Annotated in this window: 57 protein-coding genes, 1 tRNA gene, 1 other RNA gene and 1 pseudogene (2 of these 60 cut by a window edge); 27 read left to right on the top strand and 33 right to left on the bottom strand. The window is 69.8% G+C overall.

Features of this window, described 5'->3' with window-relative positions; translation table 11 throughout:
• The 3 genes in view from SACCYDRAFT_RS04675 to SACCYDRAFT_RS04665 are tightly spaced (at most 3 nt apart) and all read right to left on the bottom strand, a layout consistent with a single transcriptional unit that may run on beyond the window.
• Positions 1–570: the 5' portion of a carbohydrate ABC transporter permease gene (locus tag SACCYDRAFT_RS04675; RefSeq protein ID WP_005454056.1), read on the bottom strand. Its footprint begins 360 nt before the window's first position; 570 of the gene's 930 nt are visible here — the first part of the coding sequence; the start codon lies at positions 568–570; its stop codon lies off the left edge, out of view.
• Positions 567–1,928 (bottom strand): ABC transporter substrate-binding protein, encoded by a 1,362-nt coding sequence (locus SACCYDRAFT_RS04670; protein ID WP_005454054.1) that lies wholly within the window; start codon positions 1,926–1,928, stop codon positions 567–569. Before SACCYDRAFT_RS04670 ends, SACCYDRAFT_RS04675 begins: the two co-directional genes overlap by 4 nt.
• A gap of 3 nt (positions 1,929–1,931) precedes the next feature.
• A complete protein-coding gene (locus SACCYDRAFT_RS04665) occupies positions 1,932–2,930 on the bottom strand; it encodes a zinc-dependent alcohol dehydrogenase family protein (protein ID WP_005454052.1) in 999 nt (332 codons plus the stop codon).
• A 128-nt stretch (positions 2,931–3,058) separates the two neighbouring features.
• On the opposite strand from SACCYDRAFT_RS04665, the gene SACCYDRAFT_RS04660 reads away from it, so the two are divergent.
• From SACCYDRAFT_RS04660 to SACCYDRAFT_RS04645, 4 genes are all read left to right on the top strand, one after another.
• Positions 3,059–4,042, top strand: coding sequence for a sugar-binding transcriptional regulator (locus tag SACCYDRAFT_RS04660; protein ID WP_005454050.1), 984 nt, complete (start codon positions 3,059–3,061; stop codon positions 4,040–4,042).
• Positions 4,043–4,328: 286 nt separating this feature from the next.
• The gene (locus tag SACCYDRAFT_RS04655; protein WP_005454044.1) at positions 4,329–5,795 is read left to right on the top strand and encodes a PQQ-dependent sugar dehydrogenase; all 1,467 of its coding nucleotides are present in this window, start codon (positions 4,329–4,331) and stop codon (positions 5,793–5,795) included.
• Entirely contained in the window at positions 5,792–6,754 is a 963-nt protein-coding gene (locus SACCYDRAFT_RS04650; RefSeq protein WP_005454042.1) for a LamG-like jellyroll fold domain-containing protein, read from the top strand. The genes SACCYDRAFT_RS04655 and SACCYDRAFT_RS04650 overlap by 4 nt, the downstream gene beginning before the upstream one ends.
• 96 nt (positions 6,755–6,850) lie before the next feature.
• Positions 6,851–7,795: a pseudouridine synthase gene (locus SACCYDRAFT_RS04645; protein ID WP_005454040.1), complete on the top strand. Its 945-nt coding sequence runs from the start codon at positions 6,851–6,853 to the stop codon at positions 7,793–7,795.
• A gap of 28 nt (positions 7,796–7,823) precedes the next feature.
• On the opposite strand, the gene SACCYDRAFT_RS04640 is transcribed toward SACCYDRAFT_RS04645, so the two are convergent.
• The 3 genes from SACCYDRAFT_RS04640 to SACCYDRAFT_RS04630 all read right to left on the bottom strand — a co-directional run bounded on the left by SACCYDRAFT_RS04640 (position 7,824) and on the right by SACCYDRAFT_RS04630 (position 13,623).
• Positions 7,824–10,307, bottom strand: coding sequence for a DNA gyrase/topoisomerase IV subunit A (locus SACCYDRAFT_RS04640; RefSeq protein ID WP_005454038.1), 2,484 nt, complete (start codon positions 10,305–10,307; stop codon positions 7,824–7,826).
• 26 nt (positions 10,308–10,333) lie between these two features.
• A complete protein-coding gene (locus SACCYDRAFT_RS04635; RefSeq protein WP_005454037.1) occupies positions 10,334–12,391 on the bottom strand; it encodes a DNA gyrase/topoisomerase IV subunit B in 2,058 nt (685 codons plus the stop codon).
• A gap of 200 nt (positions 12,392–12,591) precedes the next feature.
• Entirely contained in the window at positions 12,592–13,623 is a 1,032-nt protein-coding gene (locus SACCYDRAFT_RS04630; RefSeq protein WP_005454036.1) for a DNA polymerase IV, read from the bottom strand.
• Positions 13,624–13,745: 122 nt separating this feature from the next.
• Between SACCYDRAFT_RS04630 and SACCYDRAFT_RS04625 the strand changes: the two genes are divergently transcribed.
• The 4 genes from SACCYDRAFT_RS04625 to SACCYDRAFT_RS04610 all read left to right on the top strand — a co-directional run bounded on the left by SACCYDRAFT_RS04625 (position 13,746) and on the right by SACCYDRAFT_RS04610 (position 16,645).
• Positions 13,746–14,165 (top strand): CBS domain-containing protein, encoded by a 420-nt coding sequence (locus tag SACCYDRAFT_RS04625; RefSeq protein ID WP_005454035.1) that lies wholly within the window; start codon positions 13,746–13,748, stop codon positions 14,163–14,165.
• 72 nt (positions 14,166–14,237) lie between these two features.
• On the top strand, positions 14,238–15,158 hold the full coding sequence (locus SACCYDRAFT_RS04620; protein ID WP_043536155.1) for a ribonuclease Z: 921 nt from the start codon (positions 14,238–14,240) through the stop codon (positions 15,156–15,158).
• Positions 15,159–15,233: 75 nt separating this feature from the next.
• Positions 15,234–15,503 carry a WhiB family transcriptional regulator gene (locus tag SACCYDRAFT_RS04615; RefSeq protein WP_005454033.1) on the top strand — a complete coding sequence of 90 codons (270 nt, stop codon included), beginning with the start codon at positions 15,234–15,236 and terminating at the stop codon, positions 15,501–15,503.
• A gap of 380 nt (positions 15,504–15,883) precedes the next feature.
• Positions 15,884–16,645, top strand: coding sequence for a class I SAM-dependent methyltransferase (locus tag SACCYDRAFT_RS04610; protein WP_005454032.1), 762 nt, complete (start codon positions 15,884–15,886; stop codon positions 16,643–16,645).
• Positions 16,646–16,787: 142 nt separating this feature from the next.
• On the opposite strand, the gene SACCYDRAFT_RS26565 is transcribed toward SACCYDRAFT_RS04610, so the two are convergent.
• Genes SACCYDRAFT_RS26565 through SACCYDRAFT_RS04580 form a run of 7 tightly spaced genes read right to left on the bottom strand, consistent with a single transcriptional unit; the run spans position 16,788 to position 21,862 of the window.
• The gene (locus SACCYDRAFT_RS26565; RefSeq protein ID WP_005454031.1) at positions 16,788–16,928 is read right to left on the bottom strand and encodes a hypothetical protein; all 141 of its coding nucleotides are present in this window, start codon (positions 16,926–16,928) and stop codon (positions 16,788–16,790) included.
• Positions 16,928–17,581 carry a DUF6084 family protein gene (locus tag SACCYDRAFT_RS04605; RefSeq protein WP_005454030.1) on the bottom strand — a complete coding sequence of 218 codons (654 nt, stop codon included), beginning with the start codon at positions 17,579–17,581 and terminating at the stop codon, positions 16,928–16,930. Before SACCYDRAFT_RS04605 ends, SACCYDRAFT_RS26565 begins: the two co-directional genes overlap by 1 nt.
• Positions 17,578–17,724 carry a hypothetical protein gene (locus tag SACCYDRAFT_RS26760; RefSeq protein WP_232283779.1) on the bottom strand — a complete coding sequence of 49 codons (147 nt, stop codon included), beginning with the start codon at positions 17,722–17,724 and terminating at the stop codon, positions 17,578–17,580. Before SACCYDRAFT_RS26760 ends, SACCYDRAFT_RS04605 begins: the two co-directional genes overlap by 4 nt.
• A 50-nt stretch (positions 17,725–17,774) precedes the next feature.
• Positions 17,775–18,446: a DUF5947 family protein gene (locus SACCYDRAFT_RS04595; protein WP_005454028.1), complete on the bottom strand. Its 672-nt coding sequence runs from the start codon at positions 18,444–18,446 to the stop codon at positions 17,775–17,777.
• Positions 18,443–18,973, bottom strand: a complete 531-nt coding sequence (locus SACCYDRAFT_RS04590) for a hypothetical protein (RefSeq protein ID WP_005454026.1) — start codon at positions 18,971–18,973, stop codon at positions 18,443–18,445. Before SACCYDRAFT_RS04590 ends, SACCYDRAFT_RS04595 begins: the two co-directional genes overlap by 4 nt.
• 6 nt (positions 18,974–18,979) lie before the next feature.
• Positions 18,980–20,782: a nickel-dependent hydrogenase large subunit gene (locus tag SACCYDRAFT_RS04585; protein ID WP_005454024.1), complete on the bottom strand. Its 1,803-nt coding sequence runs from the start codon at positions 20,780–20,782 to the stop codon at positions 18,980–18,982.
• A 27-nt stretch (positions 20,783–20,809) separates the two neighbouring features.
• A complete protein-coding gene (locus tag SACCYDRAFT_RS04580; protein WP_005454022.1) occupies positions 20,810–21,862 on the bottom strand; it encodes an NADH-quinone oxidoreductase subunit B family protein in 1,053 nt (350 codons plus the stop codon).
• Between the two features lie 282 nt (positions 21,863–22,144).
• On the opposite strand from SACCYDRAFT_RS04580, the gene SACCYDRAFT_RS04575 reads away from it, so the two are divergent.
• From SACCYDRAFT_RS04575 to hypB, 10 genes are read left to right on the top strand one after another with little or no spacing between them, the layout of a single operon-like run.
• A complete protein-coding gene (locus SACCYDRAFT_RS04575; RefSeq protein WP_005454021.1) occupies positions 22,145–22,723 on the top strand; it encodes a D-sedoheptulose-7-phosphate isomerase in 579 nt (192 codons plus the stop codon).
• Positions 22,720–22,950 (top strand): hydrogenase assembly protein HupF, encoded by a 231-nt coding sequence (locus SACCYDRAFT_RS04570; protein WP_005454019.1) that lies wholly within the window; start codon positions 22,720–22,722, stop codon positions 22,948–22,950. The genes SACCYDRAFT_RS04575 and SACCYDRAFT_RS04570 overlap by 4 nt, the downstream gene beginning before the upstream one ends.
• Positions 22,947–23,603 (top strand): D-sedoheptulose-7-phosphate isomerase, encoded by a 657-nt coding sequence (locus SACCYDRAFT_RS04565; protein WP_005454018.1) that lies wholly within the window; start codon positions 22,947–22,949, stop codon positions 23,601–23,603. The genes SACCYDRAFT_RS04570 and SACCYDRAFT_RS04565 overlap by 4 nt, the downstream gene beginning before the upstream one ends.
• The gene (locus SACCYDRAFT_RS04560) at positions 23,600–24,853 is read left to right on the top strand and encodes a hypothetical protein (RefSeq protein ID WP_005454016.1); all 1,254 of its coding nucleotides are present in this window, start codon (positions 23,600–23,602) and stop codon (positions 24,851–24,853) included. Before SACCYDRAFT_RS04565 ends, SACCYDRAFT_RS04560 begins: the two co-directional genes overlap by 4 nt.
• Complete coding sequence (locus SACCYDRAFT_RS04555) at positions 24,850–25,374, top strand: hydrogenase maturation protease (RefSeq protein ID WP_005454014.1); 525 nt, start codon at positions 24,850–24,852, stop codon at positions 25,372–25,374. The genes SACCYDRAFT_RS04560 and SACCYDRAFT_RS04555 overlap by 4 nt, the downstream gene beginning before the upstream one ends.
• Positions 25,352–25,624, top strand: coding sequence for a HypC/HybG/HupF family hydrogenase formation chaperone (locus SACCYDRAFT_RS04550; RefSeq protein ID WP_005454012.1), 273 nt, complete (start codon positions 25,352–25,354; stop codon positions 25,622–25,624). The genes SACCYDRAFT_RS04555 and SACCYDRAFT_RS04550 overlap by 23 nt, the downstream gene beginning before the upstream one ends.
• Before the next feature lie 11 nt (positions 25,625–25,635).
• Positions 25,636–26,763 (top strand): hydrogenase formation protein HypD, encoded by a 1,128-nt coding sequence (gene hypD, locus SACCYDRAFT_RS04545; protein WP_005454010.1) that lies wholly within the window; start codon positions 25,636–25,638, stop codon positions 26,761–26,763.
• An 8-nt stretch (positions 26,764–26,771) separates the two neighbouring features.
• The gene (gene hypE, locus SACCYDRAFT_RS04540; protein WP_043537060.1) at positions 26,772–27,839 is read left to right on the top strand and encodes a hydrogenase expression/formation protein HypE; all 1,068 of its coding nucleotides are present in this window, start codon (positions 26,772–26,774) and stop codon (positions 27,837–27,839) included.
• A gap of 2 nt (positions 27,840–27,841) precedes the next feature.
• The gene (locus SACCYDRAFT_RS04535) at positions 27,842–28,195 is read left to right on the top strand and encodes a hydrogenase maturation nickel metallochaperone HypA/HybF (protein ID WP_005454006.1); all 354 of its coding nucleotides are present in this window, start codon (positions 27,842–27,844) and stop codon (positions 28,193–28,195) included.
• Positions 28,173–28,967 carry a hydrogenase nickel incorporation protein HypB gene (gene hypB / locus SACCYDRAFT_RS25685; protein WP_005454004.1) on the top strand — a complete coding sequence of 265 codons (795 nt, stop codon included), beginning with the start codon at positions 28,173–28,175 and terminating at the stop codon, positions 28,965–28,967. Before SACCYDRAFT_RS04535 ends, hypB begins: the two co-directional genes overlap by 23 nt.
• Positions 28,968–29,053: 86 nt before the next feature.
• On the opposite strand, the pseudogene SACCYDRAFT_RS04525 reads toward hypB, so the two are convergent.
• The 4 genes and pseudogenes from SACCYDRAFT_RS04525 to SACCYDRAFT_RS04510 form a co-directional block, all read right to left on the bottom strand.
• Positions 29,054–29,764: pseudogene (locus SACCYDRAFT_RS04525) on the bottom strand (DMT family transporter); the annotation flags it as partial.
• Between the two features lie 69 nt (positions 29,765–29,833).
• Positions 29,834–32,146 carry a carbamoyltransferase HypF gene (gene hypF, locus SACCYDRAFT_RS04520; protein WP_005454002.1) on the bottom strand — a complete coding sequence of 771 codons (2,313 nt, stop codon included), beginning with the start codon at positions 32,144–32,146 and terminating at the stop codon, positions 29,834–29,836.
• Between the two features lie 177 nt (positions 32,147–32,323).
• Positions 32,324–32,950 (bottom strand): GNAT family N-acetyltransferase, encoded by a 627-nt coding sequence (locus tag SACCYDRAFT_RS04515; protein ID WP_005453999.1) that lies wholly within the window; start codon positions 32,948–32,950, stop codon positions 32,324–32,326.
• A gap of 63 nt (positions 32,951–33,013) precedes the next feature.
• Positions 33,014–33,778, bottom strand: a complete 765-nt coding sequence (locus SACCYDRAFT_RS04510) for an IclR family transcriptional regulator (RefSeq protein ID WP_043537054.1) — start codon at positions 33,776–33,778, stop codon at positions 33,014–33,016.
• 74 nt (positions 33,779–33,852) lie between these two features.
• Between SACCYDRAFT_RS04510 and SACCYDRAFT_RS04505 the strand changes: the two genes are divergently transcribed.
• Genes SACCYDRAFT_RS04505 through SACCYDRAFT_RS04490 form a run of 4 tightly spaced genes read left to right on the top strand, consistent with a single transcriptional unit; the run spans position 33,853 to position 37,887 of the window.
• Positions 33,853–35,022 (top strand): cupin domain-containing protein, encoded by a 1,170-nt coding sequence (locus SACCYDRAFT_RS04505; RefSeq protein WP_005453995.1) that lies wholly within the window; start codon positions 33,853–33,855, stop codon positions 35,020–35,022.
• Positions 35,019–35,867, top strand: coding sequence for a fumarylacetoacetate hydrolase family protein (locus SACCYDRAFT_RS04500; RefSeq protein ID WP_005453994.1), 849 nt, complete (start codon positions 35,019–35,021; stop codon positions 35,865–35,867). The genes SACCYDRAFT_RS04505 and SACCYDRAFT_RS04500 overlap by 4 nt, the downstream gene beginning before the upstream one ends.
• A complete protein-coding gene (locus SACCYDRAFT_RS04495; RefSeq protein ID WP_005453992.1) occupies positions 35,867–36,577 on the top strand; it encodes a maleylpyruvate isomerase family mycothiol-dependent enzyme in 711 nt (236 codons plus the stop codon). Before SACCYDRAFT_RS04500 ends, SACCYDRAFT_RS04495 begins: the two co-directional genes overlap by 1 nt.
• A gap of 26 nt (positions 36,578–36,603) precedes the next feature.
• Positions 36,604–37,887, top strand: a complete 1,284-nt coding sequence (locus SACCYDRAFT_RS04490) for an FAD-dependent oxidoreductase (protein ID WP_005453990.1) — start codon at positions 36,604–36,606, stop codon at positions 37,885–37,887.
• 443 nt (positions 37,888–38,330) lie between these two features.
• On the opposite strand, the gene SACCYDRAFT_RS04485 is transcribed toward SACCYDRAFT_RS04490, so the two are convergent.
• On the bottom strand, positions 38,331–39,557 hold the full coding sequence (locus tag SACCYDRAFT_RS04485) for an MFS transporter (RefSeq protein ID WP_005453988.1): 1,227 nt from the start codon (positions 39,555–39,557) through the stop codon (positions 38,331–38,333).
• A gap of 181 nt (positions 39,558–39,738) precedes the next feature.
• Here SACCYDRAFT_RS04485 and SACCYDRAFT_RS27240 point away from each other — a divergent pair, with 181 nt between their 5' ends.
• Positions 39,739–40,233, top strand: a complete 495-nt coding sequence (locus tag SACCYDRAFT_RS27240) for a hypothetical protein (protein WP_332306967.1) — start codon at positions 39,739–39,741, stop codon at positions 40,231–40,233.
• On the opposite strand, the gene SACCYDRAFT_RS04475 is transcribed toward SACCYDRAFT_RS27240, so the two are convergent.
• Positions 40,219–40,596 carry a DUF4267 domain-containing protein gene (locus SACCYDRAFT_RS04475; RefSeq protein WP_005453986.1) on the bottom strand — a complete coding sequence of 126 codons (378 nt, stop codon included), beginning with the start codon at positions 40,594–40,596 and terminating at the stop codon, positions 40,219–40,221. The genes SACCYDRAFT_RS27240 and SACCYDRAFT_RS04475 overlap by 15 nt on opposite strands.
• A 110-nt stretch (positions 40,597–40,706) precedes the next feature.
• Here SACCYDRAFT_RS04475 and SACCYDRAFT_RS04470 point away from each other — a divergent pair, with 110 nt between their 5' ends.
• Positions 40,707–41,291, top strand: a complete 585-nt coding sequence (locus tag SACCYDRAFT_RS04470; protein WP_005453985.1) for a TetR/AcrR family transcriptional regulator — start codon at positions 40,707–40,709, stop codon at positions 41,289–41,291.
• A 134-nt stretch (positions 41,292–41,425) separates the two neighbouring features.
• On the opposite strand, the gene SACCYDRAFT_RS04465 is transcribed toward SACCYDRAFT_RS04470, so the two are convergent.
• From SACCYDRAFT_RS04465 to SACCYDRAFT_RS04425, 9 genes are all read right to left on the bottom strand, one after another.
• Positions 41,426–42,025, bottom strand: coding sequence for a TetR/AcrR family transcriptional regulator (locus tag SACCYDRAFT_RS04465; RefSeq protein WP_005453983.1), 600 nt, complete (start codon positions 42,023–42,025; stop codon positions 41,426–41,428).
• A gap of 3 nt (positions 42,026–42,028) precedes the next feature.
• The gene (locus SACCYDRAFT_RS04460; protein ID WP_005453981.1) at positions 42,029–43,702 is read right to left on the bottom strand and encodes an ATP-binding cassette domain-containing protein; all 1,674 of its coding nucleotides are present in this window, start codon (positions 43,700–43,702) and stop codon (positions 42,029–42,031) included.
• A 210-nt stretch (positions 43,703–43,912) separates the two neighbouring features.
• Positions 43,913–43,985, bottom strand: a tRNA-Ala gene (locus SACCYDRAFT_RS04455).
• Positions 43,986–44,046: 61 nt separating this feature from the next.
• A complete protein-coding gene (locus tag SACCYDRAFT_RS04450) occupies positions 44,047–44,601 on the bottom strand; it encodes a YbaB/EbfC family nucleoid-associated protein (RefSeq protein WP_005453979.1) in 555 nt (184 codons plus the stop codon).
• A gap of 8 nt (positions 44,602–44,609) precedes the next feature.
• A complete protein-coding gene (locus SACCYDRAFT_RS04445; RefSeq protein ID WP_005453977.1) occupies positions 44,610–44,996 on the bottom strand; it encodes a YbaB/EbfC family nucleoid-associated protein in 387 nt (128 codons plus the stop codon).
• Positions 44,997–45,058: 62 nt separating this feature from the next.
• Positions 45,059–46,177: a C40 family peptidase gene (locus SACCYDRAFT_RS04440; protein WP_005453975.1), complete on the bottom strand. Its 1,119-nt coding sequence runs from the start codon at positions 46,175–46,177 to the stop codon at positions 45,059–45,061.
• Positions 46,174–46,515 (bottom strand): hypothetical protein, encoded by a 342-nt coding sequence (locus tag SACCYDRAFT_RS04435; protein ID WP_005453972.1) that lies wholly within the window; start codon positions 46,513–46,515, stop codon positions 46,174–46,176. The genes SACCYDRAFT_RS04440 and SACCYDRAFT_RS04435 overlap by 4 nt, the downstream gene beginning before the upstream one ends.
• A gap of 112 nt (positions 46,516–46,627) precedes the next feature.
• On the bottom strand, positions 46,628–47,443 hold the full coding sequence (locus SACCYDRAFT_RS04430; RefSeq protein WP_005453971.1) for a DsbA family protein: 816 nt from the start codon (positions 47,441–47,443) through the stop codon (positions 46,628–46,630).
• Positions 47,382–47,990 carry a DoxX family protein gene (locus tag SACCYDRAFT_RS04425; protein WP_043536147.1) on the bottom strand — a complete coding sequence of 203 codons (609 nt, stop codon included), beginning with the start codon at positions 47,988–47,990 and terminating at the stop codon, positions 47,382–47,384. Before SACCYDRAFT_RS04425 ends, SACCYDRAFT_RS04430 begins: the two co-directional genes overlap by 62 nt.
• 50 nt (positions 47,991–48,040) lie before the next feature.
• Here SACCYDRAFT_RS04425 and SACCYDRAFT_RS04420 point away from each other — a divergent pair, with 50 nt between their 5' ends.
• Together SACCYDRAFT_RS04420 and hrpB are read left to right on the top strand one after the other, a co-directional pair.
• Entirely contained in the window at positions 48,041–48,880 is an 840-nt protein-coding gene (locus SACCYDRAFT_RS04420; RefSeq protein WP_005453962.1) for a glutamate ABC transporter substrate-binding protein, read from the top strand.
• Complete coding sequence (hrpB, locus tag SACCYDRAFT_RS04415; protein ID WP_005453960.1) at positions 48,877–51,396, top strand: ATP-dependent helicase HrpB; 2,520 nt, start codon at positions 48,877–48,879, stop codon at positions 51,394–51,396. The genes SACCYDRAFT_RS04420 and hrpB overlap by 4 nt, the downstream gene beginning before the upstream one ends.
• A 60-nt stretch (positions 51,397–51,456) precedes the next feature.
• On the opposite strand, the gene SACCYDRAFT_RS04410 is transcribed toward hrpB, so the two are convergent.
• The 5 genes from SACCYDRAFT_RS04410 to ssrA form a co-directional block, all read right to left on the bottom strand.
• Complete coding sequence (locus tag SACCYDRAFT_RS04410) at positions 51,457–52,227, bottom strand: ion transporter (protein WP_043536145.1); 771 nt, start codon at positions 52,225–52,227, stop codon at positions 51,457–51,459.
• An 80-nt stretch (positions 52,228–52,307) separates the two neighbouring features.
• Positions 52,308–52,715, bottom strand: a complete 408-nt coding sequence (locus SACCYDRAFT_RS04405) for a DUF2267 domain-containing protein (RefSeq protein ID WP_005453957.1) — start codon at positions 52,713–52,715, stop codon at positions 52,308–52,310.
• A gap of 5 nt (positions 52,716–52,720) precedes the next feature.
• Positions 52,721–52,945 (bottom strand): hypothetical protein, encoded by a 225-nt coding sequence (locus SACCYDRAFT_RS04400; RefSeq protein WP_005453955.1) that lies wholly within the window; start codon positions 52,943–52,945, stop codon positions 52,721–52,723.
• Positions 52,946–53,005: 60 nt separating this feature from the next.
• A complete protein-coding gene (locus tag SACCYDRAFT_RS04395; RefSeq protein ID WP_005453953.1) occupies positions 53,006–53,221 on the bottom strand; it encodes a DUF3072 domain-containing protein in 216 nt (71 codons plus the stop codon).
• Positions 53,222–53,356: 135 nt separating this feature from the next.
• Positions 53,357–53,729, bottom strand: a transfer-messenger RNA (tmRNA) gene (gene ssrA, locus SACCYDRAFT_RS25670).
• Positions 53,730–53,936: 207 nt separating this feature from the next.
• On the opposite strand from ssrA, the gene SACCYDRAFT_RS04390 reads away from it, so the two are divergent.
• On the top strand, positions 53,937–54,517 hold the 5' portion of the coding sequence (locus SACCYDRAFT_RS04390) for a sensor domain-containing protein (RefSeq protein WP_005453951.1). 118 nt of this gene lie beyond the right edge of the window; 581 of the gene's 699 nt are visible here — the first part of the coding sequence; its start codon is at positions 53,937–53,939; its stop codon lies beyond the right edge, outside the window.

Below are 54,517 nucleotides of genomic sequence, written 5' to 3'. Positions count from 1 at the left end.
GGCGAGGATCAGCAGCGTCATGAACGGCGTCCACTGCCACACGATCTGCGCCATCACCGACGCCAACGGGAACTCCGACAGCCAGTCGACCTCCGCGCCGAACACGAAGTTCACCAGCCCGTACGTCGGGTCGAACATCGTGGTCTTCCACAGCAGCGCGCCCGCCGCGGGAAGGATGAGGAACGGCGTGATGATCAGCGTCCGTACTATCGCCCTGCCCGGGAACGCCCTGTCGAGCAGCAGGGCCAGACCGAGGCCCAGCAACATCGACACGAACACGCACACCACCGTCAGCAGCAGCGTGTTGAGCATCGCGCCCCGGAACTGGCTGTCGGTCAGCACGTCGACGTAGTTGTCGAACCCCACGAAGTGCTGCGAGCCCGGCCGCACCAGGTTCCACGACTGGAACGAGTAGATCACGGTCAGCAGGAACGGCACCTGCGTCACCGCGATGGTGAACACGAGCGCGGGCAGCAGCGGCGCCCGGCGCTTCCACGGGTTCTCCCTGCGCCGTGGCCGTCCCGGTGTCGGCGGCGGGGTGGTGGTCTTCTCTGCCAGTGTCGTCGTCATCGGGTCTCCCGGTACGACTCGCCGACGGTCTCGGCATAGGACTGGGACTGCCGCAACGCCTCGTCGACGGTCTGCTGCCCGGCGATGGCGGCGGAGATCTGCTGACTCACCCTGGTGCCCAGGTCCTGGAACTCCGGGATGCCGACGAACTGGATGCCGTCGTAGGGCACGGGACGCGTCATGGTGTCGTCCTGGTTGGCGTGGCGGATACCGTCGAGCGTCGCGTCGGCGTAGGCGCTCGCGGCCTGCCGGTACTCGGGAATGTCGTACGTCGACTGACGGCATCCCGGTGGCACACGGTTCCACCCGAGCTCCTCACCGACCAGGCGCACGTAGTCCTTGTCGGTCATCCAGCTCAGGAACTCCCAGGCGAGGTCGGCGTTCTCCGTGCTCGCCGGAATCGCCAGCGCCCACGTGTAGAGCCAGCCGCTCGCCTCCGTGTCGGCGACCGGAGCGGGAGCGTAGCCGGACTTGCCGACGACCTTGCTGCTGGCCGGGTCCTCGTTGGTGCCCGCCATGACCGTCGCGTCGTACCACATCGCCGCCTGCCCCTGCGTGTACCGCGTCCCGCACTCGGAGAACCCCGCGCTGGACGCGCCCACCTCACCGTGCTCCCGCACCAGGTCGACGTAGAACTGCGTAGCCGCACGGAACTCCGGCGACGTCAGTTGCGCGTTCCAGTTCTCGTCGAACCACCGCCCGCCGAAGGTGTTCACCACCGTGGTGAGCGGTGCGAGGCTCTCGCCCCACCCGGGCTTGCCACGCAGGCAGATCCCGGCGATGCCCGCCTCGTCGTCGTCCAGCACCGCGGCGAACTCGGCGATCTGCTCCCACGTCGGGCGCTCCGGCATCGTGAGCCCGGCGGCGGCGAAGAGGTCCTTGCGGTAGGCGAGGAACGACGACTCGCCGTAGAACGGCACCGCGTACATCGATCCCTCGTACGACAGCGAGTCGCGGATGCTGGGAATGAAGTCGTCGGCGTCGTAGTCCGGGTTCGCCTCCAGGTACGGGCCCAGGTCGGTGAGCCAGCCGTTGGCCGCCCACTGCGGCGTCTCGTAGTTACTGATCATCACGATGTCGAACTCGCCGCCCTGTGTGGCGGTCGACGCCGTGATCTTCGCCCTCGCCTGGTTCTCCGGCAGCGACACGAACTTCAGCTCGACACCGTGTTCGCGCTCGAAGCGGTCGGACAACGCGATGGCGTCGTTCATCTGCGGGTTGGCCACGATGGCGATGACGAGAGACCGCCCGCCGGCCCCGAGCGCGCCCGCCCCCGCGCACCCGGTGACGGTGAGCAGCACGGCCAGCAGGAGCAGGGGCACGCGGCGCCGTCGACGTCCGCCCGGTGCTCGCAGCATCGCTCACTCTCCTCCCGGAACGACCTGGATCTTCAGTCCCGTACCGCCGCGCATGAGATCGAGCGCGTCGGCGAACCGCTCCAGCGGCAACGAGTGCGTCACCAGAGCGTCGGTGTCGACGGCGCCGCTCGCGACGAGATCGAGCGCCGCACCGTAGCTGTGCAGCACCGCCATCGATCCCACGACGGTGATCTCGTCGTTGTAGATGCGGAACGGTGACAGCGACACGCGGTCCGCCTCCGGCGCGACCCCGAACACCAGCAGCCGCCCACCCCTGCGCAGCCTGTCGAACGCCGCCTCGATCGCGGGGACCACGCCGGTGCAGTCCACCGCCGCGTCGAACGTCTCGCCGTCCAGCTCCGCCGCGTCGCCCGCGACGGCGGCGGCGCCCAGGGACTTCGCCCTCAGCAGCCGGTCCGTGTTGCGGTCGACCACGGTGACGTGGGCGCCCGCACGCTGCAGCAGTTGCTGCATGATCAGGCCCATCGTGCCCGCGCCCATGACGAGGAACCGCTCCCCCGCCTCCACACCGATCCGCCGGACGCCGTGGACGGCGCAGGAGACCGGCTCCACGAGGGCGCCCTGCGCGTAGGTCATGTCGTCGGGCATGCGGTAGCAGGTGGCCGCGGGCACGGCGACGTACTCGGCGAACGCCCCGTCGACGGTGTCGCCCGTGGCTCCCCAGTTGGCGCAGAGGTTGCCGTGTCCGGCCCGGCAGGGGCCGCAGTGGCCGCAGAACAGCGAGGGGTCGACGGCCACCCGGTCGCCGACCGCCCAACCGCCGGGCACGTCCGGGCCCAGCTCCACGATCTCGCCCGCGAACTCGTGCCCCGGCACGATGGGATAGGGCGTCGGCGGGAAGTGGCCGTCGGCGATGTGCACGTCGGTGCCGCAGATGCCGCACGCACCCACCTTCACCACCACGTCCCGTGGCCCGGGCTTCGGGTCCGGCACGTCCCCGACCCTGATGGTTCCGGGTTGGTCCACGACAGCGGCACGCATACAAGCCCACCTTTCTCGCGCTCATACGAGCATGTGAAGCCACGTCTTGTCTCAGATGTGCAGGCATTGAACGATCCCGCAGCCATTCTCGTCAACATCGGGACGAAAACCGCCGCTATAGTGCTCATGTGAGCGCACGGAACCGTTCCTGGTCGTTACTCGACACCGTCGAGACCGCAACCATCGCCCACCGCTTCTACGTCCGGGGCGAATCGAAACTGGACATCGCGAAGGACATGGGCATGAGCCGGTTCAAGGTCGCCCGACTCCTCGACAAAGCCCTGGAAACAGGCCTCGTAAGGATCGAGTTCTCACTGCCGGAACCCGTCGAGGTCGGGCTGTCCGAAGAACTGCGTGCCGCGTACGGGCTCCGCAACGCCTTCGTACTCGAACGAGCGGAGAAAGCCGAGTCGCGCCCAGAACTCCGCCAGCGCATCGGCGCGCTCGCCGCGCGGTTGCTGTCGGACATCGCCACCGTCGACGACGTCATCGGCCTGTCCTGGGCGCGTTCGGTGAACGTCATGACCGAGCACATCCGCACGCTGCCACGCTGCCCGATCGTCCAACTGTGCGGGGTGCAGGCGGGAATGGACCGGCGCGACCGGTCGGTGGAGACGGTGTCCCGGCTCGCGGGTGTGTCAGGCGGCGAGGCGTACCCCATCTACGCGCCGCTCGTACTGCCCGACCGGCGCACCACCGACATCCTGCGCAGGCAACCGGGCATCGTCGAGACGTTCCGCCGCTATCGCGACCTCACCAAGGCAGTGGTGAGCATCGGCGCGTGGCGCGAAGGTGAGTCCACTGTGTACGACGCACTGTCACAGGCCGAGCGCGACTCCATCACCCGCCGGGGCGCGACGGCGGAGGTGGCGGCGCGCCTGTTCGACGCCGACGGCAACGCGCTCGACACCGGACTCTCGCACCACGTCCTGGCCATCAGCCACGAAGAACTCCGGCGAGTTCCGGAGGTGATCGCCCTCGGCTACACCATCCCCAAGGCCGAGGCCGTCGACGCCGTCCTGCGCTCGGGTACCGTGACCACGCTCGTCACCGACCACGACACGGCCCGCCGGGTCCTCGACCTGGCGGAACAACGCCCGCCGTCCCCCTGACGCCGTGTCCGCGGGCTGCGCACGCGTGTCCGCACTTCTCGCACGTCACCGCAGCGAACAGCCGCTTCCGCCGCCGAACCCGGGCACAGGGCCCGACGCGGCCCGCCGTGCCGGTTCATGAACGACGGACACACCGACACGGACTGCAAACACGCGTACAAGAACCGCGGACACGGCCTGTTCCGGACTTCTCCGGATCTTGCCCTGTCCGCGATCACACCGGTACTCTGTGCAGTCGTGCACGCGTGAAAGCGCTTTCACACCGCCATCACAGCGAGGTGAGCGAATGCCGAAGCTCGGACGACGAACCCTGACCGCCACCTCTGCGGCCGCCCTTCTCACGGCAGTCCTCCTGCCACAGGCGAGCGCGCAGACCGACGAACCGATCGCCGACCCCCTGCCCGACGCGAAGGTCTCCGGCCTGGGCATCACGGTCGAGAAGCTGTTCACCCTCCCGGAGTCGGAGCCGGAGGTTCCCCCGACCGATCCGCGCATCCAGCGCTGGGCCCGGATCAACTACCTCGGCGAGATCCCCGACGGCTCCGGCCGGTTCTACGTGCCCGACCTCAACGGTCCGATGTACGTGATCGACGACGGAGAGATCCACGAGTACCTCGACCTCAAGGCCGAGTTCGCCCCGGAGTTCTGGGCGAGCCGGGGCATGGGCAGCGGGGCTGGCTTCATCACGTTCCACCCGGACTTCGAGGAAAACGGCAAGGTCTACACCGTCCACACCGAAGCCCGTGACGCACTGACCGACGAGGAGCCGGACCTGCCGAACCGGCACGAATCCGTGGTGCAGAGCGTCGTCACCGAGTGGACGGCCGACGACCCGTCCGCCAACACGTTCAGCGGCACCCAACGCGAGATCCTGCGCCTGTCCTTCCCCACGTTCATCCACGCGATCCAGCAGATCGACTTCAACCCCACCGCCGAGCCCGGCGACCCGGACTACGGGCTGCTCTACATCGCCGCGGGCGACGGCGGCGCGGGCGTCTACAGCGACGTCCCACAGGACCTCTCCGTGCCGGCGGGCAAGATCCTGCGCATCGACCCGCTGGGCGAGGGCAGCGCGAACGGCGAGTACGGCATCCCGAGATCGAACCCGTTCGTCGGCCGCGACGACGCGTTGGGCGAGATCTACGCCTACGGCCTGCGCGACCCACACCGGTTCAGCTGGGACACCCGCACCGGCAAGATGTACCTGGGCAGCATCGGGCAGCACCAGGTCGAGTCGATCTACGAGGTGCGCAGGGGCGACAACTTCGGCTGGAGCGACCGCGAGGGGCCGTTCGTCTACAAGTGGGACTCCGAGGGGTGCGCGGTCTACCCGTTGCCGCCGGACGACCGTCGCCACGGCTACACCTACCCCGTCGCGGCGTACGACCACGACGCGCCGGCGGGCTACTGCAGCGACGTGGGCCGTGCGGTGATCGGCGGCTTCGTCTACCGCGGTGACGACGTGCGGCTGCTGCGGGGCAAGTACCTGTTCGGTGACGGCGTCGACGGCCGGCTGTTCTACACGGACGCGCACCAGATGCGCCGGGGCGTGAAGGACCACACGGACCTCGCCACGCTCTACTCGATGCGCATCTACGACACCGACGGTGACGTGCTGACGATGCAGGACCTGGCCGGTGACGAGCGGGTGGACCTGCGGTTCGGCACGGATGCCGAGGGGGAGCTCTACATCCTCTCGAAGGCCAACGGCACGGTCTGGAAGGTGACCGGGGCACAGTGGAGGAGGCCGTGAGAACCCCCAAGCGCGGCGCGCTCGCGCTGACCGTCGCGTTGGGCGCCGCCTCCGTCCTGCCGGGAATCGCTCAGGCGGTTCCCGGTGGCGGTCCCGGCTCGGAAGCCGTGTTCCCTCCACTGCGAACGGCGCTCGTGGCTCACTACGACTTCGAGCACCCGACGCCCGGCGACGCCGCGACGGAGGTCGACCTCGGTCGCTCGGGCACGACGTTGGAACTGGTCAACGGTGGTGCCGACATGCGGGTCCGCGACGGCGCGCACCCGGGTAGCCGCCGCTCTCTCCAGACCCGGCAGGTCTCCCCCACCGAGGCGGGCAACGACGACTGGAAGGCCGGGGTGTTCGACGCGGACGGTGTCGAGAGCCTCCGCGCCTTCAGCGGGGCCACCGAAGCCACGGTCTCGGGCTGGGTGAAGGTGACCGGAGACCTCCCTGCCCCGAACTCGACGACGCCCGAGGAGGGCGACCGCTACAACGCCGTGGGCCTGGCCGGTGTGCTCTCGGGGGACTCGGACGGCCACGGGGTCCGGGCCCTCCTGGAGCTCATCCAGGTGGACGGCGAGCTGCGGCTCGTCGCTCTGGGCCGCCGGGTCGACGGCGGGGAGTCGCAGACGTTCGCCGCGTCGCAGGACTGGCGGAGTCTGCTGCCCCGGAACGAGTGGGTGTTCCTGACCGCGACGTTCGACTTCGACGACGGGACGATGGCACTCTACCGCAACGGACGTCCGCTGCCGGGGTTCTACACCCGCGACGACGACCCGTGGGACACCGAGGGTGCCCCGGAGCCCGACCGGACGTCGGACGCCGCACCGCGCGGTATCAAGATCGGAGGGAGCTTCCCCCAGAACAACGCGGAGCGCAATCCGTGTGACTGCCGGTTCGACGGTCTCATGTTCTTCGACCGGGCGCTGTCGCCCGCCGAGGTGCGCATGCAGTACCACTGGATGAACCGACGCTGAGAGCAGCCAGCTGCCGTCCCGACGAGACGCCGCGGTCCGTGCCCGTGACCTGTGGGCACGAGGGTGTCGGGGCGGCACCCGGCTACAGTGCGGGCCATGAGACGTGCGCGCAGACCGCCTTCTCCCCTGCCGCAGCGCGACGGGCTCGACGCCGCCCGCATCCGGCTTCCCGCGCAGGGGCCGTGGGAGACGGTGCGCGACTACCTGGTGCGCAAACTGAACCGACTGCCGCCCGAACGCATCGACGAGATGCTCCGGCAGGAGCGTTTCGTCACACTCGACGGGCCGATCGCACCGGACGCGAAGTTCCTGCCGAACACGCTCGTCTGGTTCCACCGTGAGCTGCCCGACGAGGTGCCGGTTCCGTTCGAGATCGAGGTCGTGTACTCCGACGACGACATCGTCGTGGCCGACAAACCGCACTTCCTCGCCACCACCCCGCGCGGCGGTCACGTGCGGCAGACGGCGCTGGTGCGCCTGCGCCACGCCCTCGGATTCCGGGATCTCGCTCCGGTGCACCGGCTCGACCGCGTCACCGCAGGCCTGCTGCTGTTCGTGACCCGGCGAGAGCTGCGCGCGCCGTACCAGCAGCTCTTCCAGCGACGGCTGGTGCGCAAGGAGTACGAGGCGGTCGCGCCGTACGACCCGAGTCTGGAGCTGCCGCGCACGGTGCGCAGCCACATCGTCAAGAAGCGTGGCGTGCTCACCGCCAAGGAGGTGCCGGGACCACCCAACGCCGAGACGCACGTGGAACTGCTCGACCACGCCGACGGTCTCGGCCGGTACCGGCTGCTGCCCACCACCGGCCGCACCCACCAGCTCCGAGTGCACATGACGAGCCTGGGTGTGCCGATCCTCGGCGACACCTTCTATCCCGAGGTCCGTGAAACCGCCCCCGACGACTTCACCCGGCCGCTCCAGCTCCTCGCCAGAGCGCTGGAGTTCGACGACCCGGTCACGGGAGAACGTCGCCGCTTCGAGAGTCGGCGGGAGCTGGCGGCGTGGTCGGACCACCCGGCGTGGCTGTCCGGGCGGGCGTGATCGGCCCGTCCGGACAGCCCGGACACCGTCAGGGCCGTTCGATCTGACGGCCCACCACGTCCGGTCCGGGGTGTGCGGCTCCGGAGCCGTCCCGCCTCAGGTCCACTTCGGGCAGCTCGACGGCCTCGCCCCTCTTCGACGACCCCACGGGCCGGGGTCCGATCCACGCGAGCACGAGTTGCCTCTCTCCCTTGAGGAAGCGGTGTGCGCGCACCCCGCCGGTCGCCCGTCCCTTGGTGGGGTACTCCGCGAACGGCGTGACCTTCACCGTCTCACCGGTGGCCGTCACCACCATGGGTTCGCCGTGCTCGGTGTCATCAGTGCGCACGGCGCCGAAGAACACCACTTCGGCGTCCTTGCCCAGGTTGATGCCGGCGACGCCACCGCCACGCAACCCCTGGGGCCGCACGAGCGAAGCTTCGTACCTCAGCAGCGCCGCCTGGGACGACACGAACGCGAGCGTCTCGTTTCCGTCGGTGAGCCACGTGGCGCCGACGATCTCGTCACCGTCCTTGAGGCTGATGACGTCGAACTCGTCGGCGCGCACCGGCCAGTCGGGCGCGCAGACCTTCACCACACCCTGCCGGGTGCCGAGGGCGAGGCCCGGCGAACCCTCCGCCTGCTCGCCGAGCGGCGCGAGTCCCACCACCTTCTCGTCACCTTCCAGGGGCACGAGTTCGCGCACGGTCATCCCCCCGCGCAGAGACACGGTGCCGGACGACTGCGGCAGCACGGGAAGCGGCAACACGTCGGTCTTGAACGCCCGGCCGCGGTTGGTCACCAGCAGCACCTGTCCCCGGGCCGTGGTGTGCACCATCGCGGAGATCACGTCGTGCCTCGCCCGGCCGCTGCGCCTGCGGCCCTCGACGGCCTCCTCCGACTCGGCCGCCGTTCTGGCGACGAGCCCGGTGGCCGACAGGATCACCTGGCACGGGTCGTCGGCCACTTCGAGCGGGCCCGCGGGCTTGGACGCCTCCAGCACCTCCTTGAGGTCGCCGTCGACCAGCGACGTGCGACGCGGGCTGGAGAACTCCTTGGCCACCGCGGCGAGTTCCTTCGAAACGACCCGCTTGAGCACCTTCTCGTCGTCGAGGATCGCCGTCAGCTCCGCGATCTCCTCGCGCAACCTGTCCTGTTCGGACTCCAGTTCGAGCTTGTCGTACTTGGTGAGCCTGCGCAGCGGCGTGTCGAGGATGTAGGTGGCCTGGATCTCGGAGAGCTTGAACCGCTTCATGAGGCCGTCCTTGGCGGCCTGCGCGTTCTCACTGCCCCGGATCAGCTTGATGACCTTGTCGATGTCGAGCAGCGCGACGAGCAGGCCCTCCACCAGGTGCAGGCGCTCCTCGCGCTTGCGGCGGCGGTAGCGCGTGCGCCGCGTGACGACCTCGTACCGGTGGGAGAGGAAGACCTCGAGGAGTTCCTTGAGCCCGAGCGTGCGCGGCTGGCCGTCGACCAGCACGAGGTTGTTGATGCCGAAGGACTGCTCCAGCGGCGTGAGCCGGTAGAGGTCGGCGAGCAGGGCCTGCGGGTTGACGCCGACCTTGCACTCGATCACGAGCTTCGTGCCGTTCTCGCGGTCGGTGAGGTCCTTGACGTCGGCGATGCCGGTGAGTCGCTTGGTCTTGTTGACCTCGTCGGTGATGCGTTCGATCACCTTCTCCGGACCGACCCCGTAGGGCAGTTCGGTGACGGTGATGCCCTGCCTGCGGCTGCCCTCGAGGGGGCCGGTGGTGACCTTCGCACGCATCCGCACGACGCCCCGCCCGGTCTCGTACGCCTTGCGTACCTGGTCGAGCCCCAGCAGTTGCCCACCCGTGGGCAGGTCGGGACCGGGGACGAACTCCATGAGCTTGTCCAGCGAGGCGTTCGGATGGTTGATGAGCCACCGCGCGGCGGCCACGACCTCGCCGAGGTTGTGCGGGATCATGTTGGTGGCCATGCCGACCGCGATGCCGGACGTGCCGTTGACCAGCAGGTTCGGGAAGGCGGCGGGCAGCACCGACGGCTCGGTCAGCGATCCGTCGTAGTTCGCCCGGAAGTCGACGGTGTCCTCGCCCAGCTCACCGACGAGCAGCATGGCCTCGGGCGACATGCGGGCTTCGGTGTAACGCGAGGCGGCCGGGCCGTCGTCCGGGCTTCCGAAGTTGCCGTGCCCGTCCACGAGCGGCACGTTCATCGAGAAGTCCTGCGCGAGCCGCACCATGGCGTCGTAGATGGCCGTGTCGCCGTGCGGGTGGTAGCGGCCCATCACGTCGCCGACCACGCGCGACGACTTCACGTACGCGTGGTTGGGCCGGTAACCGTTCTCGTGCATCGAGTAGAGGATGCGGCGGTGTACCGGCTTGAGGCCGTCGCGCGCGTCGGGCAGCGCGCGGGAGTGGATGACCGAGTACGCGTACTCCAGGTACGAGTCCTCGATCTCGGTCTTCACCGGGTTGTCGAAGACCCGCGCGCCCGCCTGGTCGAAGGCCGATGGGTCGACGCGGGTGGTCGGGTTCTTGCGCCGTGCCATGACTTAGTCGTCGCTTCCTGTCTTCGTCAGATGTCGATCGCGGCCTGGTCGACCCGCTCGGCCGAGGTGATGAGCCACCTGCGGCGGGGTTCGACCTTCTCGCCCATGAGCAGTTCCAGTGCGGCCTCGGCGGCGTCGGCGTCGTCCAGGGTGATGCGGCGCACCGAGCGCGTGGCCGGGTTCATCGTGGTCTCCCACAGCTCTTCGGCGTCCATCTCACCGAGGCCCTTGAACCGGGGAACCGGTTTGACGACCTGCCTGCCCGCCCGCTCCAGTTCGGCGACCTTCGCCTCCATCTCGCGCTCGGTGTAGGTGTAGAAGGTCTCCGGGTTGCGGCCCTTCGTGGTGATCTTGTGCAGCGGTGGCATGGCCGCGTACAGCCTGCCCTCGGAGATCACCGGACGCATGTACCGCGCGAACAGCGTGATCAACAGCGTCCGGATGTGCGACCCGTCGACGTCGGCGTCGGCCATGAGGATCACGCGGCCGTAGCGCATGGCGGAGACGTCGAACGTCCGTCCCGTGCCCGCGCCGAGCACCTGCACGATCGACGCGATCTCGGCGTTCTTGAGTGCTTCGCCGAGGTTCGCCTTCTGTACGTTGAGGATCTTGCCGCGCAGCGGCAGCAGCGCCTGGTACTCCGACACGCGCGCCATCCGTGCCGAACCGAGCGCGCTGTCGCCCTCCACGAGGAACAGCTCGCTTCGGGCCACGCCGGTGCTGCGGCAGTCCACGAGCTTCGGTGGCATGGCCGCGCCCTCCAGCGCGGTCTTGCGGCGGGCGGCGTCCTTCTGCTGTTTCTGGGTCAGCCGCACCCGCGAGGCGTCGACGATCTTCTGCAGTACCGTCTTGACCTCGGCCTTCGTCTTGCGGTTGTCGGCCCACGCCTTGAGGTGCTTCTCGACGAGCCCCTGGATCACCTTGGTGATGCCCGTGGTGGACAGCTCGTCCTTCGTCTGCGAGGTGAACTGCGGTTCCGGGATGCGTACGTGCACGACCGCGGTGAGGCCCTCGCACACGTCGTCGAGGATGGGCAGGTCCTCCTTGGCCTTGAGCAGCCCGCGAGTGCGGGAGATCGCGTCGTGCACGGCGCGCACCAGGCCGCGTTCGAAGCCCTTCCGGTGCGTTCCACCGTGGACGTTGCGGATGGTGTTGGTGAAGCACTCGACGGTGCGTTCGTAGCCGGTACCCCAGCGCAGCGCGACCTCGACCTCGGCCCGGCGTTCCACGTTGGACTGCATGACACCGTTGGCGTCGGCGGCGTTCTCCTTGTAGGTGCCCTCACCGGCGATGAACTGGGTCTCGCACACGGCGCGGTCGCCCGCGGGCGCGAGGAACTCCACCATGTCCGCCAGCCCGTTCGGGTAGTGGAAGGTCTCCTCGTTGATGGCCGAGTCGGTGGCGGTGCGCAGCACGTACGTGACGCCGGGCACGAGGAACGCGGTGTGCCGCAGCTTCGTGCGCACCAGCTCCAGGTCGAGTACTGCGCCCTTCTCGAAGTAGCGGGCGTCGTGCCAGTACCGGATGGTGGTGCCGGTGGCCTCCCCGCGCTTCATCTTCCGCACGAAGCGCAAGCCCGACTGCCGCGTGAACTTCGCCTTCGGGCCGGGCCCGTCGAAGACACCGGGCACACCGCGGGCGAACGACATCTCGTGGACCTTGCCGCCCTGCCGCACCGTGACGTCGAACCGCAGCGACAGCGCGTTGACGGCGGAGGCGCCCACGCCGTGCAGCCCACCGGAGGTCTTGTATCCGGAGCCGCCGAACTTTCCGCCCGCGTGCAGCCGCGTCAGCACGAGTTCCACACCGCTCAGCCCGGACTTGCCGTGGGTGCCGGTGGGGATGCCGCGCCCGTCGTCGGCGACCTCCACACTGCCGTCGGCGTGCAGCGTGACCACGACCTTCGTCGCGTGGCCCGCGACACCCTCGTCGGTGGAGTTGTCCACGATCTCCGTGAACAGGTGGTTGACCCCGCGACTGTCGGTGGACCCGATGTACATGCCGGGTCGCTTGCGCACCGCTTCGAGACCTTCGAGGTGCGTGAGGTCGTCGGCCCCGTAGAGGTTCTCAGCAGAGGCAGTCACGTGGTCGCTCTCCCAGGTCGTGATACGCGGAATCGTGACGGGCGCGCCGAGCAGTTTCGGTCAACTGTTCGAGTGCCGCATCAGCGTAGTGCAGGGTAACGACAGTGGCGACGCGCGTGTGGTGCAACGCCGGTGTGTCCGGTGTCATTCCCGCCCGAACCCCACCCGGACGTCATTCCCGCCCGAACCCCACCCGGACGTCATTCCCGCCCGAACTCCGCCCGGACACCGAGCAGCCTCACGGGACGGTCCACCGTGAAGCGTCCGAACACCTCCTCGGCGGCGCGTGACAGGACCTCGACGTCCATGGTCGGCGACGGCAGGGTCACACTGCGTGTCCGCGTGACGAACGGTGCGAAACGGACCTTCACGGCGACGCGCGCGGCGGGCCGCCCCTCGGCGGCGACGTCGTCCGCCACCCTCTCGACCAGACGCGCGAGGTGGGCGCGGAGCTCCCCGGGGTCGTGGACGTTGTGCTGGAACGTCGTCTCGCGGCTACGGGACTTCGGCACGTACGGCGTGGCCGTGACCTCCCGGTCGCCCATGCCGTGGGCCAGAACACGGAAGTACGGGCCGAGCGTGGGGCCGAACTCCGCCGCCAGCTCGCCGGGGTCGGCGGCGGCGAGTTCGCCGACGGTGGTGATGCCGTGCTCGGCGAGTCTGTCCCGGGTTCTCGCGCCCACCCCCCACAGCGCGTCGGGAGGCCGCTCCCCCATGACGTCGACCCAGTTGTGCCTGGTCAGGCGGTACACGCCGCCCGGTTTGGCGAAGCCGGTGGCGAGCTTGGCGGTGTGCTTGTTGTCTCCGATCCCGACCGCGCACGACAGCCCCGTGCGGTCGGCCACAGCCCGCCGGACCTCCCGCGCGAGGGCCTCGGGATCGTCGGTTCCCACCCCGAGGAACGCCTCGTCCCAGCCCGCGACCTCGACCACGACGGGAAACTCCCGCAACACCGCCATCACGCGTTCGGAGACCTCCTCGTAGGCGGACGCGTCCGACGCCACGAACACCGCGTCGGGACAGCGACGGGCGGCCGTGCGCAACGGCATGCCCGAGTGCACGCCGCACTCCCTGGCCTCGTAGGAGGCGGTGGCCACCACCCCGCGCTGTGTCGGATCGCCCGTTCCTCCGACGACGACGGGCCTACCGCGCAGCTCAGGGTGGCGCGCGATCTCCACCGCCGCGATGAACTGGTCGAGATCCACGTGCAGCACCCAGTCCGCTGTGGACACGTCATGCAGTATGTGCCCCGCACGGCGTTCCGGCCAGACTCGCGGAAGCGGGAGGAGTAGAACGGCTGGACCCTGGGGTACCCGGCCGGGTGGCAGTACGACGGACGAAGGAAGGAGATCCCATGGCACAGCTGGTCCGGGAGCTGATGACCCCGCAGCCCGTCGCCCTACCCGGCGACACCCCCGTGCGCGACGCCGCCCGCAGAATGCGCGACGACGACATCGGCAACGTCCTGGTGTCCGACGGCGAGGACGTACGCGGCATCGTCACCGATCGGGACCTGGTGGTTCGCGCGCTCGCCGACCACGACGACCTCTCCAACACGCGGCTGCGCGACGTGTGCAGTGAGCAACTGATCACGGCTCGGCCCGACGACGAGGCCGGGAACGTCGTCGCCAGGATGCGTGAGCATGCCGTGCGCCGGGTCCCCGTCGTGGACCAGGGCAAGCCCGTCGGGATGTTCTCGATCGGCGACGCCGCGATGGAACGCGACCCGGACTCCGCGCTCGGTGACATCTCCGCGGCGAGGGGCAACCGCTGAGGCGGTACCGGCGCGGGTGCGCCGCGCTGAAATCGGATGCGGCCGCCACCGGCCGCGCCGTACCGTCGTCGCGTGTCGAACCGTGAACTGATCGCCCTGGGCACCGGGAGCCAGGTGCCGTCCCGCGCGCGTAACCACAACGGTTACCTCCTGCGTTGGGACTCGGCGGGCTTTCTGTTCGACCCCGGCGAGGGAACGCAACGGCAACTGACCTTCGCCGGGGTGCCCGCGAGCGCGGTCACCCGGATCTGTCTCACGCACTTCCACGGTGATCACTGCCTCGGTGTGCCCGGTGTCGTGCAACGGCTGTCGCTGGACGGTGTGGCACGGGTGCACGCGCACTACCCGGCGTCCGGGCAGGAGTACTTCGAGCGGTTGCGGCACGCGAGCGTGTTCCACGAGACGACCGAACTGGTGGAGCAGCCCGTCACCGGCGACGGCGTCGTGGCAGGCGGCGAGTTCGGTGAGCTGTCGGCCCTGCGCCTCGACCATCCCGTCGAGGCTTACGGGTACCGGCTCGCCGAACCCGACGGTAGGGCCATGGTTCCCCGGCTGCTGCGCCGCCACGGCGTTCAGGGACGCGACGTCGGTGCTCTGCTCCGGGCGGGCTCCCTGGCCGTCGGCGGGCGCACCGTGACCGTCGAGGACGTGAGCGTGCCGCGCAGGGGACAGAAGTTCGCGTTCGTGATGGACACGCGGTTGTGCGACAACGCGTTCGCCCTCGCCGAGGACGCCGACCTGCTGGTGATCGAGGCCACGTTCCTCGAAGCGGAAGCGGACCTGGCCCGCCGGTACGGGCACCTGACGGCCCGGCAGGCCGCGCGCGTGGCGCAGGAAAGCGGCGTCCGCACGCTGGTACTGACACATTTTTCACAACGCTATTCGAATATGGCCGAGTTCCACGACCAAGCAGCAGAGGTATTCGGCGGCGAACTCGTGGTCGCGCATGATCTTTCGCGGATTCCGATACCGCGGAGGCCACGCCCGGAATAAGCGGCGCGCACCGGCGCGTTGCCTCTACGGGTTCGCCGACCCGAACAGCGAACTAAGAAAGGAGGCGGCACGCCGATGACGAATAGTGAGTGGTGGCACAGTGCCGCCTGCCGTGACGAAGATCCCGAGCTGTTCTTCCCCATCTCGGACATGGGTCCGGGCGCGCAGCAGACCGCACGCGCGAAGGCGGTGTGCGCACGGTGTCCCGTTCGGGACGAGTGCCTCCGCTACGCGGTGGAGAACGGCTTGGACTACGGCGTCTTCGGTGGTCTGACCGAACGCGAACGGCGCGATTTCGTCCGCCGCGCTCGCCGGGCCGACCGGGTCAGGGGCGAAGCCGCCTGACGCCGTGAGCCACGTCATCCGGCAAGCGGAAACACCGACGGCCTGATCGGTGTTGAAACTGGTGCCGGTGCGCATTGAATGTCCCCGGGCCTCAACCCAACTGCCTTCGCGGAATACCGTTCGGCTGGAGCCGCGTCGCGCCTTTCGCCGCGAGGCGACGAATGCGTACCGGTACTTTCTCCTCCAGGCACGCCCCCGGTTCCGGCCGGGGGCGTGCCTGCTTTTTTGGCCCGTGCGCTCGCACGGAGTCGGAATCCCTGCGGTCGTGCCCTCCCCTTCGCCCGCCGCAGGTCGCTTGGCGCCGTCACCTCGACCCTTGTACGTTACGGTCGGGACACAACTGAATAACGAGTCCACTCCACTGGAGCACGGGAGGGCACGTGCCGAAAGATCACCCCCGCAACGGAGCCGAGGCCGACACCCAGTCCTACGACGCGACCACCTCCGCGTTCCGGGCGGCGACGGGACGCGACCTGGAAAGTGACCACGGCAAACCGCGTTACCTCGAATACCAGCGAGAGCTCATCCGCCCCCACTGTGGGCGTACCGTGCTGGAGGTCGGCGCCGGACTCGGTGAGTTCGCGTCCGGGTTCACGGGATTCGACCGCTACGTGGTGACGGACGTGGACGCCGGTGCCGTGCAGAAGCTGAAGCAGCGCTTCCACGACCGGCCCGAGGTGGAGGTCCAGCAGTACGACATCGACGGTGCGACCACGCTCGCCGAACCGGTGGACACCCTGGTGGCGATCAACGTCCTGGAACACATCGAGGACGACATCGGTGCGCTGCGTCAGCTCTCGCAGTCGCTGACACCGAGGGGCAACGTCGTGCTGTTCGTGCCCGGCTACCAGCAGCTCTACGGGGAGTTCGACCGCAAGGTCGGCCACTTCCGCCGCTACACCCCCACCACCGTGGCCGCCACCGCGCGTGAGGCCGGGCTCGTGGTGGAACTCGCCCGGCCGGTGAACTTCCTGGGAGCCTTCGCCTGGTGGGCCGCCGTCCGCAAGGGCGGAACCACGTCCCCGAACCCGCGTCTGGTGTCGATCTACGACCGCTTCGTGGTCCCCGTGACCCGCCTGATCGAGAAGACCCTGCCCGTACCCTTCGGCCAGTCGGTGCTCTGCGTCGCCCGCAAACCCTGACGCCCGCCGTGTCCGCAGTTCGTGCACGCGTGTCCGCAGCGTGCGACACGAACACCCGTACACAGGCTGCGGACACGGACCGAGGCGTCCCGTGTCCGCATCTTGTGCCCACGTGTTCGCGGTTACGGGACACCCGGGGACGCTACATCGACCTGATCTTGGCGTAGCGGACCACGGCGGGCAGCTCCCGCGCCAGCAGGCCGAGCACCAGGGCACCGAACGCGGCCGCCAGCACGCGGGCCGACAGCCGACCGACGTCGTGACCCGATCCGTTCTTCGTCATCACTCGCTCCCGGAGAGTTTCAGCAGGGACTCGATCGCTTCCTGCGGTGAGCGGTACGCGTGGCGCACGCGGTAGTCGTGCAACCGCTCGTACACCGGTTCCTCCACCCGCAGCCACCGGTGGCGCCCGAAGTACGCCTCCCGCAGCCGGTGCCAGCACGCGACGGGCAGCTGGTAGTCGGCCTCGCTGTCCCACGGAAGCCGGGTGGCCGCGAGCTGACCTGGCTGTCCGTGGAACAGCGTGCCGCTGAACTGGAACCTCAGCGGCACGTCGCCGTCCGACAGCGCCGAGAGATAGCTCACCGACGCCAACTCGACGTCCTGCCCGCACGGCACGGGCACGTCCACCTCGGTGTGTCCCGTGAAGCCGGCCACGTGCAGCACCGGCCGCGCCCACACGAGGTCACCGATGCCGGAGGACCACTGTTCGGGCGTGCCGAACACGCCGCGCAGCCGCCTGCGCTCCCCGGCGGTGTAGTCGCGCAGGGCCGCGGCGACGCGCACGGACACCGCGAGCGTCAGCGACTGCACCCGGACGTCCTGACACGCGATGCGCAGGCGGAAACGGAGGGTGGGCACGACGTCCACCGGCGCGGTGTCCACGCCGGTGATCGCCCACGACAGTACGGGGGTCGTCACGGTCTTCTCGGTCACGGCGGTGACAGGTTCGGCATTCCGGGCAGGATGGGGTTCTTCGTGCGCGGGCGGATGCCGGTGGACCGCGCGGCCGTGGACCGCCCGTTCGGCAGGTGACCCGGCTGTTTCGCGTAGTTGCCCGTGCTGTTGCCCTGCTTCACCCCGCGAGTGTGCGAGGGCAGGTCGACGCGCACGTCGGGTTTGCCGAGTTTCAGGCCGGAACGGTGTCGCCTCGTAACTCGGTGAAGAAACGATCGATCTCGCGCCATACCTCGTCACCTCCTGTCATTCCGGTCCATGTCCCGCGTACCCGCGCGGTGAGCCGGTAGCACTCGTCGACACCGACGAGCCACTGCTCGCCCGCGTCACGGTGCACGAGCAGCGCGGTCACCTCGGGTTCGAGGCGCGCCGCCGACGGCAGTCCTCGCGTGAGGCGTTCCCACGCCTGCCGCTCCACTGCCGTGCCCACCACGCCGAGCGGGCTCGGGTAGTACGCCGTCACGGTGTCGGCTGTGGTGTCGGCGGGGTCGGTTGGGTCAGCCGGATCACCGCCGTCGTGCCGTACGAAGAACGCCAGCCTGACGGGCACCCCGAGCGCGGCCCACACGACGTCGTCGACCGGGGCGTGAGCGAGCCGTTGCCGTAGTTCGGGCACGGCACGGTAGCGGCCGGTGCCCACACTCCGGTGGTCGAACAGCAACGCGCATGCCCGGCACGCGCACGCCAACTGCCGGGCGGGCAGTTGAAGCAGGTGGCGGTGCGCGTCGGACAGTGCCTCGCTGCACAGCTCGCACCGGTGGTCCTCCTGCCGGGGCTCGCCGTCGGCCCGGCCCGGGTCGCGGGCCAGGTTCCGGAGCCGGCCGGTGGGCAGCGGGCCGGTCATCGTGCCCGCACCGCCGCGAGCGGGACGAACGCGGGTTCCGTCCGGAGCCGCACGCTCACGTCGGTCACCTCGGGTGCGACGGCCCGCACGGTGGCCGCCACGGTCTCCGTCGTCTCTGTGACGTTCTCACCGCCCCGCCCCGTGACGTTCCCACCGCCCCGGTGCCCACCCTCGACCGACACGGTGGCCACCCCGCCGTCGTAGTCGGTCAGTTCGGCGACGATCCGAGGCCGCAGCTCCGCGAGCGCCCGCCGGATGCGCGTGACCGGATCCTGCGGATGCAGGTCGTGCACCAGCAACAGCTGCGCGAGCAGTTCGTCACCGCTCAGCGCGTCGAGTAGCTCGGGGGCGGTCTGTCCGGCGAGGGCGACGACACGGGCCAGTGCCTCGCCGTAGACGTCCACGAGGGCCCGAACCGTGTCGAGCGTCCTCTCCTCCGCCCGCTCCGACAGCTCGGCGAGGCCGCCGTCGAGCTCCGCGAGCCTGCGGCGTACCCGCTCGATGTCCCACTTCCCTGCTTCGGCCATCGGTGATCACTGCGCCGGGTGCGCCGCGCCGAACGTGGGAGAGGCGATCTTCTTGAGCACCTTCCCCTCCCCGAGGTACATGTGCACGCCACACGGCAGGCAGGGGTCGAAGCTGCGCACCGTGCGCATGATGTCGATGCCCTTGAAGTTCTCCCTGCCGTTCTCCTCGAAGATCGGCGTGCCCTGCACGGCGTCCTCGTAGGGACCCGGCGTTCCGTAGACGTCGCGGGGGCTCGCGTTCCAGGGGGTCGGCGGGTACGGGTGGTAGTTGGCGATCTTGCCGTCGCGGATCACCAGGTGGTGCGACAGCACGCCGCGTACGGCCTCGTGGAAGCCGACGCCGATGGCCTCGTCCGGCACGTCGAAGTTCTCGAACACCTTCGTGTTGCCGGACCGGACCTCCTCCAGCGCGCGCTCCACGAAGTGCAGGGCCATCCCCGCCGCGTAGGCCACGAAGTACATGCGGGCCCGGTCGCGTTCGAGGGTGTTGGCGTAACGCGGTGGCCGCCACTCCAGCCGCATGTCCGGGGTCTGCGGTGTGGCGGGCAGGTCGATGCGCACGGCACCGCCGGTGGCCTTCACGTACGGCGTGTCCACGAGACCGTTGAGCGCCGTCGACCACAGTCTCGCCAGCGGGCCGCCGCCGGTGTCGAGCGCGAGGTGTTCCTGGCTTCCCGGGTCGAACCAGCGCGGGCTCATCACCCAGCTGTAGTTGCCGTTCTCGAGGTCGCGGCCCTGCGGCACGGGCAACGTGGTCTGGTTCCACGGGTGCCGCTGGTCGACGGGGTTGCCGAGCGGGTCCCGCTTCACGAACGTCTGCTCGCCCACCCAGTCGTCGTAGTAGGAGCTGCCGAGCAGGATCCGCATACCGAGGTTGATGTCGACGAGGTTGTTGGTGAGCAGCTCGCCGTCGACCACGATGCCGGGCGTGACGTACATGTCGCGGCCCCAGCTCGCCATGTTCTCGTAGCGGTAGTCCACCGAGTACGGGTCCTGGAAGCAGCCCCAGCAGCCGAGCAGGACGCGCCGGCGACCCACCTCCTCGTAGCCCGGCAGCGCGTCGTAGAAGAAGTCGAACACGTCGTCGTTCATGGCCACGGCCTGCTTGATGAAGTCGAGGCAGCGCAGCAGGCGCGACAGGTAGTCGGTGAACGCCTGTGGTGTCGCCACGGTCCCCACCCCACCGGGGTAGAGCGTGGACGGGTGCACGTGCCTGCCCTCCATGAGGCAGCACATCTCCCGGGTGATGCGGCTGATCTCCAGGGCGCGCTTGTAGACCTCACCCTCGAAGGGGTTGAACGCGCGCATGATGTCGGCGATGGTGCGGTAGCCGTGCAGCTCGCCGCGGGGCGCGTCGGTGGTCTCCGCGCGCTTCAGCAGGCTCGGGTTGGTCTCGGCGATCATGCGCTCGCAGAAGTCGACGAAGACCATGTTGTCCTGGAAGATCGTGTGGTCGAACATGAACTCGGCCGCCTCGCCGAGGTTGATGATCATGTCCGCGAGCGGTGGCGGCTTCACCCCGTAGGCCATGTTCTGGGCGTAGATCGAGCACACGGCGTGGTTGTCGCCGCAGATGCCGCAGATCCGGCTGGTGATGAAGTGCGAGTCACGCGGGTCCTTGCCCTTCATGAACACGCTGTAGCCACGGAACAGCGACGAGGTGCTCCTGCACTCGACGACCTCGTTGTTGGCGAAGTCCACCTTCGTGTAGATGCCGAGGTTGCCGATGATCCGCGTGATCGGGTCGAAGTTGACCTCGACCAGCTCCCGCTGGGTCTGCGTGCGCACCTCGCGCTGTGTCTGGGACATGGGTGAGTCGCTCCTGCTCGCGTCGGGTCAGGCTCGGGGGTAACGGGGTTGGTAGCCGGTGGTGAGCTTGTCGCCGGGGTGCCGCCACTTCGGCTCGGTGTTGGCGCTTTTGTTCGTGATGCCGCGCATGGTGCGGACGAACGGGCCGTACACGCGCAGCAGAGCGGACGAGAACGAACCCCCCGGCGGCTCGTCCATGAACGGCATGAACTTGTCGGGGAACCCGGGCATGGTGCAGCCGATACACACGCCACCGACGTTCGGGCAGCCGCCGATCCCGTCCATCCAGCCGCGCTTGGTGACGTTGCAGTTCACGACCGGACCCCAACAGCCGATCTTGACCTGGCACTTCGGGGAGTTGTAGTCGTGGGCGAAGTCGGCCTGCTCGTAGTAGGCCGCGCGGTCGCAACCCTCGTGCACGGTCTTGCCGAACAACCACTGTGGCCGGAGCTGCTCGTCCAGGGGGATGGTGGGCGCGAGGCCTGCGGCCTGGTGGAGCACCCACAGCAGGGTCTCCATGAAGTTGTCCGGTTGCACCGGGCAGCCAGGCACGTTGATGACGGGCAGGCCACCCGCCGACCGGAAGTCCTCGCCGAGGTAGTCGACGAGGCCCATGCACCCCGTCGGGTTTCCCGCCATCGCGTGAATCCCGCCGTAGGTGGCGCAGGTGCCGATGGCGACGACGGCCCACGCTTTCGGGGCGAGTTCGTCGATCCAGCGGTTGAGGGTCTTGGGCTTACCCGTCTTCGGGTCGTTGCCCATCGCAGTCCAGTACCCGTCCTCGGCGTGGATGTTCTCGTTGGGGATCGAGCCCTCCACGACGAAGATGAACGGCGCGTCGAGCTCACCGTTCGCCGCCTGGAAGAACGGCCGGAGGAAGTCCTCACCCGTCTCGTAGGCGAGCACCTTGTTGTGCAGGTGCACCTTGGGGATCCCGGGCACGGCTCGGAGCACCACGTCCTCGATGCTCGGCAGTGACGCGGCGGTGACGGACACGGTGTCGCCGTCGCAGCTCATTCCCTCGGAGGTCCACAGGATGTGGACCTCGTCGACGCCGGTGGCGCTGGCCTGTGTGCTCATGGGTCCACAGTGCGGCCGCGACGTGGATCCCGCACGGCACCGCGCACGTCCGGATTGGACGAGTTTGGGGCACCGCCGACGCGGGTAGGCTCCCGGGTTTTGCCTTGCGCACCAGGCGAAATCGTCCTCGAAAACATCGAGTTGTGCCGCTTGTACGCGAACCGTAACGTCGGGTCATCGCCGGTTCGCCCAGCCCGGACCGTCCACAGTGATCTAGGTGTTTTCCGAGACGAGAGCCCAGTGCCTGAAAGCCCTGTTTTCGACACCCGTGTCGACGCCGCCATGGAACGTCGCCTGCAGCCCCTGGAGGCGTTGCTCGACGAGGCCGAGGCCGTCGCGCGGGCCTGCCACGCGATGGCGGAGCGGTTCCACCGTGGCGGCACGCTCGTCGTGTTCGGCAACGGCGGCGGCTCGACCGACGCCCAGCACATCTCCGTCGAGTTCGTCCACCCGGTGATCGTCGGCAAGCGCGCGCTGCCCGCGCTGTCGCTCACCGCCGACGTGGCGACCATGACCGGGGTCGCCGCCAGGGTGGGGTTCGAGGAGGTGTTCGCCCACCAGTTGCGGCACCTGGCCGCACGCGACGACATCGCGCTCGGCCTGTCGGTGGACGGCGACTGCGCCAACGTGGTCCGCGGCTTCGAGCAGGCACACGAACTCGGCATGCTCACCGTCGCGCTCGTCGGTGGCGATGGTGGTGCCGTGGCGGCGAGCCCGGCCGTCGACCACGTGCTGCGGGCCGACTCCGACGATCCGCGGGTGGTCAAGGAGGTCCACGTGACCATGTACCACGTCCTGTGGGAGCTGGTGCACGTGTTCCTCGAACACCCCGGCGCGCTGGCCCGGAAGGCCGCGTCATGACGGCGCCCGGGGACGAGCGTCCCGAGTGCGTCGGGGACGTGTGCGTGACGTGCTCCGACACCGCCGTCGTCGTCCGCGTGGTGCGCCTTCTCGGCGACGACCTCGCTCTCGTGGACACCGGGTCGGGGCAGGAGGAGGTCAGCGTGGCGCTGGTCGATCCCGCGTGCCTGGAACCCGGCGCGGAACTGCTCGTGCACGCCAGGGAGGCGATCGGGGTGCCCCGATGACCGACGCGATGAGTTCGCTGTACCCGTTCCTCTACGAGGACACCACGAACGGTGGTGACTCCGTCGACGCGGTGCTCGCCGAGGTGCGCCGGTCCACGATGGACAAGGCGCGGGAGATCATGGAGTTGCGGCGGCGCGTACACCGTGAGCAGGGCGCGCTGCTCGCCGCGTGCGGGGCGGCGATGGCCGAACGGTTCGCCCAAGGCGGCCGCCTGTTCTGCTTCGGCAACGGCGGCAGCTCCACCGACGCGGCCGACCTCGCCACCCAGTTCCTCGATCCGCCGCCGGGAACACCGCCACTGCCCGCGTTCGCCCTCACAGCCGAGGCGGCCGTGGTGACGGCGCTGAGCAACGACGTGGGCTTCGACGTGGTGTTCTCGCGGCAACTCGCCGCGTTCGGCAGGCCGGGGGACCTCGCGGTGGGCCTGTCCACCAGTGGCAACTCGACCAACCTCCTCGCCGCGTTCGACGAGGCCCATCGGGTCGGGATGCTCACGGTCGGCATCACCGGTGAGGGCGGTGGCCGGATGGCCGAGCTCGACTCGATCGACTTCCTCTTCGTGGTGCCGTCGTCGTCGGTACACCGGGTGCAGGAGGCGCAGACGACGATCTACCACGTACTCGCCGAACTCGCGGCGGAGGGGGTGCGATGACCGGCCAAACCGCACTCGACCGGGTCCGGGCCGTGGCGGACGCCGTGCTCTACGAGGGCTACGTCCTCTACCCGTACCGGGCTTCGGCGCAGAAGAACCACGTCCGCTGGCAGTTCGGTGTCCTGGTGCCGCCCTCGTACGCGGCCACGGGCAGGGGGGAACACTCGACCTGCCGCACGGAGTGCCTCGCCGAGGCGGGCCCGGACGCCGAGCTGCACGTCCGGTTGCGGTTCCTCCAGGCACAGCGCCGCACGGTGGAGGTCGAGCACGACACCGCGCCCGGAGGCTACCGGGAGGTCGACGCGTTGCTCGTGGGCGAGGACGAGCTGCTGCCGTGGGACGAGGCGGTGGAGTGCGAGCACGACGTGACGGTGCCCGTCCACAGGCTGCTCGACTCCGAGCAACGTCTGCCCGTGGTCGTCCGCGGCGGCGAAATGGTCACGGAGGTGGACGCCGGCCGCGTGGTGCGCCGAAAGCGACCGTTGACCGCGGAACTACGTTGTCGGGCCGAACGGCTGCCGGGGCTGGTGCGGCTGCACGTCACCGTGGCGAACACGGCGACCGTCGACTGCTCGCGGCACACCAGGGACGAGGCCCTGCGGTACTCCCTCATCGCGGCGCACACGGTGCTGGCCCTGCGGGGCGGCCGGTTCCTGTCGCTGCTCGCCCCGCCCGAGGAGGCGAAGGAGCACGCGAAGGACTGCGTCAACGAGCACACGTGGCCGGTGCTGGTCGGCCCGGCGGGAAGCGACGACGTGATGTTGTCCTCGCCGATCATCCTCTACGACCATCCGAAGGTGGACCCGGAGAGCCACGGCGACTTCTTCGACGCGTGCGAGATCGACGAGATGCTGACCCTGCGCACGCTCACCCTCACCGACGCCGAGAAACGGGAGGCCCGCGCCACCGACGAGCGCGCTCGCCGCATCGTCGACCGCGTCGAGAACCTGCCCCACCAGCCTCGGGAGTCGATGCACGGACGGGTCCGCGTGGTCCGGGTCGGGCAGACCGAGATCAGCGCCGGCAGCAAGGTGGTGCTACGCCCCCACCGGACAGGGGACGCGCAGGACATGTTCGTCGACGGCCGCGTGGCCACCGTGCGCGACGTGCTGGAGGACGTGGACGGCACCTGCTTCCTCGCTGTGACGATCGACGACGACCCGGCCGAGGAGTGGCAGCTCGCCCAGGGCCGGTTCCGGCACTTCACCCTCGCCGAGGTGGAGCCCTGTGCCCGGGAAGTGCGGCCGTGAAGAGCAGGGTGTTGGTCGCGGGCATCGGCAACGTCTTCCACGGCGACGACGGCTTCGGGGTCGAGGTGGTGTCGCGGCTGTCCACGCGCGACCTGCCGCCGGAGGCCGTCGTGGCCGACTACGGCATCAGGGGCGTGCACCTGGCGTACGAACTCCTCGGCGGGGAGTACGAGACCACGATCTTCGTCGACGCCATGCGACGGGGCGGTGAACCCGGCACCGTCTACGTGCTCGACGCCGACCCGGCCGCCTCGCCGTCCCAGACCGATCACGGGGACGCCGGTCCCGTGCTCGACGCACACGGCATGCACCCCGCGGCCGTTCTCGCGTTGCTGCGCAGGCTGGGTGGGACACCCAGCCGGGTGTTCGTCGTGGGGTGTGAGCCCCTCTCACTGGCGGAGGGCATGGGCCTGAGCGAACCGGTGGCCGCCGCCGTGGACGAGGCGGCGCGGCGAGTGCTCCAGCTCGTCGCCGACGCGCTGGAAAGGAGTGGCGCCGATGTGTCTCGGCATCCCCGGTGAGGTCGTCGAGATCCTGCCGGACCGGCCGGATCTGGCCAGGGTGCACGTCAGCGGCGTGCGCAGGGTGATCAACATCGGCCTGCTGTCGGACGATCCGCCCGTCCCTGGCGACTGGGTTCTCATCCACGTCGGGTTCGCACTGTCCAAGATAGACGAGCGGGAGGCCGCGGCCGTGCTGCGCTACCTGGAGGAGCTCGGCAGTGCCTACACCGACGAGATGGACGCACTGAGTCAATCGATGATCGAGTGAAGGCGGCGACGATGCGCTTTGTCGACGAGTACCGCGACTCGGACACGGCCCGAGCGCTGGCGGCCCGGATCGCCGAGCTGTGCGAGCCGGGCCGGGAGTACAAGTTCATGGAGGTGTGCGGCGGGCACACCCACACGATCTACAAGCACGGGATCGCCGACTACCTGCCGGAGCAGGTCTCGCTGGTGCACGGCCCCGGCTGCCCGGTGTGCGTGATCCCGATGGGCCGGATCGACGACGCCATCCACATCGCGAGCCTTCCCGACGTCATCATGACGTCGTTCGGCGACATGATGCGCGTTCCCGGATCGAACGGCACGTTCTTCGACTCCAACTCCGAGGGCACCGACATCCGCATGGTGTACTCGCCGCTCGACTCGCTGCGCATCGCCAGGCAGAACCCCGACAAGCAGGTGGTGTTCATGGCGATCGGGTTCGAGACCACCGCGCCGTCCACCGCCATGACGCTGCTGCGGGCACAGCGCGAGGGCATCGAGAACTTCTCGGTGTTCTGCAACCACGTCACGATCATTCCCGGCATCAAGGCGATCCTCGACTCCCCCGACCTGCGGCTCGACGGCTTCCTCGGGCCCGGCCACGTGTCCACCGTGATCGGGTGCCGTCCGTACGAGTTCATCCCGCGCGACTACGCCAAACCGCTCGTGGTGGCGGGGTTCGAGCCGCTCGACATCCTCCAGTCGGTCTACTTCCTGCTCCGGCAACTCCACCAGGGCCGCTGCGAGGTGGAGAACCAGTACGCCCGGGTGGTGCCGTGGCAGGGCAACCCGGTCGCGCTCGACGCCATCGCACGCACGATGCGGCTGCGTCCGTACTTCGAGTGGCGCGGTCTCGGCTTCATCTCCCACTCCGCGCTGCGGCTGCGGGACGAGTACGCGGCCTTCGACGCGGAGCAGCGGTTCTCGCTTCCCGGGGTGCGCGTGGCCGACCCGAAGTCGTGCCAGTGCGGCGAGGTGCTCAAGGGCGTGCTGAAGCCGTGGGAGTGCAAGGTGTTCGGCACCGCGTGCACTCCGGAGACGCCCATCGGCACCTGCATGGTCTCCCCGGAGGGCGCGTGCGCCGCCTACTACAACTTCGGCCGGTTCACCCGGCAGCGGATCAAGGAGGCGACCACCGCATGAAGGCCGGCATGAGGACCGAGGACGACGTGCTGGAGCGCATCGAACGCGCCCGCCGTCGCAAGCCGAAGGTCCGGGAAACCCGGATCACGGCCGCGCACGGCGCGGGCGGCAAGGCGACGCAGACGCTCGTCGAGGCGGTGTTCGTCGACGCGTTCCGCAACGCGCTGCTCGAACCGCTCGGCGACTCCGCCGACCTCGTGCTCGGCGGTACCCGGCTGGCCATGACCACCGACTCCTACGTCGTGTCGCCGCTGTTCTTCCCCGGCGGCAACATCGGTGACCTCGCCGTCAACGGCACCGTCAACGACCTCGCGGTGGCCGGTGCGACCCCGGCCTACCTGTCCTGCGGCTTCATCCTGGAGGAGGGGTTCGCGGTCGCCGACCTGCGTCGCATCGTGGCCTCGATGCGGGAGTGCGCCGAGGCCGTGGGCGTCACGCTCGTGACCGGTGACACGAAGGTCGTCGGCAAGGGCAGCGGCGACGGCTGCTACGTCAACACCACGGGCGTGGGACTGCTACCACCGGACCGCGCGCTGGGCATCCACACCGCGCGACCCGGCGACGTCGTTCTCGTGTCGGGCCCCGTCGGCGAACACGGCGTCACCGTGATGCTCGCCCGCGGTGAACTCGACATCGAGGCGGATCTCGTCTCGGACACCGCGCCGCTGGCGGATCTGTGCGCGCGGCTGCTGGCCGTGCCCGGTGTGCGGGCCATGCGGGACGCCACCCGGGGTGGTGTCGCGACGGTGCTGAACGAGATCGCCCGCGCGGCGGAGGTGTCCGTGGTGGTGGACGAGGACGCCGTTCCCGTGCGCGACGAGGTCAGGGGCGCGTGCGAACTGCTGGGCATCGACCCGCTGTACGTGGCCTGCGAGGGCCGGTTCGTCGCGGTGGTCGACGGCGCGCACGCCGACGAGGCCGTCGCCGCGCTGCGCGCGCACCCGCAGGGCGCCGACGCCGCCGTGATCGGCAGGGTCGGCCCCGACCCCGCGGGCACGGTGCTGCTCAACACGGCGTTCGGGGGCACCCGGATCGCCGATCTCCTCGTCGGTGACCCGCTCCCCCGCATCTGCTGACCATGCACGAGCTGTCGATCACGCAGAGCGTCGTGGACGCCGTCGTCGAACACACCGGTGGGGCGCGGGTGCTGTCGGTGAGGGTGGAGGTCGGGGCCCTGTCGGGAGTCGAGGCGGACGCGATGCGGTTCTGCTTCGACGCGGTCACGCGGGCGACACCCCTGGAGGGTGCCACGTTGGTCGTCGAACACGTACCGGGTCTGGGCCGGTGCACACGCTGCGGCGCGGACGTGCCGCTGTCGTCGTTCCTCGACACCTGCCCGTGCGGGTCGGTGGACGTGGACGTGGAGTCGGGACAACAACTACGGATTCGCGACGTGGAGGTGGCACGCGATGTGCGGGACATGCGGGTGTGACGAGGCACCGACGACCGGGGCGAGCGACACCGTGGCGGTCGAGCGGGACCTGCTCGCCAAGAACGACGGCATCGCCGAGGACAACCGCGCCTGGCTCGCCACGCGGTCGGTGTTCGCCGTCAACCTGATGAGCGCACCGGGATCGGGGAAGACGACCCTGCTGGAGACGACGGTGCGTGAGCTCTCCCGCGACGTCTTCGTCAGCGCAGTGGAGGGCGACCAGGCCGCCTCGCTCGACGCCGACCGGCTACGCGCGGTCGGTTGCCGCGTCGTGCAGATCAACACCGGGTCGGGTTGCCATCTCGACGCCGACATGCTGGCCCGCGCGCTGCGGGAGCTGGACCCGCCGCGGGGCTCGCTCGTGGTGGTGGAGAACGTGGGCAACCTGGTGTGCCCCGCGCTGTTCGACCTCGGGGAGCGGCGTCGGGTCGTGCTCGCGTCCACCACCGAGGGCGAGGACAAGCCGCTCAAGTATCCACACATGTTCCGCGCCGCCGACCTCGTGGTGCTGACCAAGGCCGATCTCGTGCCGTACCTGACGTTCGAGGTCGACCACTTCACCCGGCACCTGCGGAGGGTGAACCCCGCCGCCGAGCTGATCGTGACATCGTCGGTGTCGGGTGAGGGACTGGATCAGTGGTTCTCGTGGTTGCGTTCCGAGCTGGGCGTCTCGCCGGTGGGACCTGCCGAGTCGCCCGAGCCGACAGAGTCGGCTGAGTCGGCTGAGTCGGCTGAGGACACCGAAGCCGCCCTGCCCTCGGTGTCCTCGTAGGCACCGGCCGCCCCGTGCAACGACGGTGACCGGGCGAGCAGCAGGGTGCATCCTGCGATGAGGGCGAACCCGGCCACCTCGGCGGCGATCCATCCGCCACCGCGCACGTGCTCACCGAAGACCGCGACGCCCCAGCCGATGCCGACCACCGGGTTGGCCAACGTCAGACCCGGTTGTGAGGCGACCAGGCTGCCCGCCCGCAACGTCGCCTGCAGTGAGAGGAAACTCGCCGGGCCCACCACCACGACGGCGTAGGTCTGCCACGCCGAGAACACCGCACCCGCGCCAGCCGGCAGCACCGCGGTCACCCCGGCCACGAGCACGGCGAGGAAACCGAAGAACAACCCGGAGGCGATGCCCAGGTAGGCGGCGCGGTGAGCGTAGCGGTACCGGTGTGCCACGAGAACGAACCCGCCGATGAGCGTGAGCGTCACCGCGCACCCGAGCGCCCACTGCGGCCCGGACACCTGCCGGGGGTCGCCGCCGGTGGGTCGGAGGGCGACGAGCAGCAGCGCGATACCGCCGTTCATGCCGAGCACGGCCGTCCACTCCCGGGCGTGCGGGCGGGCACCGAGCAACAGCGCCGACAACACCAGCGTGAAGCCGAGTTCGGCGACCAGGACCGGCTGCACGAACGAGATCGGCCCCGTGGACAACGCCGCCACCTGGAAGCCGAACCCGGCGAGCATGAACGCGATACCGCCCGTCCAGGCCCGCGTGCGAACCAGTTTCCACAGCAGGCGAATCGACATCGGCTCGTCGACCGGCTGCGTCCGCGCGCCCTTGCGCTGGAGCACCGAGCCGAACGCGTTGCACAGCGCGGCGGACACGGCGAAGACCACGGTCACCAGCACGTGTGCCCCTCCTCAGCGGGCGGCCCGATCGCGGGCGCCCGCCACCACGGCCTGCCCGAAGCTGATACCGCCGTCGTTGCAGGGAACCCGGGAGTGGGTGAGCACGGTGAATCCCGACTCCTCCAGCGCGTCGACCGTGCGGTCGAGCAGCAGCCGGTTCGCGAAGACCCCACCGGACAGCGCGACGAGGCGCACCCCGGTGCGGTCGGCGATCTCCCGGCAGACCCGTCGGATCGCCAGCGCGAGCCCGTTGTGGAACCGCGCGGCCACGAGCCCGAGGTCCGTACCGCGCCGGTGATCGTCCACGACGGCGCCCACCAGTGCGGGGCCGTCGACGACGAGTGCGCTGCCGTCGTCGGTGACGCCCACGGGGTAGCCGTCCGTGTGACGCGGGTCGGCGCGCTGTTCCAGTTCGATCGCCGCCTGCCCCTCGTAGGTGACGGTGTCGCGCACGCCGAGGATCGCGGCGACGGCGTCGAACAACCGGCCCGCACTCGACGTGAGAGGCGTGTTCACCCGTGAGTCGATCAGTCGCCGCACCAGCTCCCACCGAGGCCCCTGGCGTCGCGCCACGGCGAGGCCGTCCGCATCGGTGACGGACCGCAGATACGCCGCGGCCATCCGCCACGGCTGCCGCACCGCGGCCTCACCGCCCGGCATCGGCACGGCCGCGAGGTGACCGACGCGGTCGAACGTCGCACAGGTGGCGAGCAGGAACTCACCGCCCCACACGGTTCCGTCGAGCCCGTGACCGGTGCCATCGAACGCCACCCCGATCGCCGGACCGTCCACACCGCCGTCGGCCAGACACGCCGCCACGTGGGCGTGATGGTGCTGCACCGCCACCAGGTCGAGTCCGGTCCCCTCCGCGTACCGCGTGGAGGCGTAGTCGGGATGCAGGTCGTGGGCCACCACGGCGGGCTCGATGTCGAACAACCGGGACAGGTGCTCGATCGCCTCCGTGAACGCGCGCAGCGTCTCGGCGTTCTTCAGGTCACCGATGTGGTGCGACAGCACCGCCCTGCGCCCCGAGGTGAGGCACACGGTGTTCTTCAGCTCCGCCCCGCAGGCCAGGACCGGGCGCGGGAACTCGTGGGAGCACGTGACGGGCTCGGGTGCGTACCCACGGGAACGCCGCACGGGCACGACCCTGCCGCGCCAGGTGCTCACCACGGAGTCGTCGGCCCGCACGTGGATGGGGCGGTCGTGCACGAGGAAGGCGTCCGCGATGCCCGACAGGCGGGTCAGCGCGTCGTCGTCGGTGAACGCGATGGGTTCGTCGGAGACGTTGCCGCTGGTGAGCACGATCGGCGAACCGAGTTCGCGCAGCAGGAGGTGGTGCAGCGGGGTGTAGGGCAGCATGACACCGAGCCTGCGTTCGCCGGGTGCCACGGCGTCGGCCACGATGCAGGCCACGGTATCGGCAGCGTCCCCGGTGTCACGGCGGTCGAGCAGCACGACAGGGCGACGCCTGCCCGCCAGCACCTGTGCCGCGCAGTCGTCCACATGGCACAGTCGGCGGGCCGCCTCCAGCGTCGGCACCATGAGCGCGAAGGGCTTGCTCTCCCGGTGTTTGCGGGAGCGCAGTGTCGCGGTGGCGGCCTCGCTCGAAGCGTCGGCGGCGAGGTGGTAGCCGCCGAGTCCCTTGACCGCCACGATCATCCCGGACCGCAACAACTCGGCGGCCCGCGTCACCGGGTCCTCCCCCAACGGCCTTCCGTGGGCGTCGACGATCCTCAGCCGGGGCCCGCAGTCGGGACAGCACACGGGCTGCGCGTGGAACCGGCGGTCCGCTGGATCGTGGTACTCGCGCGCGCACTCCGCACACAGTGAAAAGCCGGCCATCGTCGTGTTCGGCCGGTCGTACGGGATGTCGCGCACGATGGTGAACCGGGGCCCGCAGTCGGTGCAGTTGACGAACGGGTAGCGGTAGCGCCGATCGCGCGGGTCGAACAGCTCCGCGAGACACGCTTCGCACGTGGCGGAGTCGGCGGAGACCAGTGTCCGGCGTGGACCCGAGCCGTCACTGCCGACGATGCGGAAACCGCTGTCGCCCCCCGGCGGCAGGTCGGCCACGGATACCTGTTCCACGTCCGCCAACGGCGGAGCGTCCGCACACAGAGCCTTGAGAAACCCGGCCACCGCCTCACACGGTCCCTCGGCCTCGACGACGACACCCGCGGCGTCGTTGGAGACGTGTCCGGTCAGGCCGAACCGCTCCGCCAGCCCGTGGACGAAGGGCCGGAACCCGACACCCTGCACCACACCCTCGATGCGAACCCCGACACGCCTGACCGGGTCCGCGGCACCCTCACGCGGGCCCACGGCAACGGCGGTGGTCCGCCCCGGTCGACGCTCTCGGTGACACCCCTCACCGGTACCCCGTCCACCGGCGGTCGAAACCACACGACGGGCGCGTTCCGCGGTGCTGGTTCCACCTCCACCGCGTCCGTCCGCCGTGGAGGGTGGGGGTGCGTTTCCAGCCCGTACCCGGGGCCGTGATCAGCCCTGACCGGGAACGGACGCTGTTGGCGTGACCGCGCCCACCCACTCGTGACGCAGGAGCGCGTAGATGCTGGTGTCCTCCCAGTGACCCTTGATCCACAGATCGGCGCGGTGCAGCGCCTCGTGCCGCATACCGAGCCGCTCGCACAGCCGCGACGAGGCCGTGTTGTCCGGATGCAGGTGGGCGACGACGCGGTGGGCGTTGAGCGTCTCGAACGCGTAGTCACGCAGCGCCCTGGCGGCCTCGGTGGCGTAGCCCCGGCCCGCCACGTCCGGTGAGAAGACCCAGCCGATCTCGACGGTGGCGGCCTCGACCGAGGTGATGTCGAGGATGACGTCACCCACCACGGCGCCGTCCTCGTTCCGGACCACCGCCAGCCGAACGAAGTCACCCTTCTCGCCCAGCGTCGCCCGCTTCTCGCAGGCGACGAGCTTGGCCTCCACCTCCTCACGCGACAACGGCCCGTGCAGCAGGTACCGGCACACCCCCTCCTGCGAGAGGTAGGCGTGGATGGCGTCGAGGTCGGAGACGACCGCGGGGCGCAGGGTCAGCCGTTCGGTGCGCAGGATCGGCGGCGACTGCTGGGCACGCAGAGCAGGCGCGGGAGGGTGGGACGCGTACATGCCGTGATCATGCCTTAGCGGCCTGGCACACCGGCAACATCTTTTCGCTCGTGGCTCGCACTGTCAGAGGCTTCCCTCCACGGTCCGTGCGGCAGCTCGCAACGTGGTGACCAGCTCCGGCAGGCGCCCGCGCTCGTAGCGCACGCTCGGCATCGAGACGGACAGCCCGGCGACCACGGTGCCGTCGTGCTCGTGTACCGGCACGCCGATCGCCACGACGCCGCGTTCGGAGCGTCCGTGGTTGAGCGCGAACCCGTTGCGCCGGACCCGGGCCAGGTCCGCGCGGAGCCGCCGCAGGTCCGGCCGTTCGTCCGGTCTTCCCTCGTAGCGCGCTTGCGCGTAGAGCTCGCCGAGTTCGTCGGTGGGGAGCTCGGCGAGCAACAGCAGTCCGGCCGTGGTGCGGTGGGCGGGGAAGACCATGCCCTCGCGGCTGCTGACCCGGAGGGCTCGGTGACTCTCGACGCTGGCGATGAACCGCGTCGTGTCGCCGGTGCGCACGGCGAGGTTCGCCGACTCCCCGATGCGTTCGACGAGGTGTTGCAGGTGCGGCAGCGCGGCGGAGCGCAGTCGCGAGGTCTCAGACGGCGAGTGGGCCGCGAGCTCCAGCACGAGGCCTGCCCGGTAGCCGTGCTGGTCGTCCTTCACCGCGAAGTCGCGGTACACGAGCATCGCGAGCAGCCGGTGCGCGGTGGACCGTGCGACGCCCAGGCGCTGGGCGGCCTCCGAGACCGTCAGCTCGCCTTCCAGCTGCAACATGGCGGCGAGCCGCAACGCGTGGTCCACACTCCGGATCGCGTACGGCGGAGGGTTCTTCTGGATCTCGTCCACACTGATCGAACTCCCGTTGTTCTGCACAGCAGAATCTCGCGTTCTGCGGTGACCGCGGTGACCACGCTAACGGCATGAGCACACCTGAGGCGAGCACAACGACGTCGCCCGTCCGGCTCCGCGCCGTCGACGCGCCGGGACAACCAGACGTGACACCGGAACTCGAAGCGCTCTACCGCGGGTTCGAACGCGAGCTTCTCGTCCCCTTGTGGACCGAGATCGGCGATCTGATGCCGGCACACCCCCGTTCCTCCGCCGTCCCGCACCTGTGGCGGTGGGAACACCTGCGGAAACTGGCCGAGCAGGCGGGTGATCTCGTGCCCGTCGGGCGCGGCGGCGAGCGCCGCGCCATCGCGCTGGCCAATCCGGCCCTGGGCGGCAGGCCGTTCGCGACACCCACCCTGTGGGCCGCGATCCAGTACCTCATGCCAGGTGAGGACGCTCCCGAACACCGGCACACCCAGCACGCCTTCCGGTTCGTGGTCGAGGGCTCCGGCGTCTGGACGGTCGTCGGCGGAGACCCCGTGCCGATGCGGCGCGGTGACTTCCTGCCCCAGGCGGGCTGGAACTGGCACGCCCACCACAACGCCACCACCGAACCGATGGCGTGGGTCGACGGCCTGGACATTCCGTTCCAGTACGTCACCGAGTCGCAGTTCTTCCAGTTCGGACGCGAGGAGATCTCCGACGCCGAACGCACCACGCCGGAGCGCTCGCGGTCCGAGCGACTGTGGGGTCATCCGGGCCTGCGCCCGCTGTCCGTCGGCGAGGTCGGCCCCGGAACACCGCTGCTGGCCTACAAGTGGGAGTTCACCGACCGTGCGCTGAGTGACCAGCTGGCGATGGAGCGGGAGGGCTACGGCGGCACGGTCGAGCCCGGCCACGCCGCGGTGCGCTACGTCAACCCCGCCACCGGCGGGGACGTCCTGCCGACCCTGCGCACCGAGTTCCACCGCATCGCCCGGGGCGCCGAGACCGCGCCGGTCCGCGAAACGGGCTCGTCGGTCTACCAGGTCTTCGACGGCTCCGGCACCGTGACCGTCGGGGAGGAGACCTGGTCGGTGACCCGTGGCGACCTGTTCGTCGTCCCGTCGTGGCAGCCGCTGTCCGTGCGTTCCGAGGCGGGCGGCGGCGACTCCGACACCGGCGCCCTCGATCTGTTCCGGTTCAGCGACTCCCCGGTCCTCGAAGCGCTGAACCTCGACCGCACCTCTGTGAAGGACACGGAAGGGACCTCCCGATGAAGCTGGCCACTCTCCGCATCGACGGCACGACCCGCGCGGTCCGGGTCGACGACGAGAAGTTGATCGATCTCGGCGTCTCCGACGTCGGCGAACTGCTCGCCCGGGACGGTTGGGCGGAAGCGGCCGCGGCCGTCGACGCGTCCACCGCGAGGGCCTACGCCCGGGACGGCGCGGACTTCGCACCCGTCGTTCCGCGCCCGTCGAAGGTCGTCTGCGTCGGGTTGAACTACAAGAACCACATCCAGGAGATGGGCCGCGACCTGCCGGAGCACCCGACCCTGTTCGCCAAGTTCGCCGACAGCCTCGTCGGCGCCACCGACGACATCGTGCGCCCCGGCGAGACGGAGGCATTCGACTGGGAGGTCGAGCTGGCCGTCGTCGTCGGCCGCGGAGTCCGGCGCGCTCGCGGTGCCGACGCCGAGTCCGCCATCGCGGGCTTCACCGTGCTCAACGACATCACGTGCCGCGACTGGCAGTTCCGCACACGCGAGTGGCTGCAGGGCAAGACGTGGGACTCCTCCACGCCCGTCGGGCCCTGCCTCGTCACCCCGGACGAGCTGCCGGGCGGTGTCCGCCCCACGCTGGACGTGCGCCTGACCGTCGACGGCGAGGTCATGCAACAGGACAACACCGGCGACCTGCTCTTCGATCCGGTCGATCTGGTCGAGTACGTCTCCACCGTCGTCCGGCTCAACCCCGGCGACATCATCGCCACCGGAACGCCGGGCGGCGTCGGCCACGCACGCGACCCCAAGCGGTACCTGATCGGTGGCGAGACGGTGGTGACCGAGGTCGAGGGCATCGGTCGACTGGAGAACACCGTCGTCGCGGAAAGCGGGGCGTGATGCGCCGCGGCTTTGACGACGCCCGGCGGTGGACCGAACTCGGCACCGAGCTGGTGCGCAGCGCCACCGCCGGGTGGGGCGAGCCGGAGATGTCGGCCCCGTCGGGCCTGCCGGGCTGGACCCGTAAGCACCTGATCGCCCACCTCGCGGCGAACGCCGACGCGCTGGGCAACCTCGTGCACTGGGCGGCCACCGGCGAGCGCACCCCCATGTACTCCTCACCGGAGCAGCGCGCCGCCGACATCGAAGCCGGCGCGCAACGCCCCGCGCACGAGCTGACCGTGTGGCTGCGGGAGTCCGCCGAACGGCTCGCCGCCGCCATGGCCTCCCTCGACGAGCGGCAGTGGCGGACCGAGGTGGTGACCGCGCAGGGCAGGACGGTCCCGGCCACCGAGGTGCCGTGGATGCGGGCGCGGGAGGTCTGCGTGCACGCCGTCGACCTGGCCGCGAACGTCGGCTTCTCCGACCTGCCCGCCGACTTCCTGACCGCCCTCGCCGACGACGTCGTGGTCAAGCGCGGCGCCAAACCCGGCACGGCGGTGGCGCTCACCGCCACCGACACCGGTGAGACGTGGCGGCTTCCCGGCGACGGGACGCCTGTCGAGGTCGGCGGCTCCCTCGCCGACGTCACGGCCTACCTCACCGGGCGCCCGCACGCGGTGGCCACCACCGACGGTTCGCCCGCACCTGACCTGGCGGCGTGGCTCTGAGGGCCCGAAACACGAAGGAACACACGATGACTGATTCGAACCGCGCCGCCGTCGACGTGCTCGTCGTGGGCGGCGGCATCGGCGGGTTGAGCGCTGCCTACGCGCTGTCCCGGCAGGGTTTGCGCGTCAGAGTCCTGGAACAGGCGCCCGAGTTCGGCGAAGTCGGCGCGGGTCTGCAGATCGCCCCGAACTGCACCCGGATTCTCCACGAGTACGGGCTGCTGGAGGAGGTGAAGAGCCTCGGCGTTCTCCCCTCCAGCATGGTCATGCGCGACGCCGTCGACGGTCGTGAACTCACCCGGCTCGACCTCCACGACCTCGAACGACGCTACGGCTTCCCCTACGTCGTGATCCACCGCAGCGACCTGCACGCCGTGTTCCTGCGGGCGTGCCGGGAACGCGGTGTCGACCTGCGTACCGAGCAGCGCGTCACCGGATACGCGAGTACCGCCGACCGTGCCTCGGTGACGCTCGCCGACGGCCGGGTGGAGGAAGCCGAGCTGGTCATCGCCGCCGACGGTCTGCACTCGGTCGCCCGGCAGTGGCTGGCCGGAGACGACCTGGTCAACTCCGCCTACGTCGCCTACCGGGGCGCGATCCCGCTCGCCGACGTCGATCGCGAGGTCGACCTGGACGAGGTGTCGGTCCACGTCGGACCGCGCTGCCACTTCGTGCGGTACGGCCTGCGCGGTGGCGAGATGCTGAACCAGGTCGCCGTGTTCGCCTCGCCCAAGGCCCTGGCCGGTGAGGAGGACTGGGGCACCCCGGACGAGCTGGACCAGGCGTTCACCGACACCTGCGAGGACGTACGGGCCGGGATCCCGCTCATGTGGCGCGACCGGTGGTGGCGCATGTTCGACCGGAACCCGATCACGAACTGGGTTCGCGGGCGGGTCGTCCTGCTCGGCGACGCCGCGCATCCGCCCCTGCAGTACCTGGCGCAGGGCGCGGTCATGGCGATCGAGGACGGTTGGGTGCTCGCCCAGCACGTCGCCCGCAGGCGCGAGGCCGCGACGAGCACGGTGGACTGGGACGCAGCGGTGGCCGCGTACGAGGCGGTGCGCACCGAGCACTGCCGCAGGGTGGTGCTCACAGCCCGCTCGTGGGGTGAGCTGTGGCACCTGGACGGCACGGCCCGCCGTCAACGCAACGTGATCCTCCGCAGCCGCGCCGTCGACGACTACTCCTTCGTCGACTGGCTCCACGGACCGACCGCTCTGGCACCGGAGGACCTGCCCCCGATGTTCGACCCGATCCCGCTGGAATCGGTCGACGTCGGGCAGGACCAACCCGCCCTCACGGAAGCCTGAACGTTCGAGACACGGATCGGCGCCCGCCCCGGACGATGATCGGGCGGGCGCCGAGAGCGCCTCGTACAGCCGCACGTCGCGGCCGTGGAACATGCCCGTGGCATCGACGACGATCCCCGCCGTGGTCGCGGAATTCCGTCAGCTTCTCCGCCAGGTCTCGAAGATCTCGGCGCGGTCCATGGTGATGTCGAACGCGTGCTCGGCACCGGGCCACGGAGGGCAGAGCCTCGTGGATCGCGACGATCCCCAACTCGTACGCCGGAACGGGGCCGAGGACGGTGTTGACAGTGCCGTCGGTACAGCGGAATCCCTGACGAGAGACCGAACTCGCCCTGTGCCGTGAGTCCTCGGCCCTCCACGTCGCAGGCCACCGGGGTAGGTCTTGGGCGGAAGTCAAGCACAACCCGGCACGAACACCAGTGGTGCCCGGCTCACCGCATTCACTAGCGGCTCACCGAGACAGGACTTACCGGCGTCGGCGCGACCTGGCGTGCGACTCCGGTGATCACGGCGGCTGCCCCGACCATCGCTGCCGTGAGCAGAGCCGTGACCGGCCAGCCGAACCATTCGACGGCCGCCGCGCCGAAGGCGGTACCGAGGCTTCCGCCCACGAAGTACACCAGCATGTAGGCGCTGTTGAAACGGGCGGGGGCCGCAGGGTCGATGGAGAGGACGGTGCTCTGGTTCGCGACCTGAGCGGCGAAGAGACCGGCGTCGAAGAGCCCCAGGCAGGCAAGCGTCACGGCGGTGTTGTCGAGCGCGAAACCAAGTACGGCCGCCGCGGCTCCCGCCACCACCAAGCCGGCCAGGATGACACGCCGGGCTCCCACCCGATCGGTCCAGGTACCGGCGATCTGGGTCGCGAAGATGCCGGACAAACCGGCCAGCGCGTACAGGCCGATCCGCTCGGCCGAGTACGAGAACGGGGGCTGCGAGAGAGCTACCGCGATCCCGGCCCACACGGCGCAGAACGCGAAGAACCACAAGGCTCCGCGAGCGGCCGCGAGCCGCAACGTGGCGTAGTGGGCGAACAGTCCGGGGATCGAGCGCAGAGTGGCGAGGTAACCGCGCTCGCCCCCACCCCGCACAGCCGGGAACACGGACAGACAGCAGAACGCCACGAGCGCGCACGCGGCGGCGAACACCAGCACCATGCCGCGCCAGCCGATCTCGTCGGCAAGCCAGCCACCGACGATCCTGCCCGCGAGGATTCCGGCCGAGATCCCGGCGGTCACGACTCCCAGCACCGCCGCGCGTCGACGAGGCGGAGCGAACCGGGCTGCCACCGAACTGAGGCCCGCACCGACCGCCGAACAGGCTCCGATCACGCCGATCACCGGACCCAGCACCCACACGCTGCCGACGACGGCGTTCAACGCCAACGCGGCAGCCAGCACCGCGAATTGGACCGCCAGCACCCGGCCGGGGGAGAACCGGTCGACCAGGGGAACGAACAGGGCGAGACCGACCAGGTATCCGGCGGGCCCGCACGCGAGCGCGACCCCGACAGCGGTGACCGGGGAGTCCAGTGAACCCGCCACGTCGGCGATCGCGGGCTGCAACGGGTAGATCGCGGACGTCCCCAGCGCCGCCGCGAGCGACAGGAACCACACGACGGGACCACGGAGGGGGGCCGCGAGCGAGGACTCGGCGGCGGAATCAGCATTCACACCGTCCGACGGTAGGAAGCGGCCCCCTCCACTGCTGGCGGAATCCGGACCTCACCGTCAGCGGCACACACCAAGCCGCCTCGACACCGCGCACCCGCGATCCATGTCCTCGAAAAGCCGTGGCGCTAAGGCTTCGAACTATCGAATCCCGACGATGGTCGGCGCGGGACGAACGAGCACGGTGGACTGGGACGCAGCGGTGGCCGCGTACGAGGCGGTGCGCACCGAGCACTGCCGCAGGGTGGTGCTCACAGCCCGCTCGTGGGGTGAGCTGTGGCACCTGGACGGCACGGCCCGCCGTCAACGCAACGTGATCCTCCGCAGCCGCGCCGTCGACGACTACTCCTTCGTCGACTGGCTCCACGGACCGACCGCTCTGGCACCGGAGGACCTGCCCCCGATGTTCGAGACACGGATCGTTGCACTGTGTCCGTTCGGATCAGTGGCGCCGACCTTCGTCACCGCGTGCTCGTGGCGCGAGACGGACTCGGTGTACTCACCGTTCGAACCGGTCGCCGACGAACTCGACTATCCCAGCGACCCGACGTTGAGCCGTCCCCGTTCTTCACGACTACCGCAAGCAGTGGGACAGGACGCTCTGAACGCGACGCCTCTCACCGACGGTGACCTGTACCCCGGACCGAAGCGGCATGACAAGCGGTTACGCGACAAGTAGAAGCACGCTGATCACCAGCATCACCATGGCGGTGGCGCCGTGGACACCGTAGACGGCCGCCTTGGGCCCGTTGCTGCGCAACACGATGAGCGCGTCGCCGAGGGGGATGACGGTGGCTGCCAGCATGAACCAGCCCAACAGGTGGGAGGTCCCGCCGACCAACAAAACGAAGATGAAGAGCCCCGCTCCGATGTCGCGCATGGCCTTGACGGACAACCAGGCCTGAAAGGTCCGGTCCTCGGTCGGCGTGTCGGGGATGCCGAAGCCCACCGCGGCCTGCGGGGCCCAGAAGGCGCGTGCTCCGATGAAGAAGATTCCTACGCCGATCAGTCCGGCAAGCACGGTGGCGACGTTGACAAGCATGAGTTGCTCTCCTCTTGGCGGGAGCACCCGCGGCGGTTCCGCGAGGCGCACGTAGTGATCGACCGTATTGCTAGCGTCGACAGAATGTCTAGCATTGCTAGAATGTCGCCATGTCCGCCGTCAACGAACGTCGTGAACGTGAACGTGCCCAACGCCACCAGCTGATCATCACGGCCGCTCGCGAACTGGCCGAGGCCGAAGGGTGGGAGGCGGTGACAACGCGAAGACTCGCCGAACGCGTCGAGTACAGCCAGCCCGTGCTCTACAGCCACTTCAACGGCAAGGACGCCATCATGCGCGCCGTGGCGATCGAGGGCTTCGGTGAACTAGCAGCCCGCCTGCGCCGCGCCCGGCTGGCCTCCCCCGAGTCGCCTCAGGCACTACACGCCGTGTGCCGTGCGTACCTGGAGTTCTCGACCGAGCAGCCCGCCCTCTACCAGGCCATGTTCGTCCTGCCGACCGATGTGAAGTTCGCGCACGCCGAAACACCGCCCCCGTTGCGCGCTGCCTTCGACGAGTTCGTGAGCTGCTTCCGCTCGGACAACCAGCGACGCGAACTGTTCGCTGAAGTCACCTGGAGCGCGTTGCACGGCATAGTCGTCCTGGCGGACAGCGGCCGCATCCCACCGAACGTACAAGAGGAACGGCTCGACTTCCTCGTCACCCAGTTCGCCGACACACCGGCCGCGCAGTAAGAGGGGCCTGAAGGCCGAGACACTAGCGGATGTTCAGGTCCTCACCACGACCTCGTCTGCGGAGCCGAACGTCGCTGAACTCCGGCGAGTGAACACTCGGGGAAAGCCACCCCGGCGGTGACCTTTCCCGAGCTCTACGCCCGGGCTTCGAGCAGCAGGCGAAGATGCGCGCGCAGCGTGGCCCGGAGTCGCTCGACGCTCAGGCGACCGTGCGGGGTGACGGTGTCGATCGTCAGTCCGCCGATCAGCGCGGTGAGCTGTGCCGCGCCGCCGTGGGGATCGGGAACGTCGAGTGCCGTGAGTGCGTCCACGACGACCTGGTGGAGGTCGCGAGCCATCCGTTCGGCGACGGGGGCGAACACCGGCCGGGTGCGGGCGGCGAGGATGAGTTCCACGACGACGATCGCCTCGCCGCGTCGCTCCTCGTCCACCGGCATGACCTGTTCCACGAGCTCCTGGAGCGCCTCCAGCGCTGCCTCACCGGTCAAGCCGCGGAGACCTTCCGCTGGGTGCCGAGCGAGCCGAGCACCCATGCGGTCGCCCGCCTCCTGCGCCGCGGCGGCGAGAAGTTCCTCGTGGCCGTCGAAGTAGTGCCGCACCGAACCGATGTTCAGCTCCGCTTCGGCGGCGACCTTGCGCAACGACAGGCCTTCCATGCCCTCGGCGACGACGAGGCGGAACGCCGCCTCGATGACGTGCCGACGCCGCTGTCGCGGGTCGATCCGGGCCGGCATCGTTCACCCTCGCTCTCGTGCCACGCGGGTCTCGTCCCAGACCGGCGTCGTGGATTCGCAGACCTCGCCATCCGTTCCGAACACCAGGAACCTGTCGAAGTCACGGGCGAACCAGCGGTCGTGGGTCACGGCGATCACCGTACCGTCGAAGGCGGCCAGTGCCTGTTGGAGCGCCTCGGCCGATTCGAGGTCGAGATTGTCGGTGGGCTCGTCGAGCAGCAGCAGGGTCGCGCCGCCGAGTTCGAGCAGCAGGATCTGGAACCGTGCTTGCTGACCGCCGGAGAGGGAGTCGAAGGTCTGCTCCGCCGCGCGAGCCAGCTCGTACCGGGCCAGAGTCCGGGAGGCCTCATCCCGCGGCATTCCGGACCTGTGCTCGTCACCGCGGTGCAGGATGGTCAACAGCGTTCGGCCGGCCAGGTCTTCTCGCCCGTGCGTCTGGACGAACCAGCCCGGCCGCACCCGCGCACCGAGCCGGGCCGTCCCGGTGTGCTCCACCGGTTCGACCGCCATACCGGTGACCGGAGTGTGTTCGGCCGAGGGTTCGCTGCCGCCCGCCGCGAGGAGGCGCAGGAAGTGGGATTTTCCTGAGCCGTTCGAGCCCAGTACCGCGATCCGGTCGCCGTACCAGACATCCAGGTCGAACGGGTGCATAAGACCGGTCAACTCCAGCCCCTCGCAGGCGAGCACCCGTTTGCCGGTCCGACCACCACGAAGCCGCATCGACAGCCTCTGCTCGCGCGGCTGCGCCTCCGGCGGTCCGGCCTCCTCGAATCGGGCGAGCCGGGTCTGCGCCGCCCGGTACCGGGAGGTCATGTCCGAGTTGTAGGCGGCCTTCTGTTTGTACATGTGCACGAGCGCGCGCAGCTTGGCCCGCTCCTCGTCCCAGCGCCGCCGCAGTTCGTCGAGCCGCTCGAACCGCCGTTCGCGCGCTTTCCGGTAGGTGGCGAACCCGCCCGCGTGCACCCAGGCGGTGTTGCCAGCCGCACCCAACTCCAGGGTCACGATGCTTCGTGCGGTGCGTGCGAGCAGTTCGCGGTCGTGACTGACGTAGAGCACGCTCTTGCTGGTCTCCCGCAGGCGGTCCTCCAGCCAGCGTTTACCCGGCACGTCCAGGAAGTTGTCGGGCTCGTCGAGGAGCAGCAGGTCGTCCGGCCCGCGCAGCAGCGCCTCCAGCGCCAGCCGTTTCTGCTCACCACCGGACAGCGAGGTCACCGCGCGCTCCCGGCATCGCGCGAACGGGACACCGACGGCAGTGGTCGTGCACACGTCCCACAGCACTTCCGCGTCGTAGCCCCCCGCTTCACCCCAGGACGCCAGCGCGGACGCGTAGGCCATCTGCGTGTCCGTCGTGTCCTGTGCCCGCATCGCCTTCTCCGCGCGGTCGAGTGCTACGAAGGCTTCGCGGATCCTCGGCGGCGCTACCGACAGCAGCAGGTCGCCCACCGTCGAGCCTTGGACGAACTGCCGCATGACCCCGAGACTTCCGCTGCGGGACACGGACCCCGAGTCCGGAGCCAGCTCGCCGGTGACGATCTTCAGCAGCGTGCTCTTACCCGCGCCGTTCGCCCCGATCAGAGCCACCCGGTCCCCGTCACTCACCCGAAACGACACCTCGCTGAGCAGCGGGCGGCCGTCGGGAAGCGAGTAACCGACGGACGTGATGTCGAGATGCCCCATACAGGCAAAGTATCACACGTGTGATAAATCCTCGGGCGATTCCTGCTCGTTGCCCACGGAAGTACTCCAGCCGGCACGGTCACCCACGGGATCACGACCCCGGTGAGACGAAACGAAGCGGCTCGTCGTCGCCGCGGACGATCCGAGCCCGAACACGAAAAGGCCCCGCCATATCAAGCGGGGCCTTTCGATACATGTTCTCGATTTACGTGGAGCTAAGGGGACTCGAACCCCTGACCCCCTCACTGCCAGTGAGGTGCGCTACCAGCTGCGCCATAGCCCCGTGTTCGTTTGTGCTGACAACTATACAGGGCCGTGGAGCGCACCTCGCACGGGGGGTCTCCCTACCGGTCCGACCGCAGCATCGCCGGGTCGAAGGTGTCGAGGTCGTAGTCGTCGGCCTCGTCCTCCGGACCGCCTCCCGCGTCGTCCGGCTGCGTCTGCGTGGTGCGGCCCGTACGCCGTTCGGCCTCCCGCAGCCGCTCCTCGCGCCGCCGCTGGAACTCCTCCACGGTGATGCCCGTGTCGGCCTGGGGATCACGCGCAGGCGCGGGCATACCGGAGAGCTGCTCGATGAGGTACGTCATGTCCTCGCCCAGCCGCAACGCCACCATGTTGTAACTCGCCTGGATGGCCTCCCTCATCGCCACCTGCGCGACCTCGACCAGCAGGGAACCGAGCCGCTCGGGCCCCCAGTTCACCGCCGAGGGCGAAAGCCACAGCCGCAGCAGCTTGCCGCGCGCGTCCACCGTCAACTCCATCGTGTTGTCGACGTCGTGCGCGGTTCCCGTGGCCTTGGCCATGAGCGCGTCCACGGACGCCAACGCGTCCTGGCGAGCCCGGGCCTGCGCGATGAGCTCCCTGGTGCTCCCGCCTCCGACCGGCACCTGTTCGATCACCGCGTCCCTCACCCTCTCCCCAACACCGGGTAGTCGTCCTCCTCGTCATCTGGCAACGGCTCGTAACCCAGCGACGCCAACGTGGCATCCCCGTCCGGGCCCAGCACGGGGGACAGCGCGCGGTACATCCGGTCGCCCGCCCGCCGCGTCGCCGTGTGGGCCAGAGCCAGGATCTGCTGCGCGAGCGCGTCGGTGCCCGACCTCAGCGCGGCATGGGTGAGCCGGACCCCCGTGAGCAGTCCTCCGGGTGCGACCTCGACCTGGATCGCGCCGTCACCCGACTCGGCCTTACCGCTGACGGTGCCCACGCGGGCGAACTGGTCGGCGGCTCGCTGCGAGGTCTGCCGCACCTGCTCGTCGATCCGGTTCGCTTCGCGTTCCGCGTCCAACTCCATCACTCCCCCACAACCCCCGGAGAACACACCGCACCACTGTCACTTGCCGTCATGGACCGCACCTATCCGGTGGGCCGGTAGAAGCCGATGAACTGCTGCCCCGCGTTGGTGGTGCGGATGGGGTTGATGCTCACCGGGTCACCGGCCTCGATCATGAGCCCGTCACCGACCACCATCGCGACGTGGCCGGACCACACCACGAGGTCACCGGGCAGAAGCTGGTCCTGCGACGGCACCTCCGCACCCACGGTCTGCTCCTGCGCGAGGCGGGGGATGTCGAGACCCGCCTCGCGGTACGACGTCATGGTGAGCCCACTGCAGTCCAGCCCCACCCCGCGTTCCGTGCCGCCCCACACGTAGGGAACGCCGAGCTGCGAGATCGCCGCGCGCACGGCCTTGGCGGCCGTTTCGTTCGGCGCCTCGACCGTCTGCCCGTTCGGCAGGTTGATCTTCACGCCGGTACCTGGCTGCGGAGGAATCGCCACCGGAAGGCGCGGCTTGGTCACGGCACCGCCACCACCGCTGTAGCCGCCGCCACCGGAGCCGCCACCGCCACCGCCACCACCGCCGGAGCCCTGTGAGTTGAACGACGACGCGACCTCGGTGCTCGCACTGCTCGCGGTCGTCGACCCGCTGTCGCGGCCGAGTTTGCCCGCGATGTCGGTCAACGTGGACAACGTGCGGTCACTGATGTCGGCCGACTGTCCGGTGAGCTCGGCGATCTTCTGCTGGAGCCGGACCATGAGCTCGCGCACGGCGGCCTGACCGCCCGTCGGCACCGGCGGGGTCTGCCTCGCCGCCGCGACCGCCTTCATCGTCTTGCTGATCTCGCGGATGATCTCCTCGCGGACCCGGTCGTTCTCGACCTGCCCCACCTTGAGAGCCTCCGCCGCCTCGGCCACCGCGTTCTCGATCTCGATGCTCTCGTCGAGCAGCGCCTGGACCTCGTCCTCCAGCGCCTGTGCGGTACCGACGGCGTTGTCCGTGGCGTTGCCCGACGACCGCTCCGACAGCAGTACGCGCTGGGCCGAGGCGGTGCCCCGAACGCCGTCCAGCGACGTCCGCAACGCCGCCTGCCCGCCCACAGCGGAGTCGATGGCCGCGTCGTCGGTGCGCATGCGACGCGCGAACTGGTCGGGCAGGTCCAGCGCCGCCCTGGTGACTTCCGCGGTCTCGGTCATCCGAGCTCCTTGCCCAGCCGCTGAATGGTGCTCTGCTGCTCCGACTCGACGACCTCGTAGTTCGCGCTGGTACGACGCGCGGCGTCAGCCATCGCCTGCCAGTTGCCCCCGAGCTTGCTCAACCGCTCCTGGACTCCGCGCATACGCGCGGCGTACGCGCCGGAGAACCCGGCCTCCGCGCCCATCGCGGAGAACCCGTCGCCGCCCAGTTCGATGTGCGGCGAGACGTGCCGGTCGGATGCCTTCCTGACGTCGTCGCCGGTGGGGTCGATGCTGCGGGCGTAGTGGTCGTAAGTGCCTTCCTCGACCCAGAAACCCCTGTGTGGTGTGCCGTCCACGTCACCCTCCTTCGCGTGAGTGCGACGCGGTGGACTACCCCACGGTTCCCTCCTCGCGTGCACTCCGGGTCGAACACTAGAACACCGGGAGTACACGCAAGACGGGAAACGCTCAACTCGCCTGCGTGCGCACGGCCTTGTCGAGCCAGGCGGTGTCACCGAGGTTCACGATCCTGCCGTTCGCGACGACGGTCGGCGTGCCGAACCCGACCTGACCGCCACCGAAGTCCTGGTGCAGGCTGGTGTCCTCGCTGACCCGCTGCATCTCCTGGTCGAGCAGCTTCTCGTACTTCCCGCTCCGCACGCCCTCGGCGAAGGCGTCGCTGGTGATGCCGAGGTCACGGCCGAGCTGGATCAGCTGTTCCTTGTCGTAGCCGCGCTTGCCCTCCTCGGGCTGGCTGGCGAACAGGCTGTCGTGGAACTCGACGAACTTGCCCTCGTCGGCGGCGAGCAGCGCCGCGTTGGCCGCCTCCATGGAATAGCCGGGCGGGTCCGACTGCTCCACCAGCATCGGCAGCATGTGCTGGCGGACCTGAAGCTGTCCCTGGGCGACCTTCTGCATGATCTGCTGGCCGTACTGCTGCTCGAACGTCGCACACACCGGGCAGAGGAAGTCGGCGTACACGTCGATCGTCGCGGGGGCGTTCTCGTCGCCGAGCACGACCACGGCACCGTCCCTGCGCTCGGCGATGTCCGCCTGCACCGACTCGGTGGGGATCGTCTGCCCCTCCGTGGCGTTCTTGGACGCGTTGGTCCACACGAGCCCGCCGATCACGACGGCGAGTACGGCCACGACCACGCCGACGATCACGGCGATGCGCTTGCCGTCGCCACCACGCCGTGCGGCGGCTACGGCCTTCCCGCCGTCATTCCTGGCGGCCAACTGCTGTTGGCGCCGTTTCCTCGCCGTCCGCTCCGCTCCGCCCACTGGGGTCCTTCCTCGAATCGTCATTCCGTTCGGTCGCCTCGGCCGCCCGCTGCGACGTCTCCCCCGTCGCACTCCGCCCACGCCTCAGCCAGCCGTCGACCGACAGCGGCGTGTCCGGCCTCACCGACAACCACACGGCCAACGCCAGGAAACCGACGTCCCTGGCGATCTCCTGGGGGTAGGCCGTCTCACCCGGTGCCACCTCCCCGCCACCACCGAAGCAACCGCAGTCGATGGTCAGTCCCCGAGCCCACGACTGCACCACTCCGGCGACGAACACCACGAGCAGCACAGCCGACGCGATGGCCGTGATCCGGGTGACCATGCCGAACAGCAGCAGCAACCCGAAAACGATCTCCGCCAGCGGCAACGCGGTGGCCACCACGCGCACCAGCCCCTCGGGCAGGACGTCGTACGCCTGCACAGCGAGGTACGTCTGGCCCGGATCGGCGACCTTGAAGGTCCCCGAGATCAGCCAGACGGCCGCCAGCCCGATTCTGGCGAGCAGTCCGATGCCCTGAAGCAGCCGTCCACGGGAGAGAAGCACAACCTCTAGGCTAGCCAGCGCACCTGTGAAAATCGTGAGGGGCAACGGCGATGCGACGGCTCAGATGCCTGGTCAACGTGGCTTTGGCAGGGATTCTGCTCGCGGCGTGCTCGGCCACCACTGCCGAACCCGGCTCGATTGTCGCCCGAGCGAGTGACACCGAATCGTTGACCATCGGCATCCGGTTCGACCAGCCGGGCTTGTCGGAGCGGACCATCGACGGCCGCCTGGTCGGCTTCGACGCCGACGTCGCACGGTTCGTCGCGGCCGAGCTCGGTGTCGCCGAGGAGAACATCGTCTGGCGGGAGACCATCCCCTCGGCGCGGGAGGACGCTCTGCGTTCCGGCGCCGTCGACCTGGTCGTGGCCGCCTACTCGATCACCGACGAACGCAGCCGCGAGGTGACGTTCGCGGGCCCGTACTTCGAAACGGGACAGGGCCTGCTCGTGCGGCGCACCTCCGCCGACCCCGCCGACATCTCCGGCCCCGACTCACTCGCCGGGCGCACGGTATGCACCTCCACGGGTTCCACCTCCGCCCACAACGTGAAGCAGCGGTTCGGCGATTCGGTGAAGCTCGCGGAGTACCCGCGCGTGTCCGAGTGCGTCACCGCGCTGATCGCCGGCCGCGTCGACGCCGTGACCACCGACGGCGCCATCCTCGCCGGATACGTCGCGCAACACCCCGAACTGATGACGCTCGCCGGTGACCGGTGGTCCACCGAGAGCTACGGCATCGGCCTGCGCAAGGGTGATCTCGACGGGCAGGCGGCCGTCAACGCCGCCCTCCGGAAGATGATCGACTCGGGGTCGTGGCGCGCGTCGCTGGAACGGCACCTCGCCCCGTCCGGTGTCGAGGTCTCCGACCCACCGGAGATCGAGGGCCCATGAGCGGCCTCGACACCGTGGTGCTGCCCGACCTCCCGGTGCGTGCCGTGCTCGCCGACGTCGGCGCCGCTTTGGAAGCACACGGCAGCGCCGTGCTCGTCGCCCCACCCGGCACCGGCAAGACCACACTCGTGCCGCTGGAGCTGGCAAGGCGCGTCCACCGCGAGGTGACCGTGGCGGAGCCACGTGAAGTGACCGTGGCGGGGCCACGTGAAGTGACCGTGGCGGAGCCACGCAAAGTGGTCGTGGCGGAGCCGCGCAGGCTCGCCGCCCGTGCCGCCGCCTCACGCATGGCGGCGTTGCTCGGGGAACCGGTCGGCGGCACCGTCGGTTACTCGGTGCGGGGCGACCGCAGGGTCTCCGCCCGAACCCGCGTGGAGGTGGTGACCTCCGGGCTCCTCGTGCGGCGCCTCCAGAACGATCCCGAGCTGAGCGACACGTCGGTGGTGGTGCTGGACGAGTGCCACGAACGCCACCTCGACGCCGATCTGCTGCTGGCACTGCTGCTGGACGCTCGCGCGGGGCTGCGGGACGACCTGCGGCTCCTGGCGACGTCGGCGACCGTGGCGTCGGAACGGCTGGCCGCGCTCCTCGGAGACGCGCCGGTCGTCACCGCGGAAGCCCGGGCGCATCCCGTCGACGTCGTGCACCGGCCACCCGACCGAGGCGAACGTGTCGAGGCCTGTGTCGCCAGGGCCGTCCACACGGCACTGGCGGAGAACGACGGTGACGTCCTCGTGTTCCTCCCCGGCCTTGCCGAGATCGACCGGGTGGGGAACCTGCTCGGCGACCTCGACGCCGACGTCGTGGTGCTGCACGGCCGCCTGTCGGCGAGGCAACAGGACACGGCGCTCACCCCGGGACCGCGGCGCCGCGTCGTGCTGTCGACGGCGGTGGCCGAGTCGAGCCTGACGGTGCCCGGAGTGCGCGTGGTGGTGGACTCCGGGCTCGCGCGTGTACCCAGGGTCGACCACCGGCGTGGCCTTCCGGGGCTGGCGACCGTGCGGGTGTCGCGCGCGGTCGCCGACCAGCGGTCCGGCCGGGCCGGGAGGGAGGCGCCCGGGGTGGCGTACCGCTGCTGGCCACGTGCGGAACACGCGAGCCTGCCCGCCTACCCGGAACCGGAGATCCGGGCCGCCGAGCTGTCCCGGCTGGCGCTCGAACTGGCGTGCTGGTCCACTCCGGACGGTGCCGGGCTCGCCTGGTGGGACCCGCCGCCCGAGGGTGCGCTCATGGCGGGGAGGAACCTGCTGGCCACGCTGGGTGCCGTGGACACCGACGGCCGTCCCACCGCGCGAGGACGGCGAATGGCCTCCGTGGGACTGCACCCGCGACTCGCCCGCGCGCTGCTCGACGGGGCCGAGGTGGTCGGTGCCCGGACAGCGGCCGAAGTGGTGGCGCTGCTCGACGCGGGCTCGAAGCGAACCGACCTCGACTCCGAACTCGCCCGCCTGCGCGGGGCGGACGACCTTCAGGCGCGGCGCTGGCGGCGGGAGGTCACCCGCCTCGGTGCGCTCGTGGACGACCACGGTGGCGGTGACTCGCGCGACCCCGCCGCTGTGGTGGCTCTGGCCTATCCCGAACGGCTGGCCCGGCGGCGACCAGGGCGGCCCGGCAACTCGCCCGTGTACCTCCTGGCAGGTGGTACGGCGGTGGAGGTGCCGCCCGGAAGCGGACTCGGCGACAGCGAATGGCTGGCCGTCGCGGAGGCGACACGGGAACCGGGGCGCGCGCACGGCGTGGTGCGCCTCGCCGCGGTGGCCGACGAGCGCCTGGCCACGTGGGCGGGCGCGGCGCTGGTGACCGAGAAGGACGAGATCGCCTGGACCGACGGTGACGTCGTCTCCCGCCGGGTACGGCGACTCGGCGCCGTGACGCTCTCGGAGCGTGCCCTGCCGGATCCCGACCCGACGGCCGTGCGCGCCGCGGTGTCGGACGGCCTGCGGCGGGAGGGCCTGCGCCTGCTCCCGTGGCCCGACGACGCCACCCGGCTGCGGCAGCGCCTCGCCTTCCTGCACCGGCACCTCGGCGAGCCCTGGCCCGCCGTCTCCGACGACGAACTCCTCGCCCGGATGGACACCTGGCTCGGACCGGAACTCGGCACCGTGCGCCGCCGCGCCGACCTCGCCGCTGTCGACACGACGGCGGCGCTGCGCCGCCTGCTGCCCTGGCCACAGGCGGCGCGGTTCGACGAACTCGCCCCGGAACGGCTTCAGGTGCCCACCGGCTCACGAGTGAGAGTGGACTACTCCGGGGACGAACCCGTACTCGCGGTGAAGCTTCAGGAGACCTTCGGGTGGCGCGAGACCCCGAGGATCGCCGACGGGACCGTGCGCGTCGTGCTCCACCTGCTGTCACCCGCCGGCCGACCGGCCGCGGTGACCTCCGACCTGGAGTCGTTCTGGCGGCACGGCTACGCGGGAGTGCGCGCGGAACTGCGCGGCCGCTACCCGAAACACCCCTGGCCGCCCGACCCGCTGACCGCCGAACCCACGAAAGGTACGACCCGCCGCCGCTGACGCCGTGTCCGCAGCCCATGCACGCGTACGTAACCTGCGGACACGAGACGGGGCGTTCCGTCAGCTTCGGTGCGCGGGCCGCGTCGGGTCCGCACGCTCGTGGAGGCCCTCGGCCACAGCGGCGCGGACCTGCGCTTGGTTCTCCCTCACGGCGTGCGCGAAGAACACGTCGGTCCGCGGGTCGCTCAGCACGTCGAGGACGACGCGGATGGTGGTGTCCACCAGCGAGCGCAGGATCTCGTCGTGGAACGGCAGCCCGGACAACCGGCCCGCCTGCGGATCGTTCTTCACCTTCTCGGTGACGATGTCGAGCAGCAGCTCCCGGTGCTCCTCCACGGACCGCGCGATGTTACGCGGGTACCGCCCGGTTTCGAGCACCTTCGCCACCTCGTCGAGCACGGCGACGGTGACCGGTTTCTTGATGGCCACCACGATGGGGCGCGAAAAGCGTTCCACGAACCGCTGGGTCGCCCTCTCCCCGAACACGCGGTCGGTGGTGCGGGCCAACCGCACCACCAGCACCACGATCCGCAACAGACGGAGACCGCGAAGTGCCGGATGGGCGATGGGGATCATGCCCAGCACCTCGTACCAGCGGCGGATCGGGAACCGCCGGTTCCAGCGCGCCATCCGCCACCGCCAGAGGAACTCCAGCGCGAAGACACCGCACACGACGGTGTCCACGACGAACACGGTGTGCGCCGTCTCCTCCGACACGTCGAAGAAGGTCACGTAGGAGAGCAGCCCGACCGAGAGCGCCGCGAGCGCCACCATCGCGATGTCCACGGTCCACCTGCCGACGCCGCGGGCTTCCACTGCAGGAGTAGCCATGCGCGGCATTGTGCCGAACACCGCACGAGCTCACCCGGCTCCCGCATACCCGCGGCGCCCTCACCGCATCAGAAGGCGGCTCAGCTCATTTCTCCCTTGCTCCCGGAGTCCACGAGCGGACGCAGCTCCTCCGGCAACGAGTCACGGACCTTGTTCAGCACCCCCTGGGTCGCCTCACCCGTCACTTCGAGGACCACCCGGGACCCGTACACAGCGTTGGGCTCGGGGAGGTGTCCGCGTTCCGACACCCGGCGCACGAACTCGTCGAGCCCGAACCGCTCCCCCGACCCCGCGCCGCCCATGGTGATGGTCCTGCGCAGGTTCTCCCCGATCTCGATGGGCAACTGGTCGGCGAGATGCGTGGCGACCTGCTCCGGAATGCGTTCCCCGAGGGTTTCCAGCGTCGCGCGAGTCAGCCCTTCCGCCTCGCCGCGGCTGGCCAACTGCGCCCGCGCCTGAACCTGACCGATGAAGTGATCGTGGTCCATGGACGTCAACCTTTCTTCAGCCGCTCGGCCAGCAGTTGCTTGCCCTGCTCCCCGGCCTTGACGTTGTTCTCCTGGATCTTGCGGAACCAGGTGGCGAGTTCGTTGTCGCCCTCTCGCTCGGCATCGGCGATGTAGGTCTCCATCTGCCAGGCGTATTCGAGCGATGCTTGCAACACGCTGATGAGGTTGTAGTTCTTGTCCTTGACCGGACTCGGCGGTTGCGACGTCATCCGTGGCTCCTCTCGTCCCTTCGCAGACTTGCCGGGCGTCGGGAGGCCCAAACAGCGGCGTCAACCACCGCGCCCGGTGCGTTTCCGGAGCTCGTCGATCCGCTCGGACGCCTCCGCCTTGTTCAGCTCATCCGGCACCTGCTCACCGGCCTCCTGCGCGAGGGTGTTGAGGTAGGAGCGCTGCGGGCCGGTCATCGGTTCGGCTCCGGTGACCCAGTCGTCAGGGTCCTTCTCGGGTGTCGGCTCCGGTCGCCCGGTGCGCTTGTCGTCGGCCATGTCGTCACCTCGTTCGCTCGTGTGTTCGACAGCCGACTACCCGGTGGCGGGCGCCGGTATGCAGCGGTCGAGCCGACCGCGGCGGCCCCCACGAAACAAGAAGGCCACCCGCTGAGCGGGTGGCCTTCTTGCCGGTCGTGGAGGTGCCGGGAATCGAACCCGGGTCCTCTGCCGCCTTTCCAGGGCTTCTCCGTGCGCAGTTCGCTGTGTCTCTGCTCGGCCCCACCGGTCACGCGAACGAGCCGGTGTGACGGGCCCAGCCACTGTTCGCTTCCCAACCGGTTCCCGTGGCCGGAACCGGCGGTGAGCCTCCTAGCTGATGCCGGCGAACCGGGGCGGAGGCGTCCCCGGGCCGACAGACTTCACCGTCGCTCAGGCGGCGAGGGCGAAGTCGCGCTGACTGTTCGTCTTGGCGCTTGTATTTATTGCGACGACGCTTGCGGTGGTCGTTGCCTGCACCGGCACGCTTCCCCTGGATCAACGTCCAGAGTCGAAACCGTTCACCCCCTAGTTCAGCTGATCTCTTCCGATCACTGCACCAAGGATAACGCGGGGCGCAACCCGATAATTCCCGTGGGCCGACGTCCCCACACACCTCCCCACACACCTCAGGGTGGGGACAGCCCTACCCCCACGAGACCAGCAGGCCTGATGGCCGGAGGGGCCCTGCTCGGTGATGCTGGGACGGACGAGAGAGCGAAAGGACGTTCCAGCCATGTCGACGGTACGGTCCCACGACGACCACGAGCGCGGCCGTCCTTCGGTCGCGGGCTCACTCACCTACCTGCTGTTGAGCTTCCCCATCGGTGTCGCCGCCTTCGTGGTGCTGCTGACGCTGACCGTCTTCGGGATCGGCACCGCCATCGTGTGGATCGGCCTGCCGGTCCTCGCCGGTACGGTGCTGTTGACGAGGGGAGCCGCCCACGTGGAGCGAGCCCGCGTGTACGCCCTGCTCGGCGCCTACATCCCGCCCTCGACCAGGCCGTTGCCGCAGGGAGGTCTGAAGCAACGGTGGCGGACCCGGCTCACCGACTCGGCGACGTGGCGGGAGTACGTCTACCTGTTCCTGCTGTTCCCCCTGGGTATCGCGGAATTCGTGCTGATGGTCGCGACGTGGAGTGTTTCGTTGGCTCTCCTCGCGCTGCCGGTCTACTACCGGTTCCTCCCCGGTGGCGCGTGGCACTTCCCGTCGCATGACGTCTCGCTGCGCTGGGTGACGGTCGACTCCGTCTGGACGGCCCTGCCGTGGTCGGCGCTCGGTGTGCTGTTGCTGGTGTGCACGGCACTGCTGACCCG

Origin of the sequence: Saccharomonospora cyanea NA-134 (assembly GCF_000244975.1) — a bacterium.
GTDB classification, from domain to species: Bacteria; Actinomycetota; Actinomycetes; order Mycobacteriales; family Pseudonocardiaceae; genus Saccharomonospora; species Saccharomonospora cyanea.
This window is presented reverse-complemented; position numbering and strand designations above follow the sequence as displayed.

Bases quoted from the DNA above. Each gene is read 5' to 3' on its own strand.
- SACCYDRAFT_RS04670 (WP_005454054.1), bottom strand. From the start codon at position 1,928: ATGCTGCGAGCACCGGGCGGACGTCGACGGCGCCGCGTGCCCCTGCTC.
- SACCYDRAFT_RS04665 (WP_005454052.1), bottom strand. From the start codon at position 2,930: ATGCGTGCCGCTGTCGTGGACCAACCCGGAACCATCAGGGTCGGGGAC.
- SACCYDRAFT_RS04655 (WP_005454044.1), top strand. From the start codon at position 4,329: ATGCCGAAGCTCGGACGACGAACCCTGACCGCCACCTCTGCGGCCGCC.
- SACCYDRAFT_RS04645 (WP_005454040.1), top strand. From the start codon at position 6,851: ATGAGACGTGCGCGCAGACCGCCTTCTCCCCTGCCGCAGCGCGACGGG.
- SACCYDRAFT_RS04640 (WP_005454038.1), bottom strand. From the start codon at position 10,307: ATGGCACGGCGCAAGAACCCGACCACCCGCGTCGACCCATCGGCCTTC.
- SACCYDRAFT_RS04625 (WP_005454035.1), top strand. From the start codon at position 13,746: ATGGCACAGCTGGTCCGGGAGCTGATGACCCCGCAGCCCGTCGCCCTA.
- SACCYDRAFT_RS04615 (WP_005454033.1), top strand. From the start codon at position 15,234: ATGACGAATAGTGAGTGGTGGCACAGTGCCGCCTGCCGTGACGAAGAT.
- SACCYDRAFT_RS26565 (WP_005454031.1), bottom strand. From the start codon at position 16,928: ATGACGAAGAACGGATCGGGTCACGACGTCGGTCGGCTGTCGGCCCGC.
- SACCYDRAFT_RS04595 (WP_005454028.1), bottom strand. From the start codon at position 18,446: ATGACCGGCCCGCTGCCCACCGGCCGGCTCCGGAACCTGGCCCGCGAC.
- SACCYDRAFT_RS04590 (WP_005454026.1), bottom strand. From the start codon at position 18,973: ATGGCCGAAGCAGGGAAGTGGGACATCGAGCGGGTACGCCGCAGGCTC.
- SACCYDRAFT_RS04585 (WP_005454024.1), bottom strand. From the start codon at position 20,782: ATGTCCCAGACACAGCGCGAGGTGCGCACGCAGACCCAGCGGGAGCTG.
- SACCYDRAFT_RS04580 (WP_005454022.1), bottom strand. From the start codon at position 21,862: ATGAGCACACAGGCCAGCGCCACCGGCGTCGACGAGGTCCACATCCTG.
- SACCYDRAFT_RS04575 (WP_005454021.1), top strand. From the start codon at position 22,145: ATGGAACGTCGCCTGCAGCCCCTGGAGGCGTTGCTCGACGAGGCCGAG.
- SACCYDRAFT_RS04570 (WP_005454019.1), top strand. From the start codon at position 22,720: ATGACGGCGCCCGGGGACGAGCGTCCCGAGTGCGTCGGGGACGTGTGC.
- SACCYDRAFT_RS04565 (WP_005454018.1), top strand. From the start codon at position 22,947: ATGACCGACGCGATGAGTTCGCTGTACCCGTTCCTCTACGAGGACACC.
- SACCYDRAFT_RS04560 (WP_005454016.1), top strand. From the start codon at position 23,600: ATGACCGGCCAAACCGCACTCGACCGGGTCCGGGCCGTGGCGGACGCC.
- SACCYDRAFT_RS04550 (WP_005454012.1), top strand. From the start codon at position 25,352: ATGTGTCTCGGCATCCCCGGTGAGGTCGTCGAGATCCTGCCGGACCGG.
- hypD (WP_005454010.1), top strand. From the start codon at position 25,636: ATGCGCTTTGTCGACGAGTACCGCGACTCGGACACGGCCCGAGCGCTG.
- hypE (WP_043537060.1), top strand. From the start codon at position 26,772: ATGAGGACCGAGGACGACGTGCTGGAGCGCATCGAACGCGCCCGCCGT.
- SACCYDRAFT_RS04535 (WP_005454006.1), top strand. From the start codon at position 27,842: ATGCACGAGCTGTCGATCACGCAGAGCGTCGTGGACGCCGTCGTCGAA.
- hypB (WP_005454004.1), top strand. From the start codon at position 28,173: ATGTGCGGGACATGCGGGTGTGACGAGGCACCGACGACCGGGGCGAGC.
- SACCYDRAFT_RS04515 (WP_005453999.1), bottom strand. From the start codon at position 32,950: ATGTACGCGTCCCACCCTCCCGCGCCTGCTCTGCGTGCCCAGCAGTCG.
- SACCYDRAFT_RS04505 (WP_005453995.1), top strand. From the start codon at position 33,853: ATGAGCACACCTGAGGCGAGCACAACGACGTCGCCCGTCCGGCTCCGC.
- SACCYDRAFT_RS04500 (WP_005453994.1), top strand. From the start codon at position 35,019: ATGAAGCTGGCCACTCTCCGCATCGACGGCACGACCCGCGCGGTCCGG.
- SACCYDRAFT_RS04495 (WP_005453992.1), top strand. From the start codon at position 35,867: ATGCGCCGCGGCTTTGACGACGCCCGGCGGTGGACCGAACTCGGCACC.
- SACCYDRAFT_RS04490 (WP_005453990.1), top strand. From the start codon at position 36,604: ATGACTGATTCGAACCGCGCCGCCGTCGACGTGCTCGTCGTGGGCGGC.
- SACCYDRAFT_RS04475 (WP_005453986.1), bottom strand. From the start codon at position 40,596: ATGCTTGTCAACGTCGCCACCGTGCTTGCCGGACTGATCGGCGTAGGA.
- SACCYDRAFT_RS04470 (WP_005453985.1), top strand. From the start codon at position 40,707: ATGTCCGCCGTCAACGAACGTCGTGAACGTGAACGTGCCCAACGCCAC.
- SACCYDRAFT_RS04465 (WP_005453983.1), bottom strand. From the start codon at position 42,025: ATGCCGGCCCGGATCGACCCGCGACAGCGGCGTCGGCACGTCATCGAG.
- SACCYDRAFT_RS04460 (WP_005453981.1), bottom strand. From the start codon at position 43,702: ATGGGGCATCTCGACATCACGTCCGTCGGTTACTCGCTTCCCGACGGC.
- SACCYDRAFT_RS04445 (WP_005453977.1), bottom strand. From the start codon at position 44,996: ATGGAGTTGGACGCGGAACGCGAAGCGAACCGGATCGACGAGCAGGTG.
- SACCYDRAFT_RS04440 (WP_005453975.1), bottom strand. From the start codon at position 46,177: ATGACCGAGACCGCGGAAGTCACCAGGGCGGCGCTGGACCTGCCCGAC.
- SACCYDRAFT_RS04420 (WP_005453962.1), top strand. From the start codon at position 48,041: ATGCGACGGCTCAGATGCCTGGTCAACGTGGCTTTGGCAGGGATTCTG.
- hrpB (WP_005453960.1), top strand. From the start codon at position 48,877: ATGAGCGGCCTCGACACCGTGGTGCTGCCCGACCTCCCGGTGCGTGCC.
- SACCYDRAFT_RS04410 (WP_043536145.1), bottom strand. From the start codon at position 52,227: ATGGCTACTCCTGCAGTGGAAGCCCGCGGCGTCGGCAGGTGGACCGTG.
- SACCYDRAFT_RS04405 (WP_005453957.1), bottom strand. From the start codon at position 52,715: ATGGACCACGATCACTTCATCGGTCAGGTTCAGGCGCGGGCGCAGTTG.
- SACCYDRAFT_RS04400 (WP_005453955.1), bottom strand. From the start codon at position 52,945: ATGACGTCGCAACCGCCGAGTCCGGTCAAGGACAAGAACTACAACCTC.
- SACCYDRAFT_RS04395 (WP_005453953.1), bottom strand. From the start codon at position 53,221: ATGGCCGACGACAAGCGCACCGGGCGACCGGAGCCGACACCCGAGAAG.